52 protein-coding genes and 1 pseudogene are annotated in these 57,671 nt (G+C 55.1%); 30 read left to right on the forward strand and 23 right to left on the reverse strand.

Annotated features, from left to right (window positions below; translation table 11 throughout):
- Positions 1-146 precede the first annotated feature (146 nt).
- The 9 genes and pseudogenes from LIO98_RS08210 to LIO98_RS08250 all read left to right on the forward strand — a co-directional run bounded on the left by LIO98_RS08210 (position 147) and on the right by LIO98_RS08250 (position 10,808).
- Positions 147-1,205, forward strand: a complete 1,059-nt coding sequence (locus LIO98_RS08210; protein ID WP_291955355.1) for a DctP family TRAP transporter solute-binding subunit — start codon at positions 147-149, stop codon at positions 1,203-1,205.
- Between the two features lie 155 nt (positions 1,206-1,360).
- Positions 1,361-3,351, forward strand: a pseudogene (locus LIO98_RS08215) (pyruvate formate lyase family protein); the annotation flags it as partial.
- 297 nt (positions 3,352-3,648) lie between these two features.
- A complete protein-coding gene (locus LIO98_RS08220; RefSeq protein WP_276794403.1) occupies positions 3,649-3,930 on the forward strand; it encodes a glycine radical domain-containing protein in 282 nt (93 codons plus the stop codon).
- A gap of 75 nt (positions 3,931-4,005) precedes the next feature.
- Positions 4,006-4,977, forward strand: a complete 972-nt coding sequence (locus LIO98_RS08225; protein WP_291955358.1) for a glycyl-radical enzyme activating protein — start codon at positions 4,006-4,008, stop codon at positions 4,975-4,977.
- Positions 4,978-5,219: 242 nt separating this feature from the next.
- Positions 5,220-6,107 carry a DUF1932 domain-containing protein gene (locus tag LIO98_RS08230; RefSeq protein WP_291955360.1) on the forward strand — a complete coding sequence of 296 codons (888 nt, stop codon included), beginning with the start codon at positions 5,220-5,222 and terminating at the stop codon, positions 6,105-6,107.
- Between the two features lie 105 nt (positions 6,108-6,212).
- Positions 6,213-7,382 carry a PrpF domain-containing protein gene (locus LIO98_RS08235; RefSeq protein ID WP_291955364.1) on the forward strand — a complete coding sequence of 390 codons (1,170 nt, stop codon included), beginning with the start codon at positions 6,213-6,215 and terminating at the stop codon, positions 7,380-7,382.
- A gap of 11 nt (positions 7,383-7,393) precedes the next feature.
- Positions 7,394-8,833: an aldehyde dehydrogenase family protein gene (locus LIO98_RS08240; RefSeq protein ID WP_291955367.1), complete on the forward strand. Its 1,440-nt coding sequence runs from the start codon at positions 7,394-7,396 to the stop codon at positions 8,831-8,833.
- A 175-nt stretch (positions 8,834-9,008) separates the two neighbouring features.
- Positions 9,009-10,265 (forward strand): aconitase/3-isopropylmalate dehydratase large subunit family protein, encoded by a 1,257-nt coding sequence (locus LIO98_RS08245; protein ID WP_168950317.1) that lies wholly within the window; start codon positions 9,009-9,011, stop codon positions 10,263-10,265.
- 15 nt (positions 10,266-10,280) lie between these two features.
- The gene (locus LIO98_RS08250) at positions 10,281-10,808 is read left to right on the forward strand and encodes a hypothetical protein (RefSeq protein WP_066741732.1); all 528 of its coding nucleotides are present in this window, start codon (positions 10,281-10,283) and stop codon (positions 10,806-10,808) included.
- Positions 10,809-11,046: 238 nt separating this feature from the next.
- On the opposite strand, the gene LIO98_RS08255 is transcribed toward LIO98_RS08250, so the two are convergent.
- Complete coding sequence (locus tag LIO98_RS08255) at positions 11,047-11,898, reverse strand: MurR/RpiR family transcriptional regulator (RefSeq protein WP_066741733.1); 852 nt, start codon at positions 11,896-11,898, stop codon at positions 11,047-11,049.
- Between the two features lie 254 nt (positions 11,899-12,152).
- A complete protein-coding gene (locus tag LIO98_RS08260; RefSeq protein WP_291955378.1) occupies positions 12,153-13,511 on the reverse strand; it encodes an MATE family efflux transporter in 1,359 nt (452 codons plus the stop codon).
- A 308-nt stretch (positions 13,512-13,819) separates the two neighbouring features.
- On the opposite strand from LIO98_RS08260, the gene LIO98_RS08265 reads away from it, so the two are divergent.
- The 5 genes from LIO98_RS08265 to LIO98_RS08285 all read left to right on the forward strand — a co-directional run bounded on the left by LIO98_RS08265 (position 13,820) and on the right by LIO98_RS08285 (position 17,370).
- The gene (locus LIO98_RS08265) at positions 13,820-14,344 is read left to right on the forward strand and encodes a PepSY domain-containing protein (RefSeq protein WP_291955381.1); all 525 of its coding nucleotides are present in this window, start codon (positions 13,820-13,822) and stop codon (positions 14,342-14,344) included.
- Positions 14,345-14,413: 69 nt separating this feature from the next.
- Positions 14,414-15,088 carry a response regulator transcription factor gene (locus LIO98_RS08270; RefSeq protein WP_291955384.1) on the forward strand — a complete coding sequence of 225 codons (675 nt, stop codon included), beginning with the start codon at positions 14,414-14,416 and terminating at the stop codon, positions 15,086-15,088.
- Positions 15,085-16,437, forward strand: a complete 1,353-nt coding sequence (locus LIO98_RS08275) for a HAMP domain-containing sensor histidine kinase (protein ID WP_291955387.1) — start codon at positions 15,085-15,087, stop codon at positions 16,435-16,437. The genes LIO98_RS08270 and LIO98_RS08275 overlap by 4 nt, the downstream gene beginning before the upstream one ends.
- Before the next feature lie 132 nt (positions 16,438-16,569).
- On the forward strand, positions 16,570-16,959 hold the full coding sequence (locus LIO98_RS08280) for a hypothetical protein (RefSeq protein WP_291955390.1): 390 nt from the start codon (positions 16,570-16,572) through the stop codon (positions 16,957-16,959).
- The gene (locus tag LIO98_RS08285) at positions 16,960-17,370 is read left to right on the forward strand and encodes a hypothetical protein (RefSeq protein WP_291955392.1); all 411 of its coding nucleotides are present in this window, start codon (positions 16,960-16,962) and stop codon (positions 17,368-17,370) included.
- A 74-nt stretch (positions 17,371-17,444) separates the two neighbouring features.
- On the opposite strand, the gene yeiL is transcribed toward LIO98_RS08285, so the two are convergent.
- Positions 17,445-18,107 carry a transcriptional regulator YeiL gene (gene yeiL, locus LIO98_RS08290; protein ID WP_291955395.1) on the reverse strand — a complete coding sequence of 221 codons (663 nt, stop codon included), beginning with the start codon at positions 18,105-18,107 and terminating at the stop codon, positions 17,445-17,447.
- A gap of 97 nt (positions 18,108-18,204) precedes the next feature.
- Here yeiL and LIO98_RS08295 point away from each other — a divergent pair, with 97 nt between their 5' ends.
- From LIO98_RS08295 to LIO98_RS08305, 3 genes are read left to right on the forward strand one after another with little or no spacing between them, the layout of a single operon-like run.
- A complete protein-coding gene (locus tag LIO98_RS08295; protein ID WP_291955398.1) occupies positions 18,205-18,849 on the forward strand; it encodes a class I SAM-dependent methyltransferase in 645 nt (214 codons plus the stop codon).
- Between the two features lie 45 nt (positions 18,850-18,894).
- Complete coding sequence (locus tag LIO98_RS08300) at positions 18,895-19,668, forward strand: protein-ADP-ribose hydrolase (protein ID WP_291955400.1); 774 nt, start codon at positions 18,895-18,897, stop codon at positions 19,666-19,668.
- Complete coding sequence (locus LIO98_RS08305) at positions 19,619-20,512, forward strand: Sir2 silent information regulator family NAD-dependent deacetylase (RefSeq protein WP_291955402.1); 894 nt, start codon at positions 19,619-19,621, stop codon at positions 20,510-20,512. Before LIO98_RS08300 ends, LIO98_RS08305 begins: the two co-directional genes overlap by 50 nt.
- Positions 20,513-20,597: 85 nt before the next feature.
- Here the strand turns inward: LIO98_RS08305 and LIO98_RS08310 are convergent, their stop codons facing one another.
- The 3 genes from LIO98_RS08310 to LIO98_RS08320 all read right to left on the reverse strand — a co-directional run bounded on the left by LIO98_RS08310 (position 20,598) and on the right by LIO98_RS08320 (position 23,800).
- Positions 20,598-21,776 (reverse strand): M20 family metallopeptidase, encoded by a 1,179-nt coding sequence (locus tag LIO98_RS08310; protein ID WP_291955405.1) that lies wholly within the window; start codon positions 21,774-21,776, stop codon positions 20,598-20,600.
- A gap of 14 nt (positions 21,777-21,790) precedes the next feature.
- Positions 21,791-23,188 carry a TIGR00366 family protein gene (locus LIO98_RS08315; RefSeq protein ID WP_291955408.1) on the reverse strand — a complete coding sequence of 466 codons (1,398 nt, stop codon included), beginning with the start codon at positions 23,186-23,188 and terminating at the stop codon, positions 21,791-21,793.
- A 243-nt stretch (positions 23,189-23,431) separates the two neighbouring features.
- Positions 23,432-23,800: a DUF3870 domain-containing protein gene (locus LIO98_RS08320; protein WP_291955411.1), complete on the reverse strand. Its 369-nt coding sequence runs from the start codon at positions 23,798-23,800 to the stop codon at positions 23,432-23,434.
- A 353-nt stretch (positions 23,801-24,153) separates the two neighbouring features.
- Here LIO98_RS08320 and LIO98_RS08325 point away from each other — a divergent pair, with 353 nt between their 5' ends.
- The 4 genes from LIO98_RS08325 to LIO98_RS08340 all read left to right on the forward strand — a co-directional run bounded on the left by LIO98_RS08325 (position 24,154) and on the right by LIO98_RS08340 (position 28,796).
- Entirely contained in the window at positions 24,154-24,975 is an 822-nt protein-coding gene (locus LIO98_RS08325; RefSeq protein ID WP_291955415.1) for a tetratricopeptide repeat protein, read from the forward strand.
- Positions 24,976-25,451: 476 nt separating this feature from the next.
- A complete protein-coding gene (locus tag LIO98_RS08330) occupies positions 25,452-25,793 on the forward strand; it encodes a DUF3870 domain-containing protein (RefSeq protein ID WP_291955418.1) in 342 nt (113 codons plus the stop codon).
- Between the two features lie 216 nt (positions 25,794-26,009).
- Positions 26,010-27,518: a sodium/proline symporter gene (locus LIO98_RS08335; protein ID WP_291955421.1), complete on the forward strand. Its 1,509-nt coding sequence runs from the start codon at positions 26,010-26,012 to the stop codon at positions 27,516-27,518.
- A gap of 189 nt (positions 27,519-27,707) precedes the next feature.
- The gene (locus LIO98_RS08340) at positions 27,708-28,796 is read left to right on the forward strand and encodes an amidohydrolase family protein (protein ID WP_291955426.1); all 1,089 of its coding nucleotides are present in this window, start codon (positions 27,708-27,710) and stop codon (positions 28,794-28,796) included.
- A gap of 73 nt (positions 28,797-28,869) precedes the next feature.
- Here the strand turns inward: LIO98_RS08340 and LIO98_RS08345 are convergent, their stop codons facing one another.
- From LIO98_RS08345 to LIO98_RS08360, 4 genes are all read right to left on the reverse strand, one after another.
- Complete coding sequence (locus LIO98_RS08345) at positions 28,870-30,456, reverse strand: glycine betaine ABC transporter substrate-binding protein (protein WP_291955429.1); 1,587 nt, start codon at positions 30,454-30,456, stop codon at positions 28,870-28,872.
- A complete protein-coding gene (locus LIO98_RS08350; RefSeq protein ID WP_291955432.1) occupies positions 30,449-31,594 on the reverse strand; it encodes an ABC transporter ATP-binding protein in 1,146 nt (381 codons plus the stop codon). Before LIO98_RS08350 ends, LIO98_RS08345 begins: the two co-directional genes overlap by 8 nt.
- A gap of 446 nt (positions 31,595-32,040) precedes the next feature.
- Positions 32,041-33,165, reverse strand: a complete 1,125-nt coding sequence (locus tag LIO98_RS08355) for an aminotransferase (protein WP_291955435.1) — start codon at positions 33,163-33,165, stop codon at positions 32,041-32,043.
- A 26-nt stretch (positions 33,166-33,191) separates the two neighbouring features.
- On the reverse strand, positions 33,192-33,842 hold the full coding sequence (locus LIO98_RS08360) for a GntR family transcriptional regulator (RefSeq protein WP_291955437.1): 651 nt from the start codon (positions 33,840-33,842) through the stop codon (positions 33,192-33,194).
- 192 nt (positions 33,843-34,034) lie between these two features.
- On the opposite strand from LIO98_RS08360, the gene LIO98_RS08365 reads away from it, so the two are divergent.
- Genes LIO98_RS08365 through LIO98_RS08380 form a run of 4 tightly spaced genes read left to right on the forward strand, consistent with a single transcriptional unit; the run spans position 34,035 to position 38,890 of the window.
- On the forward strand, positions 34,035-35,144 hold the full coding sequence (locus LIO98_RS08365) for an aminotransferase class I/II-fold pyridoxal phosphate-dependent enzyme (RefSeq protein ID WP_291955439.1): 1,110 nt from the start codon (positions 34,035-34,037) through the stop codon (positions 35,142-35,144).
- 51 nt (positions 35,145-35,195) lie between these two features.
- Positions 35,196-36,284 carry an alanine racemase gene (locus LIO98_RS08370; RefSeq protein WP_291955442.1) on the forward strand — a complete coding sequence of 363 codons (1,089 nt, stop codon included), beginning with the start codon at positions 35,196-35,198 and terminating at the stop codon, positions 36,282-36,284.
- Between the two features lie 36 nt (positions 36,285-36,320).
- Positions 36,321-37,364, forward strand: a complete 1,044-nt coding sequence (locus LIO98_RS08375) for a homoserine dehydrogenase (protein WP_291955445.1) — start codon at positions 36,321-36,323, stop codon at positions 37,362-37,364.
- A gap of 35 nt (positions 37,365-37,399) precedes the next feature.
- Positions 37,400-38,890 (forward strand): Na+/H+ antiporter NhaC family protein, encoded by a 1,491-nt coding sequence (locus LIO98_RS08380; protein ID WP_291955448.1) that lies wholly within the window; start codon positions 37,400-37,402, stop codon positions 38,888-38,890.
- Positions 38,891-39,015: 125 nt separating this feature from the next.
- Here LIO98_RS08380 and LIO98_RS08385 read toward each other — a convergent pair whose 3' ends face one another.
- The 3 genes from LIO98_RS08385 to LIO98_RS08395 all read right to left on the reverse strand — a co-directional run bounded on the left by LIO98_RS08385 (position 39,016) and on the right by LIO98_RS08395 (position 41,150).
- Positions 39,016-39,798 (reverse strand): EFR1 family ferrodoxin, encoded by a 783-nt coding sequence (locus LIO98_RS08385; RefSeq protein WP_291955451.1) that lies wholly within the window; start codon positions 39,796-39,798, stop codon positions 39,016-39,018.
- 22 nt (positions 39,799-39,820) lie between these two features.
- On the reverse strand, positions 39,821-40,468 hold the full coding sequence (locus LIO98_RS08390; RefSeq protein ID WP_291955454.1) for a hemolysin III family protein: 648 nt from the start codon (positions 40,466-40,468) through the stop codon (positions 39,821-39,823).
- 286 nt (positions 40,469-40,754) lie between these two features.
- Positions 40,755-41,150, reverse strand: a complete 396-nt coding sequence (locus tag LIO98_RS08395) for a (deoxy)nucleoside triphosphate pyrophosphohydrolase (RefSeq protein ID WP_291955456.1) — start codon at positions 41,148-41,150, stop codon at positions 40,755-40,757.
- A gap of 147 nt (positions 41,151-41,297) precedes the next feature.
- Here LIO98_RS08395 and LIO98_RS08400 point away from each other — a divergent pair, with 147 nt between their 5' ends.
- Both LIO98_RS08400 and LIO98_RS08405 read left to right on the forward strand, forming a co-directional pair.
- On the forward strand, positions 41,298-42,212 hold the full coding sequence (locus LIO98_RS08400; RefSeq protein WP_291955459.1) for an HAD family hydrolase: 915 nt from the start codon (positions 41,298-41,300) through the stop codon (positions 42,210-42,212).
- Between the two features lie 158 nt (positions 42,213-42,370).
- A complete protein-coding gene (locus tag LIO98_RS08405) occupies positions 42,371-43,279 on the forward strand; it encodes a DMT family transporter (protein WP_291955462.1) in 909 nt (302 codons plus the stop codon).
- A gap of 13 nt (positions 43,280-43,292) precedes the next feature.
- Here the strand turns inward: LIO98_RS08405 and LIO98_RS08410 are convergent, their stop codons facing one another.
- From LIO98_RS08410 to LIO98_RS08430, 5 genes are all read right to left on the reverse strand, one after another.
- On the reverse strand, positions 43,293-43,964 hold the full coding sequence (locus LIO98_RS08410; RefSeq protein ID WP_291955465.1) for a GntR family transcriptional regulator: 672 nt from the start codon (positions 43,962-43,964) through the stop codon (positions 43,293-43,295).
- A gap of 156 nt (positions 43,965-44,120) precedes the next feature.
- Complete coding sequence (locus LIO98_RS08415; protein ID WP_291955468.1) at positions 44,121-45,536, reverse strand: AbgT family transporter; 1,416 nt, start codon at positions 45,534-45,536, stop codon at positions 44,121-44,123.
- 42 nt (positions 45,537-45,578) lie between these two features.
- Positions 45,579-46,808, reverse strand: coding sequence for an amidohydrolase family protein (locus tag LIO98_RS08420; protein WP_291955471.1), 1,230 nt, complete (start codon positions 46,806-46,808; stop codon positions 45,579-45,581).
- 229 nt (positions 46,809-47,037) lie between these two features.
- Positions 47,038-47,832, reverse strand: coding sequence for a radical SAM protein (locus LIO98_RS08425; RefSeq protein ID WP_291955501.1), 795 nt, complete (start codon positions 47,830-47,832; stop codon positions 47,038-47,040).
- A 232-nt stretch (positions 47,833-48,064) separates the two neighbouring features.
- Positions 48,065-48,601, reverse strand: coding sequence for a phosphatase PAP2 family protein (locus LIO98_RS08430; protein ID WP_291955474.1), 537 nt, complete (start codon positions 48,599-48,601; stop codon positions 48,065-48,067).
- 202 nt (positions 48,602-48,803) lie between these two features.
- Between LIO98_RS08430 and LIO98_RS08435 the strand changes: the two genes are divergently transcribed.
- Both LIO98_RS08435 and LIO98_RS08440 read left to right on the forward strand, forming a co-directional pair.
- Positions 48,804-49,847 carry a homoserine dehydrogenase gene (locus tag LIO98_RS08435; protein ID WP_291955477.1) on the forward strand — a complete coding sequence of 348 codons (1,044 nt, stop codon included), beginning with the start codon at positions 48,804-48,806 and terminating at the stop codon, positions 49,845-49,847.
- Between the two features lie 284 nt (positions 49,848-50,131).
- Positions 50,132-50,344, forward strand: a complete 213-nt coding sequence (locus LIO98_RS08440; RefSeq protein ID WP_291955480.1) for a hypothetical protein — start codon at positions 50,132-50,134, stop codon at positions 50,342-50,344.
- A 261-nt stretch (positions 50,345-50,605) separates the two neighbouring features.
- On the opposite strand, the gene LIO98_RS08445 is transcribed toward LIO98_RS08440, so the two are convergent.
- The 4 genes from LIO98_RS08445 to modA all read right to left on the reverse strand — a co-directional run bounded on the left by LIO98_RS08445 (position 50,606) and on the right by modA (position 54,477).
- Positions 50,606-50,941, reverse strand: coding sequence for a hypothetical protein (locus LIO98_RS08445; protein ID WP_291955482.1), 336 nt, complete (start codon positions 50,939-50,941; stop codon positions 50,606-50,608).
- A gap of 750 nt (positions 50,942-51,691) precedes the next feature.
- On the reverse strand, positions 51,692-52,765 hold the full coding sequence (locus tag LIO98_RS08450) for an ATP-binding cassette domain-containing protein (protein WP_291955484.1): 1,074 nt from the start codon (positions 52,763-52,765) through the stop codon (positions 51,692-51,694).
- 12 nt (positions 52,766-52,777) lie between these two features.
- Positions 52,778-53,488 (reverse strand): molybdate ABC transporter permease subunit, encoded by a 711-nt coding sequence (gene modB / locus LIO98_RS08455; RefSeq protein WP_291955486.1) that lies wholly within the window; start codon positions 53,486-53,488, stop codon positions 52,778-52,780.
- Positions 53,489-53,709: 221 nt separating this feature from the next.
- Positions 53,710-54,477: a molybdate ABC transporter substrate-binding protein gene (modA, locus tag LIO98_RS08460; protein WP_291955488.1), complete on the reverse strand. Its 768-nt coding sequence runs from the start codon at positions 54,475-54,477 to the stop codon at positions 53,710-53,712.
- Between the two features lie 483 nt (positions 54,478-54,960).
- On the opposite strand from modA, the gene LIO98_RS08465 reads away from it, so the two are divergent.
- A complete protein-coding gene (locus tag LIO98_RS08465) occupies positions 54,961-56,313 on the forward strand; it encodes a glutamine synthetase beta-grasp domain-containing protein (RefSeq protein WP_291955490.1) in 1,353 nt (450 codons plus the stop codon).
- An 89-nt stretch (positions 56,314-56,402) separates the two neighbouring features.
- Here the strand turns inward: LIO98_RS08465 and LIO98_RS08470 are convergent, their stop codons facing one another.
- Positions 56,403-57,344, reverse strand: coding sequence for a M14 family metallopeptidase (locus LIO98_RS08470; protein ID WP_291955493.1), 942 nt, complete (start codon positions 57,342-57,344; stop codon positions 56,403-56,405).
- Between the last annotated feature and the right edge of the window lie 327 nt (positions 57,345-57,671).

Consider the following 57,671-nt stretch of genomic DNA (forward strand, 5'->3'; position numbering starts at 1 on the left):
GGATAGTGCTCGCTTTGATCGTCACCTTCGTTCCCGCCGTAACTCTCTGGCTGCCGGCGATGATGGGATATTGAAGTTATTGTCTTTGCACACTCTATGTTACAAAAAATATAGTGAAAAACAAAAACGCTAGGAGGGAAATTGTAATGAAAAAAGGAAAAGGTCTATTCATTATCGCGCAGATGTTGGTTGTTATCCTGTTGTTTGTCTCGTGTGCCGCGGCGGCTCCCGCGAAACCGGAATACGAATGGAAATACGGAGAGGCTTTGGGGCCCAAACATCCGCTGACGATCGGCGCCCGGGCCTTCGCGGACAAGCTTGGCGAACTGACGAACGGACGTGTGAAACTGACGGTTTATGACAGCGGCTCGCTAGGTACGATCCAGGAACTGATCGAAGGCGTCGACATCGGCTCCATTGAGTTCATAGATGTGTCTATGGCGCCACTCTCCACTTTCTCGTCAAAATTTTACGCCTTCAATCTGCCCTATCTATTCAACAATGTAGACGTCGCCTATGCTTTCGAGGATGGGCCGATGGGGCAGGAGCTTAAGGGGCCGGTCGGCAAAAGCGGCATAAGCGTCATTGGTTTCATGGAAAACGGGATGCGCTCTCTTACCAGCAATGTGCGCATAGTAGAGCCAAAGGATGTTGTCGGCCGAAAGATCAGGACAATGTCAAACAAGGTCCACATGACGGCCTTCGAGAAGGCGGGCGCCTCCGCGGTGCCGATGGTCTTCAGTGAACTCTTTACGGCTCTTCAGCAGAATGTTATCGACGGACAGGAAAATCCGCTGCTGAACATTCAGGATATGAGTTTCTACGAAGTTCAGAAGTATCTGACGCTGACGGAACATTTCTACGACATCACGGTTTTCTGTGTAAATACGAAACTTTACAACTCCGTGCCCGCGGACATCCGTGCCGCGATTGACGAGGCTGCCACCTACATGACGGAGGTCCACCGCCGGGAGTGCATAAAACAAAACGATAATGTCCTGGATTTCTTCAAACAGAAAAGCAAGATGGAAATCATACGTTTGACCCCGGAACAGAAAGCGGCCTGGAAAAAGGCGATGATGCCGACATACGACATCTATAGAAAAGAGATCGGCGCCGAATACCTGGATAAAGTTATCGCCGAGGTCGCCCGTCTGCAGGCGCAATATGACGCCGGCAAGCTTGACACCTCCCGCTGGAGGTAAGGCGCGGACGCTGTTTGAAGGACGACACGCCTGACGGCGGCGGGCATATCAAAGCGGTTGTCCCGTGCTGAGAGGGCGGCTGATGCGGGATACTCTCTGATTCCGCGGAGAGTATCTCCATCTTACAAAAACATGCTGGAAAGCGAGGTATAGAGATGTCTCAGACTGTTACACAGAAAAAGACGGGCGGTGCGCTGGGGCTTGATATCCGTTCCGGAAAAGTGGCGAAAACAGGAAGTACAAAACGTATACAAGAATTGAACGGGCTCCTGCACGCTACCCGTCCGAGCATTGATATACAGCGCGCCAGAGCGTTTACAAAGGTCTATCGGGAGACTGAGGGGGAGCCGGAGCTGCTTCGCCGGTATAAGGCCAGCGCGGAGATGTACCGGTCCTTCAAACCGGTCATTTATGACCATGAACGGCTGGCCGGCTGGGCGGCGGGCAAAATCAGGGGCGCCCAGATTTGCCTCGACACCCACGCGCATTGGATCGGCGACGATCTGGACGCGCTGGAGACCCGCATGTACGACCCGTTCGTAGTGCCTGACGAATATAAGAAAGAGCTGAAAGAGGTACATATTCCTTATTGGAAGGATAAAACCATAACGGCGCTGCTCATAAAACAGCTGCCCATCGACCCCGACCTCGTCATCGGCGGCGTTGTCGGGGAGGTGGATATCGCAAATTACCTCAATAACTGCGGCTCTCATTTCATCGCTGATTTTCCGACACTGATGGAAAAGGGTGTTCGATATTACTATGAGACCGCCCAGGAACAGCTGAACAAATTGGATCTGAACGTCCCCGAATCCCTGGATAAACGTCTGTTCTACATAGGCATATCCGAAGTCTGCCTGGCGATAAAGCAATTTGCGGAAAATTACGTCGCCGCCGCGTCGGAGAAAGCGCGCAGAGAGACAGATCCGGTCCGCAAGCAGGAGCTGCTTGATATGGAAAAGGTTATGAGGCAGGTTCCCTGGAATCCCCCGCGTAACTTCTACGAGGCGATAGAAATGGCCTGGCTGGTCGTCATGTTCCAGTTTATGGAGGGGGCCGGTCCCTCCGCTACACACGGCCGCTTTGACCAGTATATGTATCCTTTTTACCGGCAGGGAATCGCCGACGGGACGCTCACTCCCGAACTGGCCATGGAGTTTATCGAGGAGCTGTATATCAAATGCACGTCGAACCCGTGGTTTGTCTCGACGCCCAGATCGCATATCGTCGGCGGTTACTATCGTTACGCCCATGTGGATGTCGGCGGCCTTGACAAACACGGACATGACGCGACGAACGAACTATCCTACCTCTGTCTGCGGGCCATGCGCTATGTCAAAACGAACGCGCCGACCGTCAGCATCCTTCTGCACCAGAAAACGCCGGACTCCCTGCTTTATGAGGCCTGCGCTCTCGCCGCGGAGGGTATGGGGCATCCGTCGTTTTTTAACTGCGAGACCCTGTATGACATGCTGGAGGGCCGCGCCGCCGGACTGCACGGGAAAAGCCCCTACACCAGAAGGCAGATACTTGAATACGGCGGCCCGATCGGGTACGTCGAAGTCGGCCTTGCGGGACATCAGTTCGGCCACACGGAGGCGGGGAACGTCAACATCCCCGAGTGCTGTAACCTGGTTTTGTTCAACGGCGAGAAAAACGGCAAGCTTATAAGCATCCGCACGGGAGACCCCACGCAGCTCAAAACCTTTGAGGAATTTCTCGCGGCGGTCAAGGCGCAGATAGCGCACACGATCGATATCTGCCACATCGGCCTGACAGTCGGCGAGAAGATCATCGCGGAACGCTTTGCCCTTCCGACCTTCACCATGTTCTGCCGTGACGCGGTTTTGCGGGGCAAAGACGTCACTCAGGGGGGGCTTACTGCAATATCGGCCCCTCAATACAGATAATGGGGCTGGGTACGCTGATCGATTCTCTGGCCGCGGTCAAGAAGGTCGTATATGAGGATAAAGAGGCGACGATCGCGGATATTCGGGCCGCGATAGAGGCAGATTTCGCGGGATACGAGGAATTGCGCGCCAAACTCAGGAAGGCCCCGAAGTACGGCAATAACGACGACTATGCCGACAGCATCGGGATTGACCTGTGGGAATTCTGCGCAGATGAGGTCCGCTCCCATAAAACATATCTGGGGCATTATGCGGACCCGGGAATCAAGACGGTACAGGCCAACGTCGGATACGGCGAGTCTACCCGCGCGACGCCGGACGGCCGCCTCGCCGGTTCTCCCTTTTCCGATACGATGTCCGCCTCTCAGCAGGCCGACATCCACGGCCCGGTGGCTGCCGCGATGAGCTATGGAAAGTTTGATTTTTCCCTCTTCACAAACGGTACGCTTCTGAACATGTGGGTGAACCGCGGCGAGCTGATCGAGGAAGATCTTGAACGGGACGAGAGGGCGGAGAGCGTTCCCCCCTTCGGTATGCCCGCCGTCAATACGCCGGAGGGGACCTATGTCGAACCCGTTTATAAACCGGCTGGCATGAGAAACCTTGCGAACCTGGTCCGTACGATGCTCAACGACATGGGCATCTACCATGTGCAGTTCAATACGGTGAATAAGAAAACGCTGTTGGAGGCGCAGAAAAATCCGGAAAAATATCCGACGCTGATCGTGCGGGTGGCGGGATACAGCGCCTATTGGACCGACCTAGGAGTAAAGACGCAGAACGATATCATCAACCGTACCGAACATAATTTTTAAAGACCGGCCATTTTTGTCAAATGCCGGGCGTCTGAGAAGGGCCGTACATTATTATCCGGGAAGGGAGGAAACCTCATGGCAAACAACAGGGCGGAGAAAACGGCGATTATTTACGATATCGAGGGTTATCGCAACGAAGACGGCCCCGGAATGAGGACCATGGTTTTCTTTAAAGGCTGCCCGTTGAGATGTATGTGGTGCAGCAATCCCTTTGGCCTGAGTATGGAGCCGCAGCTTATTTTCAATCAGAATAAATGCGGCGGCTGCGGAAGGTGCCTTGACCTCTGTCCGGCTTCGGCGAACAGTCTTGAAGAGGGCGGGATACGGATGGATTTTGCGCGCTGTACCGGCTGCGGAAAATGTATCGCTCCCTGCGTAACGGACGCGAGGAGAATATCAGGAGAACAATATACGGTCTCGGAGTTGTTCAAAGAGGTTCAAAAACATGCGCTGTTCTTTCGCAGGAACAGCGGCGGAGTTTCGCTGTCGGGAGGGGAGGTGCTGCTGCAGAGTGAATTCGCCTCGGATTTTCTGCGGGTCTGCCGCGCGAATTATCTCCACACCACGATAGAGACGTCAGGATATGCGGAATGGGAAAAATTTGAAAGTGTGGCACGGTACTGCGACCTCGTTTTTTTTGATTTAAAGATCTTTGACGCCGGCGTCCATAAAAAATACACCGGCGTGGACAATAAAATAATACTTCAAAATATGGAGAAGCTATGTTCCCTTGCGAAGGCGAAGGGCAGCCCCAACGTTATTATTCGCCGGCTGATAATAGAGGGCGTTACGGCCGAGGAGGATATCATCCAGGCGGCGAAGTTTGTCAACGAACTGCCTGTCCATCCGGAAATCAACCTGCTCCCCTTTCACAATTTCGGCGCGGCAAAGTATGCCATGTGCGGGCGGGAGTATCAGATGGAAGAAAAGGCGCTGATGGGTGTCAATGACGCGCTGATGCGGCGCGCGCGGGAATTGACGGTACGGAATGCGCCGAATTGCCGCGTCAGCGTCGGCGGCGGAAATATCGAAGGCGCCGCCCTCTGATAGGCGCGGCAAAACATTTTACAGGGAATTCAGTCTTTCCCTTTCCTTAACAGGCAGCGCCCCGAACAAAACATGCAGGCGGAAAAGGCGGCCGCCGCTGAATACGCACAAGGTTTAAAAAGTCCAAATAAAGGAAGTGACGGCCCGACGGCTCTTATGCCGAGCCGACGAAGAGGTAACTTTAAGGCGGCACACGAAGGTTATTGACTTATGGATGTCTATTCCAAGGAGGCGTGATAGAGATGGTTTTAGGATATATAGGTTTTGGCGAAGCCGCGTTTGAGATGAGCACGGGGCTAAGGGGCGAAGGGCTCAAGGATATTGTCGCGTTTGACAATATGATAGAACATCCGGTCTTCGGCCCGCAAATTAAAAACCGCGCCGGGCTGTCGGCGGTCAAACTTCTTCCTTCGGCCTCGGAGGTCATCGCCGCGAGCGACCTGGTTATGGTAGCGGTCCCGGCGAGCGTCACGCTGCGCACCTGCGAGACGATCGCGGAATATTTCCGTCCTGAACAGCTTTACGTCGACCTCACGGCGGCCTCCCCCGCTATCAAAAAGGCCGCGGCGCTGCTGGCCGGTAAATATGGCGCCGATTTTGTTGATGCCGCGATGATGGGGGTATTGCCCAAATTCAAACACAAAGTTCCCATCCTGGCGTCGGGAGCGGGAGCCGCTCGTTTCTTTGAAACGATGTCTCCCTATGGGATGAAAATCGAGATCGTCGGCGACGAGCCGGGCGCGGCCTCGGGAATTAAACTGGTGCGCAGCTTATGTATGAAGGGTATGGCGGCCGTAGTGATGGAGACGCTGGAGGCGGCCGTCACACTAGGCATCGCGGACCGGGTAGTTCCGGGCATCTGCAAAACTTTAGAGGAATGCACCTTCGAGCAGACGCTGGACCGCCTCTCCGTCGGCACCGCGCTGCATGCAGCAAGGCGCACCGCGGAACTTTCCGGCTGCATGGAAATGCTCCGTGACGCGGGCATAGACAGCACAGTCGCGGAAGCCGCCTCTAAAAAACACGACCTGATCGCCAAACTTAATCTTAAAGAGCATTTCGCGGAAAAGCCGCCTCACGCTTGGCCGGAGGTAATTGAGGCCGTCGTAAATTCAAATAGCGGGAAATAACTGATCGGAGAGCCAGGCTCTTACAGGCAAAGCGGCTGAAGCCCTCACGGGATTATTGATACACGCCGCAATAGACAAATTGCATCAGGAAAGGGAGGCTGCGTTATGAAGCCGAATACAAAAATACCGTGCGTTTTCATGCGGGGCGGAACGAGCAAGGCGCTGTTCTTTCATGAAAAAGACTTGCCGGAAGACGAAAGCCTGCGCGACAAGATAATATTGAGCGCGCTGGGCAGCCCAGACGTCCGCCAAATTGACGGCATGGGCGGCGGGACGACGACGACAAGCAAAGTCGCCATAATAAAGAAAAGCTCCCGGGAAGGGGTGGACATAGACTACACTTTCCGTCAGGTGAGCCCCGAAAGCTCCATCGTAGGCAAGACGATGAACTGCGGGAATATATCTTCGGCCGTGGGCCCCTTTGCCATTGATGAAGGACTTGTGGAGGCGGTGGAGCCCGTTACAAGCGTCCGGGTCTTCAACACGAACACCAATAAGCTTATGGTCCTGCACGTTCCCGTCGGGAACGGACGCGCTTTGACGGAGGGAAATTTTGAGATAGACGGCGTTCCGGGTACCGGCGCTAAGATACAGATAGAATTCAGCAATCCTCAGGGAGCGGTGTCGGGCAGGCTGCTGCCCACCGGCAGCCCGCTTGATACGATCGTCATCGACGGAAAGGCCTATGAATACTCACTTTTGGACGTAGGCAACCCCACCGTATTTGTGCGCGCCGAGCAGTTCGGCCTCAGCGGGCTCGAGCTTCCGGCTGAATTTGAGGCGCTGCCCAACAGCGGCGAAATATGCAGGCTTCTTGAGATAATCCGCGGCACATGCGCCATTTCACTGGGCCTCGCGAGCGACCTTGAAGATGCGGCGGTCAACAGCCAAACGCTGCCGAAAATCTCCCTCTGTACGACGTCGAAGGACTATACCGCGGGCGACGGCCGCCTCATCAAAAAAGAGAGCGTTGACTATGTAGGACGGATGTTCTCCCTGGGTATGAAAATGATTCAGGCGCACATGGCCTTACCGGGAATTTGCGCGCTGGTGGCGGCCAATCTTCCCGGCTCCGTGATCAACAGGCTGCTGCACGAGGGTTCATGCGGCGGGACAAAATTCGAGAGCCTACGTATAGGCCACCCCTTTGGCATCATGGAGGTCGACGGACGTTTGGCGGAAAACGCCGAAGGCGGATACGACGTCACCTGCGGGATGATCGGCCGTACCGCCAGATGCCTGATGGAAGGTTTCGTATATGTACGGGAAGGGTAGGTAATACAAAGATGAGAGAATATAAACTTTATATCAACGGCGAGTGGATAGAGACAGAGACCGGTAAAATCGTCGACGATCTGAACCCGGCGGACGGTTCGTTGTTCGCGCGCGTTCACACGGCGGGTAAAAAAGAGGTCGAAGCCGCGCTGGCGGCGGCGGATGGCGCGTTTGCGGGATGGTCCTCGCTCCTTGCGAGCCAGAGAGAGAAGATACTGCTGAAAGCCGCCGATAATATCGAGGCGCTGCGGGAAGAGGCGATCGAGATACTGATCGAAGAGGCGGGCTCCACCTTCATGAAGGCAAACGGAGAGGTCACCGCCTCCGCGAACACACTCCGCGTCGCGGCGGGAGAATGCCGCCGGGCCGAAGGAGAGGTCCTTCAGCCGACCTCTAACGGGCAGCTTTCCCTCGCGGTGCGCGTACCGCTAGGCGTAGTCGCGGCGATCGCGCCGTTCAATTTCCCGATCAACATCACTATGAAAAAAATCGCTTATGCGCTGGCCATTGGAAATACCATAGTCCTGAAACCCGCCTCTTACACCCCCGCGACGGGTTATCTCGTCGCCAAGGCCTTTGAGATGGCCGGACTGCCGGCCGGCGTGCTGAACGTCATTCCGGGGCCGGGCGGCATCGTCGGCGATATCCTGGTAGAGGACCCCCGCGTCAAATGCGTGACCTTTACCGGCTCCAGCCCCGTAGGACGCGGCATCGCGGCAAAGGCCGCCAAGAATCTGAAAAAATACGCGCTGGAGTTGGGTGGCAAGAACCCTCTGATCGTACTGAAAGATTTCGACGCGGCTAAGGCCGCCGAACTGGCCGCTTACGGATCCTTCTACAATCAGGGACAGACCTGCATAGCCACCTCGCGTATCATTGTGGAGGAGCCTCTGTACGATGCTGTTTGTGAACAAATGCTCAAACAGGCGAAAAACTTCAAGGTTGGCGACCCGCACGAGAAAGATACGCTCGTCGGTCCGCTGATCGATCCCTCCCAGTGTGATTTCATTGACGGGCAGATCAGAGACGCCCTCTCTAAAGGCGCCAAAGTCCTCTGCGGCGGCACGCACGAAGGCTCCTTCTTCCAGCCCACCATTCTCGCGGATGTGACGCCGGAGATGGATATCTTCTATCAGGAAAGTTTCGGCCCTGTCGTCTCCATTTTCCGCGCGAAGGACCCGGCGCACGCCCTGGAGCTGGTGAACGATAACGAGTACGGCCTTTCGTCGAGCATACTGACCAACGATTTGAATCTTGCCATTCAGCTGAGCCTCAAGATGCAGGCCGGGATGGTCCACGTCAACGATTCGACGGTCGTCAGCACAAGCGGCACCGCTCCGTCGGGAGGCGTAAAGATGAGCGGCTTCGCCAAGGAGAGCGGAAAGTTTTCCGTGGACGTGTACTCGGAGCTTAAATGGGTGACGCTCCAATATGCGGATAAAAAAAGATAATATAAATACAGGTCCGTCGCGGAAGCCGCCCCGTGAGGGGAAATAAGCGGTATAAATCAGCTTTTGGCGGCGTCCGCGGCAGGACCGGCGAGGCGGTAAAATTTCTAATGCCGCGCATGATGCTTTTCTAAAAATAGAGCAGCCTTTACCCTACAATGTGTTTGGAGGTATCAGTTTGAAAACTTTGACTGAAAAAATATTTGCCCGTGCTTTGAAACGAGACACGGTTAAGGCAAACGACATCGTCAACGTTCCCGTAGATCGTCTGCTTATCAACGATTTTGTCGGCGCGATCGTTTTCCGCCATTTTGAATCGCTGGGCGCGGAGGCGGTGGTAAATCCGGACAACATATTGCTCGGCATAGACCACCGCATCCCTCCGGCGGAGATAAAGTTCGCCGACAGCCTTAAATTCTGCCGGGATAAGTGCAGACAGTACCACATCGAACGTTTTGCGGAGATCGGACGGCACGGCATCGGACATCAGCTGATGGTCGAAGATTTTGTCCTGCCGGGAGAGGTGGCTCTGGGGACGGATTCGCATTCCACCATGTACGGCGGCATCGGCGCATTCGCGACCGGCATTACCTCCTCCGACGCGGCTATCATTATGGCTACCGGGGAAATATGGCTGCAGGTCCCGGCATCGATCCGTGTAAATGTACGCGGTCAATTAAATAAGGGCGTAACGGCCAAAGATCTTTCTCTTAAAGTCCTTACGCTGGCGCCTCTCCACACGTTTATCTATAAGGCGATAGAGCTTGGCGGAGAGGGCATCGAGGCGCTTAGCATCTCCGGCCGTTTGGCCGCCGCCAACATGCTGGCGGAAACCGGCGCGAAGAATATTATCATGGCCGCGGATGAAAAGACGGCGGCGTTTATCGGAAAACCATCCGGCGAGCTGCGGATGGACAGGCCGGACGCGGATGCGCAGTATGAAACGACATATGAGGTTGATGCCTCGGAGCTGCCGCCGCTGCTCTCCTATCCGCATACGCCTGAAAACGTAAAACCAATCGGCGAGGGGGCGGAGGGACTGCCGATCCACCAGGCCTTCATCGGCTCCTGCGCTAACGGACGTATTGAAGATCTCGAACAGGCGCTTGAAATTTTACGCGGCCGCAAAGTGCATAAAGACGTCAGGCTGATCGTAGTGCCGGCCAGCCAGAAGGTTATGCTGGAGGCTACGCGCCGCGGCCTTGTGGAAGAACTTCTTGTCGCCGGGGCGGCGATAATGACCCCGAGCTGCGCCTCCTGCGCCGGCTCCGGCCCCGGGCTCATCGGCGCGGGGGAACGCTGTATCAGCACGACGAACCGTAACTTCAAAGGGAGAATGGGCAACACGGAATCCGAGGTCTTTCTCGGCTCCGCCTATGCGGTTGCCGCCGCGGCCGTTTGTGGTTATATCACCGATCCCAGGCAATTCCTTTAAGGGGGGAAGATAACCGTGAAAGAGATTATAACCGGCACCGTGTGGACATGCGGTGACAATGTTTCGACATATCATATCATCGGGAAAAAACGGTGGACCTTGACGGGCGTCGACCAGGAAGAACTGGGGAAATGGGCCTTTGAAGGCGCCGTCAAAGAGATTGAAGACGTCCCGTTCGGTTTTCGTGACCTCGGATATACCATCATCGTGGCGGGACATGATTTTTGCGGCGGCGGCAAAAGCATAGAACATCCTATCGCGGCGATGCAGGGCGCGGGCGTGCAGCTGATACTGGCGGAATCTTTCTCCCGTTACGGGTTTCGAAACGCTATCAACAGGGCGCTGCCGGCCATTACCTGTCCTGGGATCGGCAAAGTTTTCAAAACGGGAGACCGCTTGGAGGCCAATCTGCTGACAGGTGAGATCAGCAACCTCACGACCGGCGGACGAATCTCGGGCATCCCGCTTTCAGACTATATCCTCAAGTTGATCTCCGCCGGCGGCCTGCTTCAGTATTATCGCAACATCCTGCGTCAAAAATAGCTTAAACCGGCGCTCTCCGAAGCGGCGGGAGGGCCTCGCGGTGCGGTATCGGAAAAGGTATCATAATATCTTGCGGCAGGAGGGGCGGCCGGGGCCTTCCCCTCCTGCCGCTCCTCCGCTGTAAATCAGAAAAAACCGGTTTAGAGCGGTTTAATAATTTTGAAGCGGCAACGGCCATCAGGGGAGCTGTTTCCCCGGGGCCGGCAGACGATTTTCATTATGGAATTATCCTTACGCGCTACTGTATATAATAGTCGGACTTGCTCAGGATGTCGTTGGCAATGTCCAGACGTGGCTTAATGATCGAAGCGTACCTTACTGACGCTACGTTGATCAGGCAGTCGACGAGCATCATCGCGGAAAGCGGTGAATTATGAAATCCCAAGCTGCTGCATAAACAGGGCAGGGTGATGTCCGAGTATTCGGCAAACGGCGAGGTGAAGCTGTCGGTTACCATTACCACCTTGGCCTGCGCCTGGTGCGCCAACTTGACAAACTGCAGCAGCCTATTGGCGTAGCGGGGAAAGCTGATCGCAAAGACAAGATCCGTCGGCCCGAGGCAGGGGATAATTGTCGACCAGACGGGAAGATTGTCGGCGTGTATTATCTGGCAGTTACCAAACATGCGGGACAAAAAGCTGTACATATACTGCGCGACCATTATCCCGCCTCTGGCGGTCGTTATATAGATCATGGGGGCGGAAACTATTTCCGCGACCACATTGTCGAGGGTCTCTTGGGGTATCAGTTCGAAGGTGTTCTGTATGTTATTCAGCTGTTTGTCGTAGCATCTGCCCCACAAATCGGAGAGGTCGAGATCTTTGAGATTCACTTCAAGACGTGTCTTTGGGTTTACCTTGTTTCTCAGCACCTCTTGCAATGCCCTCTGGAAATCCATATATCCCTTATAATTCAGGAACGTCATTAAACGCATAATCGTCGTCGTGCTCGTCCCCGCGGCGTTGGCAAGCTGATCAACGGTAAAAAAGGCCGTGTCGAAGGTGTTTTTAAGGATAAAATCCGCGACCTTCTTCTGTGCCGCCGTCATATTGTTTATCCCATTTTTCAGTTTTTCAATGGGTCCATGCATTAAAAGACCTCTCCCCGTCTGGGTGTTAAGCACGAAATACTGCCATCACATCATGCGTATCTTCTACTTTATTAAAAACTTTTTCTTTATAACTTATACCCGAAGTGAACGTTAGTGTCAAGAGAAGTTAGCAATATCACTTTCTGTAAGTTTGCCATATAGAGCATGGAAATTATGATGTTAAAGTAAATGCAGTAAAAAGTCTTAGAAGTGAAAGATTGGAAGCTTTTATCCCGCCGCCTTTGCGGCGCGCGTCAGTCGCGCAGCGCCCGGTGCGGAGAGTTTTTTCTTGAATAGAGGCTATGCGTGCAGCGGATCATGTAATAGACCACCGCGGCGGAGACCAGCAGTTCGGTGATGGGCATCGCGAGCCAGAGGGCCCGGGCTCCCGCGGCGGCGGGCAGAAAGAGGATCAGCAAACCGCTGACGAGCATACCGCGCGAGACGGAGACGAAGAAAGATATCTCCGGCCGCATCAGGGACTGGAAGTAATAGGTGGAGAAGATGTTCAGCGGCAGCAGCAGGAACGAAAGGCCGTAGCAGCGGATGATGAAGGGCGCTATAGAGAGCACCCTCTCCGTCGGGGCCATGAAGATACGGATGAATCCGTTGGGAAAGGCCAGCGCCGCGGTGGTCCAGGCGAGGCTGAAAAAGGCCGCCGTCGCGAGGGCGTACCGCAGCGTGGCCCTGATGCGCCCCCACCTTCCCGCGCCGAAATTTATCGAGATTATCGGCTGCGACGCCTGTCCGATGCTGTAGGCGCAGCACTGGACGACCGTGCTGATGTTGACGATCACGCCGTAGACGGCCAGCGCCTCCGTGCCGGAGTAGCGCATGATCTGGCGGTTGAAAAGCACCGTCAGTATCCCCATCGCGATATCGATGAAGAAGGTTGAAAAGCCGGTGACGGTGATCTTCCTCAGCTTTATGAGCAGGTTTCGCGGCCTCACCAGCCGCAGCGTATTCCTCTTCGAGAAAAAGTGGCCCAGCATCGCCGCGAGGGTGAGCGCAGCCCCGATCGCCGTCGCGAGCCCTGCCCCCATGATGCCCATATCCATGGTAAAGACGAAAAAATAATCCCCCGCGACGTTGAAAAGCCCGCCGAAGAGCACCGCGGCGGTGGCAAGCCCCGGGCTGCCGTCGTTGCGCAGGAAGGCGGCCAGCATCTGGTTGAAGATGAATACCGGCACGGCGAACTTCACCGGCCACAGGTACTGCCGCGCAAGCGGCAAAAGCGTCTCGTCCGCGCCGAAGAGCAGGAGCATCCGCCTATCGAAAAAAACGATAGCCGCCCAGCTGAGGGCGGAGAAAATCACCGTTCCGATAAATGCCGCCAAGAAATAATCGTTCGCGCCGCTCTCACCCGCGCCGCCCCGTCCCCTGGCGACGCTGAACAGCACGCCGCCGCCGATCCCCGCGAGCAGCCCGAGGCTGTAGATGATATTCCAGACGGGCGCGACGACGGCTAGCGCCGCCGTGCCGTCGGGCCCCTGGTACTGGCCGACGATCGCCATGTCCACGATGCCGTAAATCGAGCTGATCATCGCACTGCCGAAGGCCGCTCCGAGATATCTGAAATATATGGCGCTGATCCTGCCGCGCAGTAAATCCATCATAATCCTCCTCAAAAATAAAGAGCCGGATAAGAGAACAGGCGTCTCAGCCTGTCACCTTATCCGGCTCGTCATTTCCAATGAATGATTCGCCCTCCGAGTGAGCATTGAAGTTTATAACATCAAAGGACGGAAATATCAAGCGCCGGATTCTCGGGGGTATTAAAACGGCAGGGTGAGGGTGAGGAGGGTTTTGCCTACGTAAAAGGACTTTGGTAAATCCCGCCTAAATCTTAATGATTTTCTAATAATTCCCCGATATACTTATATCAATGATATTTTTAAGATATGCCAAGGAGGAAACGGATATGAAAAAAATCATCAGTTTAGCCGTGATCGCGGCGGTTGCGCTCTCTCTGGGGATGGCGGCGGTCTCGGCGGATGCCGCGAAGCTGATCGGCGAGGCGCGGGCGAAGGAGATAGCGCTGAAGCATGCCGGCGTAGCGCCGCAGCAGGCCCAGTTTACAAAGATGAAGCTCGACAGGAAGTACAGCCACACGGAGTATGAGCTGAAATTCTATGTCGGCGGCACGGAGTATGAGTACGAGATAAATGCGGAGACGGGCGAGGTGCTCAAATTCTCGCGTGAGGTGAAGAATCACGGCGCGCCGCAGAACGCGGGAAACGCGGGGCTGATCGGCGAGGCGAAGGCCAGAGGCATCGCCCTGTCGCGGGTACCCGGCGCGAAGGAGAGCGACATCCGAAAGTTCAAGCTCGACCATGACGACGGCAGACAGGTCTACGAGGGCGAGATTTTTTACAATATGAGAGAGTATGAGTTCAAGATCGACGCCAAGAGCGGCGAAGTGGTCAAGTGGGAGATCGACGGTTAGAGGATTTTCCGAAGGGAGGAGCGGCGACCGCTCCTCCCGATCCTCTTTGCCGTAAAAGGACGGCTTTTTATGAAGATACTTGTCGCGGAGGACGAACGAGATCTGAACCGCCTGATCGCCAAGTCTCTCGAAGAGGCGGGGCATTGTGTGGACCGCTGCTGGGACGGCGGCGAAGCGCTGGATTTTATCCGTGCCTCGGAATATGACGCGGTCGTGCTCGACGTGATGATGCCCGTAATGAGCGGCCACGAGGTCGTCAGCCGGATGCGCGCGGAGGGCAGCGCCGTGCCGGTGCTCTTTCTGACTGCCCTTGACGGCGTCGACGACCGGGTCAAAGGGCTTGACCTCGGGGCAGATGATTATTTGATAAAACCCTTTACTTTTCCCGAGCTGCTGGCACGCCTGCGGGCGATCACGCGCAAGTACGCGGAGACGAAGAGCACGCTGCTGAGGGTTGGCGGGCTGGTTCTTGATACGGCTTCGCATCGGGTGTCGCGTGACGGCAGGGAGCTCTCCCTCTCGGCGAAGGAGTTCGCCGTTCTTGAGTTTATGATGAGAAACAGCGGCGTGGTGCTCTCGCGCGAGCGTATCGAAAATAATGTCTGGAGCTATGATTACGACGGCGGCTCGAATGTCGTTGACGTCTATATAAGCTATCTGCGGAAAAAGATCGACGACGGCTTTGAAAAGAAGCTGCTTCACACGGTGTGGGGTTCCGGCTGGATGCTGAAAGCGCCGGAATGATGAGTCTTTCGGTCAAGGCGCGCGTCACCATATGGTTCACGCTCCTGATGCTGCTGATCACGGCGGCCTCGCTGGGCTTCGTCATCACGGTGGGCGGCTCCATGATGGAGAGTTATTCCCTGACACGCCTCGCGGAGATGGTGAACGACAACGCGGACGAGCTCCGGTACGGTAAAGAGGGCCTCGAGGTTGACGATGATTTCGAGCCGTACGCGGGCGGTGCCTATACCCTGATCTATGACGAAGCGGGCACGCTGCTTTACGGACGCGTGCCCGCTGGCTTTAATCCGCGCGAACCTTTTCTTGAGGGCGAGCCCTACCTAGTCGGCAGCAGCGGCGGAGATTTTTACCTCTACGACCGGCGCGCGGAGGGCGGCAGGCTGTGGCTGCGGGGGGTACTCCCCCTGTCGGCGGCCGGCGGTTTCCCGCTCGTCGCCGCACGGCTCGCCTTTTTTATCCTGCCGCTGCTCGTCCTGCTTGCCGCCGCCGGGGGTTATCTGATCGCCAGACGCGCCTTTCGCCCGATAGATAAGATCGTCGCGGCGGCGGACGCGATCAGCGAAGGACGCGACCTCTCGGCGCGTATCGGCCTGCCGCCGCGTGGCGATGAGATACACCGGATCGCCTCGTCGTTCGATAATATGTTCCGGCGGCTCGAGGCCTCTTTTGAGGCGGAGAAGCAGTTCGCCTCCGACGCCTCCCATGAGCTGCGCACGCCGACGGCGGTCATTCTCGCGCAGTGTGAGTCGCTTGAGAGAGGGGAACGCACGGCGGCGGAATACGCGGAGGGAGTCGCGGCAATCCGGCGGCAGGCGCTCAAGATGTCAAAGCTCATCGGCACGCTGCTTCAGATAACGCGCCTCGAACAGGGGACGGTCAAAGCCTCTTTTGAGCGTGCGGATCTGAGCGAACTTGTCGGCGTCGTCTGCCGCGAGTCCCGGCTCCTCTGGAAGGAGGCCGTGCTGGAGACGGAAATCGAAGAGGGGATATTCGCGGATATCGATGTGGTGCTCATGTCGCGGCTGACCGGCAATCTTCTGGAAAACGCCTTCAAGTACGGCGGCGGATCGGTACGCGTCTCGCTTCGCCGGGAGCCGGAGAGGGCAATACTCTCCGTATCCGACAACGGCGAGGGTATCCCTCCCGCCGAGCTGGAAAAGATCTGGAACCGCTTCTACCGTCTTGAAAAATCACGTTCCGGCGGCGGCCTGGGCCTCGGGCTGGCGCTGGTGCGGCAGATCGCCGACATTCACGGCGTGCGGGTGACGGCGGAGAGCGGCGCGGACGGCACCGTTTTCACGCTGCTGCTGCCGGTAGATTCCCAGGGGTCGGAGTCATTCAAAGCCTAATAGTATCTAAAAGGTAACTACATTACAATATAGTGCTTACTTTACATAGGGAACCAACAGGATTATCTTATAGTCACAGGCCGGTGGAAAGAGGAGCGGCACAAAGACAAAAGATAACAGGAGGAACCTGAGATGAACAAGAACAGCTTTAAAAAGATCGCCCTCGCGAAGGGCGAGATAAACCTTTATGATTTCGGCGGCGTAAAGCTTCACGCCTACAGGACCAATGATTTTCTTGCGGACGAGGTCTTTATCGTCGAGAAAGAGGGGCAAGCCGTCATAATCGAATCGCCCTGCTTCTTTGACAACGACAGGGAGCTGGAGGAATATATCGCCGGTACGGGTCTGACGGCCGCGGGATTGCTGCTTGCCTACCATATGGCGGGCGGCGGTTTTATGCCGGGCGTGAGGCGGTACGCGACGAAGAGGGCCGACGAGTATGGCCACAGCGGCGGCGGCAGGGCGCTCATCGATAATTTTACGGGGGCCTTCGGCGCGGCCTTCGACAGCGCCATACATTAGGTGACGGACTATATCGAGCCGGGCGAGGTCAGGATCGGCGGTATCCGGTTCAACATTATTCCCACGCATGAGGCCTTTGACGTGGAGATACCGGAGATCGGCGCCATCTACACCCACATGCTGGGCCACGACTGCCACTCGATCGTGGCGGGCGCGGCGCACGCCGAGGCGATGATCGAACAGCTTCGGGGCTTCCTCGCGAAGGGCTACAATCTGGTGCTCACCTCGCACTATACGCCGGAGGATCTGAAGGATGTCGAGACGAAGATCGCCTACCTCAGCGAGCTCAAGACGATTGCCGCCGGCTGTAACGACGCGGCGGCCTTTAAGGCGGCGGTCAAGAAAAGGTACGGCGGTTACGGCGGCGAGAATTATCTCGACATGACGGCGGGGTTCTTCTTCAAGCGGTGAGCCGCCTGACGGCGGCCCTCCGGTGCGGCGGAGATAACGGCGCGGGGAGAGGCTGCGCGGAGCGCCTCCAAGTTTTACATCCGCGCGAGAAGCTGTAACTCATCGATATTGCGGATAAAATATCCCTGCGTCGTCTTTTCCAATATGCCGCGTTTGACGAAACCGGCAAGCACATAGAGCAAATGCCGGTATGTCACGCCGAGAAACTCCGAAACTTCCTGATGCCGCTCGCGGTAAACTCCGTTGTATGAGGTCAGTAAAATAAAGTTGGCGAGACGGTTTTCCAGCGGGTAAGACTGATTTTTAGAGTAGACATCGGTATTTACGATCGCCTTTTGGCCGAGAAAGAGGCAGAGGCGGCGGAGAAATTTCGTATCGCCGAGTATTGCGTCTTTGCACTCCAATACATGGATCCGGTAACAGAGGCAGGGGGTGATCGCGGCAATGCCGCTGCCGACGCTCTGCGCGCCGACCAATTCCATCTCTCCTATAAAGCAGGGGGCGTTTAAAAAATTGATCAGCGAAATCCGCCCGTTTTCATGCGGGATAAAGAGCTTCGCCCTGCCGCCCGCCAGATAGTATAGATAAGAGACCTGCCGGCCCTCCTCTAAAATATTTTCACCGCCCTCAAATTTCACAACAGAGGTATAGGGGCGTATGTCAAAGCTGAAAAAATCCGACAGAGGAAAGTTTTGATGGCATTCGTCGTTCAGGGAATCTTGTTCGATAATCTTCAAATTTAACATCTCTTTGATAAATTGATATGAGATTTCTCATACCAGTCTATCATAAATCATTGATACAATACAGCAAATATGAGAGGAGACGTTTATTTTGGAACAAAAAGATTATTGGGACAGCGTTTCCGGGCAGAAAGAATTTACCACGCCGTTTCAGGCCGACGAGTTTAAAAAATATGTCCGGGAGGAGGCGCCGGTTTTAGATCTCGGCTGCGGTTACGGACGCACGCTGGACGAATTATATCAGGCGGGGTACCGTAATTTGATCGGCATCGATTTTTCCAAGGGGATGATAGCAAGAGGCCGCGCGTTATATCCCTATCTTGATCTGAGGGTTAAGGAGACCGATTTTATCCCGCTGCCCGATCAAAGCGCGGAGGCGGTGATTCTTTTCGCGGTGCTGACCTGCATAAAGGAAAACGACAAACAGCGGGAACTTATAGCGGAGATCGGCCGCGTGCTCAAACCGGGCGGCGTCCTGTATGTAAACGATTTTCTCTTAAATTCGGACGACAGAAACACAGACCGTTATCAACGATTTCAGGATAAGTACGGCGTATATGGCGTCTTTGAACTGCCGGAAGGCGCCGTCTGCCGGCATCACGACGAGGCGTGGATCCATCAGCTGCTCTCTGATTTTTCCACTCTAAAATATCAGCGGTTGATATTTACGACGATGAATGGCCATGAATCCAAGGGATTTTATTATATTGGCCGCAAATCATGTCAGCGGCCTTAGACAGGCGCCGGATCATAGAGACTGAAAAGTAAAGAGGGTGAAGATATGACACAGGAAGAACGGCTCGACTATCTCATCGAAACACTGGCGGCGGAACAGCCGCGGTACGCCGATTTGAAACTCCCCGCTGACAGGGGGGAGAAACGGGCGCTGCTGCGGGCGCTCTTCAACCTGCGCCCGCCTCTGCCCGCCGCCGACAGGCTGCTCGCGGTGCAGGACGAGTATCTCGCGGAGGAGCTGCGGGCCAGGGGGACAACTTTGGCGGCGGAGCTCGCGCCGCTGTCGGGGGATATCTGTCTCTGGCAGGGCGACATCACGACGCTTGCGGCGGATGCCGTCGTCAATGCCGCCAACAGCGCGATGCTTGGCTGCTTTGTCCCCTGCCACCGCTGTATAGACAACGCGATACACACCTACGCGGGCATCCAGCTGCGGCTCGCCTGCCATGAGCTTATGGAGCGGCAGGGTTACGAAGAGCCGACTGGCGGCGCGAAGATAACCCCGGCCTTCAACCTCCCGAGCCGCTATGTGATCCACACGGTCGGCCCGATAGTTTACGCCTCGCTGACGCGGCGGGAGCGCGACGAGCTGGCCTCCTGCTACCGCTCCTGCCTGAAGCTCGCGAGGGAAAATGGCTTGAAGAGTATCGCCTTCTGCTGTATCTCTACGGGGGAGTTCCGCTTTCCCAACGCGGCGGCGGCGGAGATCGCGGTGGATACGGTGCGGGAGTTCCTCAAAGAAGAGGGCGTTGGGATGAGGGTGATATTTAATGTATTCAAGGATATCGACCGTGAGATATACGCGGGACTGCTGCACTGAGCCCGTGGAGAGGCTGAAAGAGGCGCTGGCGGACGCGGAGGCCGTTCTTGTGGGGGCGGGCGCGGGCTTTTCCGCCTCCGCGGGGCTTGTCTATACGGGGCCGCGCTTCGAGGAAAATTTCGCCGATTTTATCGCGGTTTATGGCTTTGCCGACATGTATTCGGCGGGCTTCCACCGCTACTCCTCGCTTGAGGAGCATTGGGCCTATTGGAGCCGCCATATCTATCTCAACCGCTACGCCCAGCCTGTGGGGAGACCCTACCTGGAGCTGTTGGAGCTCCTGCGCGGCAGGGATTATTTCGTCCTGACGACGAATGTCGACCACCAGTTCCCGCGGGCCGGTTTTGAGGAGGAACGTCTCTTCCGCACGCAGGGCGATTACGGCCTCTGGCAGTGCTCCGTACCCTGCCATGAAGAGACCTACGGCAACGAGGCGGCGGTGCGGCGTATGGTCGCCGAACAGCGCGATATGCGCGTACCGGCGGAACTGGTTCCCTATTGTCCGCTCTGCGGCGCGCCGATGAGCATGAACCTCCGTGTTGACGGCAGCTTCGTTGAGGACGCGGACTGGCACGCGGCGAAGGAGCGTTATCTGGCCTTTTTGCGGCGCACGGAGGGTTCGCGCCTGCTTCTCCTTGAGCTCGGCGTGGGCGGCAACACCCCCGGGATCATAAAGTATCCCTTCTGGCGGATGACGGCGGCCAATCCCCACGCGCTCTATATCTGCGTGAATAACGGCGAGGCCTTCGCCCCGAAGGAGCTCGGCGAGCGCGCCCTCTGTATCGGTGGCGACATCGCCCCGCTGTTTGCCGCGGCCGTGGGCCGCGCCGCCGGCGAGGCTTAACGGGCCCTGAAATGAGAAAAGAGACTTCTCCGCTCATTCGCAGAAGTCTCTTTATCTCTCTGTTCCGCGTGTCAGGCCGCCGGAATCAGTTGTTGGTCAACAACGCGAGCGCCCCCCGGATCTGAAGCTTGACGCCGGTCCTTATGCAGCGTTCATCCGCCTCAAACCTCGCGCTGTGCAGGGGAAAGTTTGTCTCTCTATCCGAAAAGCCGCAGCCCAGCTCGTAAAAGCAGGAGGGGCGTGCCGCGGCGAAGTATGCGAAATCTTCCGTACCCATGGTCGGCTCCGTTTTAATAATGACATTTTCCGCGCCGATCGCCGCGCGCGCCGCCGCGGCCACGGTCTCCGTCACCGTATCGTCGTTTATCAGCGCGCCGTAGCTGGGGCGCAGGATCAGCTCCGCCCGGCCGCCGAAGAGGTCTGCGACGCCATCCGCGGTCTCTTTCAGACGGCGGCGCAGCAGGAGACGTGTCTCCTCGCTGAGCGAACGCATGATGCCCGTCATCTCGACACGGCCGGCGATGATGTTGCCCTTTGTACCGCCCTCTATCTTTCCCACCGTCACCACCGCGGAGTCCAGCGGCGAAATGCCGCGGCTGGCGATGTTCTGAATCGCCGTGATGAACTGCCCGGCCATCGCCACCGCGTCGCAGCCCTCCTCGGGGTGCGCGCCGTGGCAGCCGCGTCCGTGGAGGATGAGCGTGAATTCGTCGGAGGCGGCGTGCATCTTGCCGAATTTGAAGGCCGCCCTGCCGGCGGCGATGGCGGGGTTGACGTGAAGGCCGAGCACATGGCTGACGTGGGGCACGTCGAGGCAGCCAGCCGCGATCATGCGCTCCGCCCCTCCCGTGCCCTCCTCGGCGGGCTGGAAGAATATCTTTACCATACCCGTCAGCTCCGGCTCCATCTCTTTGAGCAGGATCGCCGCGCCGAGCGCGGCGGCGGTATGGATGTCATGCCCGCAGGCGTGCATCACGCCCCTCTTTTTGGAGGCGAAGGGCAGCCCCGTCTCCTCCGTGAGCGGCAGCGCGTCGGTGTCGGCGCGCAGCGCGACCGTCTTGCCACTACCGGCCGTGCCGACTGACGCCACGGCCGCCGTACCGTCCAGCATCAGTTTATATTCGATGCCGTGCCGTCCGAGTATCTCCGCGAGGCGCGCGCAGATGGGCTGTTCCTCTCCCGAAAGGTCGGGATATTCGTGCAGTTCGCGCCGGAAGGCCGTCAGCATCGGCAGCATCCCGTCAATTCTTTTATCGATATCCATAAGCCAAACCTCCTTTAAAATTTCATTATCACCGCGGCGGCGACGAAGAGCATCATCACGAGCCACATGATACCGAAGAGTTTGAGGAAAAACTTCCACCACTTCGCGAGCGAGATGCCCGCGATACCGCACCCGGTGGCGATGCCGCAGGTCGGCCAGAGCAGGTTTGAGAAGCCGTCTCCGAGCTGGAAGGCGAGCACCGTCACCTCGCGCGAGAGACCGGCGACGTCGCCGAGCGGCGCCATTATCGGGATGATCGTCGCCGCCTGGCCGCTGCCGGAGGGGATGGCGAAGTTGATGAAGGTCTGGATGAAGAGCATGCCCTCCGCCGCGATGATCGGCGGCGTCCCCTCGATCATATTCGCCATGAAATTGATTATCGTGTCTATTATTTGCCCCTCGCGCATGACGACGAGAATCGCGCGCGCCACGCCGACGATCAGCGCGCCGAAGACGATGGCGCGGGCCCCCGCGAGCAGCTCCTCCGCTATCTTGTCGGCGCTCCAGCCGAAGATGACGGCGACCGCGATCCCCATCAGGAGGAAGACCGCCGTCAGCTGAGTGTTGCCCCAGCCCCTGTAGAGGCAGCCGTAAAAGATGAGGGCGAGGCTGGCGAAGATCACCGCGAGCGAGGCGGACTCTCGTCCTCCCATCGTCAATTTTTTGAGCTCGCCGCTGTCGTAGGAGAAGAGCGCCTCGCCGCGCGGGACGAGCGAAAGCGACGGGTCTCTCTTTATCTGTCTGCCGTAGCGGAATATCCACCAGAGGGCGATCGCCGAAAAGACGACAAATATCGCGGCGCGCACGCCGAAGCCCGAATAGAGGGGGATACCGGCGATCGACTGCGCCACTACGATGGTATAGGGGTTTGTCAGCGCGGCGGCGAAACCCACTCCGATGCCGAGCATCACCACCGCGAAGCCGAACATCGCGTCATATCCCATAGCCACTCCCACGCCGACCATGATCGGTATCATGCCGTTAAAATCGTTCCACATGCCGAAGAGGCTGGCTCCGAGCGCGAAAAAGAGATAAAAGATGACGACGACGATATTTTCGCGTCCTTCGAGACGCCGCAGCAGCGTTCCCAGCATCTTTTCAAAAGAGCCCGTCTTTATGACGACGGCGAAAGCGGCGTTGACGATGAAGATGAGCGCCACAAGGTCCGCCACCTCGATTATCCCGCGCTGGAAGGAGCTGAAAAAGCCGATGACGCCGACGGGGCTCGAATCGGTGAGATAGCGGAAAGAGCCTGGGACGACGATCTTTCTCATCGTGCCGTTCACGTCGACGGACTGGTACTGGAACTCCCCCGCCGGAATGATCCAGGTCAGCAGGCAGGCCGCCGCGACGATATAAAAGAGCAGTACGTAGGTGTGCGGCATCTTGAATTTTGCGGTCGATGGTCTCATATCTTGGTTCATAACTCCTTTTTGCGCCTCCCTGCCGGTCTATGCGCGGCGCAGCCTCCGGCCGGACAAATCTCTAAAAACAAAAAATCCAGCACAAACTAAACACCTTCCGGTGTTAATTTGGCTGGATCTCGCAGATTATATCCCCGTGCTGAGCGCGCAGGTCAACTGGCAAGGCAGTCTTATTCGGTTTTATCTGCGGGAAGCCGCTTTACGCGAGCCTCCCGTGTGCATGATTATATATTATTTCCCATCCTCGTCAACCGCCACTTTTATCTCATCCCGCCCCGTGGGCCTATGGGTGCTGAGCCAGCTGCGGTATTTCTTCACCGCCTCCATGTAAGCCATCTGAATGGCCTTCTGCGAAGAGGCGAGATAGGAGCCGCGTATGAGCTCCAGAAGCTCCCTGTCGACCTCCGCGAGAGAGCGTCCGATAAATAGCTCCTTGATAAAATTGCTGGTCGCCGGCAGCATAACCGTCACATCGAGGTCGACGATCTTTCCGCTGGCCGCCTCGACGATAAATACGATGAAGAAGTGTGAAAAGCGCGCGGTGATAGGATTCTTCTGCTGTGTCCGCGCGTTTCCTATTATGCAGAGCTTTTCGATCAAAACAAACCTCCCCTTTCATGCGCGGCGGTCTCATATTCGGTGCATAAGCGGTCTTATTATATATTGAGAACTGGGAAATGAGAGCCCGTAAAATCCCCCGCGCTGTGTGTTTAGGAGCGGTCTCGGTCTATAATTGGTTAGAGGGTTTAGATATCCTTGCTTTGGGAGGGTTTGAGCTGAGGAGAAAAATTTACCGCTTTATTGCTTTTGCCGCATTGTCCGCCGCTGTTTTTCTCTGCGCACCGGCCGCTTGGGCCGCCGCCGCGCCTGGGGAACGGAGAATTTCCGCGGACGCCGGTTTTAGAGCGCCGGAAGAGTCGCCCGAATACGGGTGGGCTAAGGAGCTTTTGCAGATGGCAGTCATGCACGGGCGGGACGACCGGGAGAAGATAAAGGAGGCGCTGTTTTGGCTGGAGAGGGGAACGGCGAAAAATTGTCCCCACGCGATGGCGCTGTTGGGCAGCTACTATCTTGACGGCGGTTTTACCGAAAGGTCGCGGCGCGAAGCGGAGCGTGACCCTGAAAAGGGGCTGGCGCTTCTCAGAAGGGCCGCCGCGATGGATGCGCCCGCGGCTCATATCGTGCTTGGCCGAATATATTTCAACGGCGGCTGCGGTGTGGCGCGTGACGCGGAGGCGGGACTCGCCCATTTTGACCGGGCTATTGCCGCCGGCAGCCGCAGGGCGGCCTGCATCATCGCGCAGTCCTACGAGAGGGGCTATTGGCTTGGTCAGGATTATCGCCGCGCGCGGGAATATTATGAAAAGGCGCGCTCTCTCGGCGAGGAGGGGCTCGACGACAGGATCTATAACCTTGAACATCTTCCCGACTACTTCTGGGGAAGCCATCTCTCCGTGAAGGCCTGTACCAAAGAAGAGGTCCGTCCCGACGTCCGGTACGTCGGCAGGAGCCTGAGGCTCAGCGGTCTTGTCGCCTCGGTGAGGAGAGATCCCGGCGGCGTGGCCGTCATTCTCAACCTGTACGAAAATCCCGCGGTCCGCGAGGCGGAATGCCGATTCGCCCCGCAGGAGGCGGCGCGGCTTGCCGGCTGCGAAGAGGGCGATTCCCTGGCGGTACAGGGTAAAGTCACCGGCTTCACCGACGGCGCTGATAACGCCGCCGGTGCGAGAGTCCTGATGGAGGATTGCTGGCCGGTGAGGGACTATTATCGATAGCGTGGACCGTGTGCGGGAAGAACGGCTTGATATATACGGCGGTGTGCCGCTCTTCCCGCGCTCTTTTATTCTTTGTAATTACCTGTATAGCGGCTGACGTACGGAATTAGATCCTTGCTGCGGACGCTCTTATTCTTTTCAGTCCATTGCGTGTAATATTTTTTACAGTCCAGTGTTATCATATCGTTGGTTCGCTCCTCCAACAGGTACGCGAAATCATCTCTAAGCCTAATTGCCCCAAATTCCCAATATACGAGCCGTACTTAATCTCAAAGGTACTTTTATCTTTGTTCAAGGTTCTACAGCCATTTTTCTGTCTTCCGCAGATGGCACGGAATGTGCATTCTTATAATTACATCATTAAAGGTTAATTGAAAAATACCCTTATTTTAGGTAAGAATCACTTGTTGCGATTTAAAAAAGTATTAGAATTTTTTCAATAGAGGCATATTTCACTATTTTCGTCTGTATAAAGAATGGAGGGAATAGAAATGGAAATGGACAAAAAGACACTTCTATTTGGCGGTTATTCCCAGTTTCCTCAGGGGACGGCGGGTCATGAGATATTTAAATACTTTGGCATCGGTTTTGTGGTTGACCCTGAGAGCGGCGAGATCGTGAAAGTCTCTTCCACGTTTCTCAGTGATCTGAGTTCCCGTTTCCTCAGTTCTGCATTTGTAGGCAAAAACATTAGGGATGGAGGTGTCGGGGCGGGCATAAAAGAATTTGAGGCGAGATATTTCTGCAAAGGTAAGAAGACGATCATCGCCGCGATAATAGAAGCGGAGAAAAGCTACTTGAATTATTTAGCACAATAGTGTAGCATGAAATAAACTTAGATAATTTTGGTACAAATCTGCTGATTTGCCTTTTAGGGAGAGCAACCCTCTCTCATTTGCAAGGGCAAGGGGCCAACAGAAATGTTGGGGTCTTGCCCTTTTGTCGTTGCGGATGGGAGGTGGTTTTTGTTGTTTAATTTTTGATTTTCACCGTAAAAAAACAATAAATGACAAAAACTAAAGGAGAGTTGCTTGATGTATGAGAAATTACCTTTGATGGTCCCGTTCGTTCTTTATCTGTTGGTTCTGATCGCCGTTAGTGTTTATACGTTCCGCTTTACCAAGACAATGGAGGGCTTTCACCTTGGCGGACGGAATTTGGGGCCGTGGGTAGCCGGTATCAGCCTTATCTTTTCCGGTTCCAGCGGCTGGATATTCACCGGTATGGCGGGGCTCTGTTATGCGGTGGGCCCGGCGTCGTGGTTTATGCACGCCGGCAATCTTTTTTTTATGCTTACGGCGTTTTTGTTGGTTGGTAAACGCCTGAGAAATTATTCCGGGGTACTCGGCGCGATAACCTATCCGGAATATTTCGTCAGGCGGGTACGCTCCGGAGGGAATATGATCCGCGGTGTCGCCTCTATGGCTGTTGTCGTATTTATATCGGTCTCGGTCGCCACACAGTATATGGCGGCGTCAAAATCAATGGTTCCTCTTTTCGGTATTACTAATTTCCAGGCAACATTAATAACGGCGTCAGTGGTCGCCCTCTATTGCCTGATTGGCGGATTTCTGGCCGTTTGCTGGACTGATATGGTCCAGGGCATAGTTATTCTTGTGAGTTCTGTCGCCCTGTGTTCCTACATGATCTATGATATCGGCGGATGGTCTAATGTAACGCCGAAACTAGCGGCCCTTGACCCCAAACTTGTCTCCGTCAGATGGGTCACACTGCCTTTGGTCCTCTCCTATTTCACGACCGGCTTCCAGTGTATCGGCCGCCCGCATGACACGATACGTTATTTTGCCGTCAAAGATTCAAAATCAACGCGCAAGATGGCGATGATCGGGATGTTTGGCTTCCTCATAAATTACTGGACAGGTTACCTTATCGGTCTCGTTGGACGTATATATTTTCCGGACATCAATGACCCGGAGACGATCTTCGGCAGGATACTCACAAGTGTGCTGAACCCGTGGTTTTCCGGCGTGATGCTTGCCGGGCTGATGGCTCTGATCATGTCCACCGTTGATTCCTGTCTGCTCTGCGCCGCATCGACGCTTAGTGAGGATTTTTACCATACCTGCATAAACAGAAACGCATCGAAGGAACACCTGTTAAGGGTTTCTAGATTATCGGTGCTGTTAATCGCGCTGTTGGGTACGATTCTTGCGCTGAACTCAGGAGGACGTTCTGTCATGTCCGCCATGCTCTTTGCCTCCGGAGGCCTCGCCGCGACCTTTGGTCCCGCGCTGCTTCTCTCGCTCTACTGGAAACGGCTGACAGAAGCGGGCTTGATCGCCGCGATGCTGACGGGATTTTCCGCAAGTGTTGCGTGGAAAGTTGGCGGAATGGCAAAAATTTCGAGCATACATGAGAGTTGTTTCGGTTTCTTTGCGGCGCTCGTACTTGGCACTGTTATAAGTTTAATTACCAAACCTCTGCCGCAGGAGGAAATAGCGCGGGAACTTCAAATCATATCAAGGGACTACCGTGTTGAGCAGCTCAGCGAAATAGAGCGTGGATTTCAATCCGCACAATAGGAATGAGGTGTTTTTTCATGGACTTCTGCGCGTGGCTGATCGTTGTGATAGTTCCGGTGATAATTACGGGAGTTTCGGTGCTCTATTATCTGCTTGGAGGCGATGATAATGATGACATCAAAGATTAGATGCGGTGAAATAATAGATCTTGTCTCCGGGAAAAGAAGGCAAAATGTAGATTTATGGCTGATGAATGGAAAAATAGGAAGAATCTCTGAAAACGGCGGACGGATTGCGGAAGAAGAGATAGACCTTTCCCGTTTTTACGTGATTCCCGGCTTTGTCGACGCCCACAACCATCTCTGCCTTCGTGTGGGGGGCGAGGCGGCTCCGATGATGGAGGCGCTTGCATATCAGGTACTTCTTGCGGTGAGGCACGCGCGTTTCGCGCTGCTTTCCGGGGTGACGACGCTGCGTGATGTGGGCGAGCGTGGATATGTCGACCTCTTTGTACGGCGCGGGATTGAGGAGGGGATCATTCCCGGGCCGAGACTTCTGGTCGCGGGGCCGGGGTTTCTCCAAAGCTGCGGCCGCCTGTGGTTTATGGGAAGGGAGGCCGGCGGCCATACCGAGGTCCGTAAAACGGTCCGCAAACAGCTGAAGGCAGGTATCGACTTTATAAGGATATTTGTGTCCGGTGCGGGTGCGGCATTCTCCGCCGAAAAAGCAGTTCCCGGCAGCAGCCGCGAAGAGATAGAGGCCGCTGTCTATGAGGCGCGCGCCGCCGGAAGGAATATCGGCGTACAGACCCACGGTGGCGATGCGGCGACATGGGCGATCGAGGCGGGCGTTGACGCTGTGGAACATGGGTGTTTCCTCACGGAAGAACAACTGCTGATGATGAGGGAGTGCGGCACCTGGCTCGTCGTCACAAGCGGCATCCAGCGGGCGATACGCGACTGCGCGGGAAATTCCGCCTTTATGCGCGAAAAGGCGGGCGCCGCCTACGCCAACTACCTGTCCGTGGTGCGGCGCGCCGTCGAGCTCGGCATCAACCTCGCCGTGGGCAACGACACGAACCATGGATGTATTGCGGAGGAGATAGCCTTTTTAGAAAGGGCGGGCATGGAGAGGCGCGCGGCGCTGCTGGCCGCCACGCTGGGAGGCGCGTCTCTCTGCGGTATTGAGGAGGAGATCGGAACGCTGGATATCGGCAAGGAGGCCGACCTGATCGCCTTTGAGCGGGACCCTCTGACGGCCGCGCCGCGGGAGCTGGTTCCGGCGTGGGTGATAAGGTCGGGAAAGGTAATGAAGAATCCCGTCGGCGTATGCTCCTGATACCTATTAAAAAGAGAGAAGGCAGACGGTACGCCGCCTGCCTTCTCTCTTTTACCGCCGGTGTCCCCGGCCTTTATTTTGCGATGAGTCCCTTTTCCCGAAGGAACTCACGTGCCACAGTTCTTGCGTCCTGGCCGCCGATGTCCACCTTGGCGTTGAGCGCGCGCATCGTATCCTCGTTAAGCAGCCCGTCCATTTTTGACAGCAGCCCTTCCAATTCGGGGTATTTTTCAAATGTATCCTGCCGGACGAGGTTCACCGCGTAGTAGGGCGGGAAGAAGTTGATGTCGTCCTCCATCAGCGTCACCTTTTGCTTGGTCAGCTGGGCGTCGGTCGAAAAGGCGTCGATCACATCCACCTCTTGCGCCGCGAGCCCACGATAACGGATACTTTCCTGCAGTCCCGTAACGGACTTAAAGTCCTTTTTAAAGCGTTTTTTCATGAGCGGCAGGCAGTCTCCGCGCTGGACGAAGCCGACCGTGCAGCCGAGCCGCAGTTTATCGGCGACGCCCATCATCTCGGATAGGGTGCGTATGCCGTAGCGCTTCGCCGTCTCGGGGCGCACTCCCATCACATAGGTGTTGTTGAAGCCGAGCGGCTTTGAGACGGCGATGCCGTGTTCCTTCATCAGCAGCTCTTTTGATTTTTCATAGACGGCCTGCGGGTCGGTGCTCGCGAAATCTAGGTGGAAGTAGTTGGGCAGGATGCTGCCGGTATATTCGACAAACATGTCAACGTCGCCCTTTTTGAGCGCGTTAAAGCAGACTACCGCGCCGCCGAGGTTAAAACGCTCATCTACCTTGATGTCGCTGTTGGCTTTGATGAGCTCGCTGTACATATAGCCGAGTATCATCGCCTCCGTGAAGTCGCCGGAGCCCACGGTGACCTTTCTCTCGCCGCGTTCGCTCAGATATCCCGAGAGGGCGGAGGCGGCGGGAAGCAGCACCAGCAGGCCGCAGAGCGCAAAGACGGCGATCTGCCTGCGGCGGCGCTTTTTCGCGGGGATATTCTGTATCTGCTCGGGGGGCAGCAGCCCCTCGGGCGTCACCGCGCGTTCCAGCTGCCCAAGCAGAAGGTCTATGCCGAGCGCCATCAGCGAGGCCGGGATAGCGCCGAGCAGCACGAGGCCGACGTTCTGTGAGTTGAGCCCGAGATTTATGAACCATCCCAGCCTGCCCGCGCCCGCGAAGGCGGCGATCGTCATCGTGCCCACCGCCGCGACGGCGGAGATGCGGATACCGGCCATAATGAAGGGCGCCGCGAGCGGCAGTTCAATACGGAACATGCGCTGCCACTTCGTCAGCCCCATGCCGCGCGCCACCTCTATCGTCTTCGGGTCGATGCTCATGATGCCCGTGTAGGTATTCTTTATGATGGGAAGCAGCGCGTAGATGATGACCATCATGATTGCCGGCTTCGCTCCGATCCCCACAAAGGGAACGGAGAAGGCCAGCAGCGCGATGCAGGGAATCGACTGCATTATATTGGCGAGGCCGATGACGATACGCGTCGCGAGCCTGCTGTGTGTGATGACGATGCCGACAGGTATTCCGATCGACAGCGAGATGAATACCGCCATGGTCGTCATATTCATATGGTCGATGAAAAGCCGCAGCAGTTCGCTGTGCTTCGCCGCCAGCAGTGCCAGGAAATCAGTCAATTACGCCACTCCTCTCTTCGGCGGAACCCTCGGGGCTGAACTGCCTGCTCAGCACGGAGAGCAGCCTTCCCTTCGTGAGAAACCCCCGCAGCCGTGAGTCGTGATCGGTCACGGGAATGACTCCGGATATGTTGTAGTCGATGGTGGAAATGATCTTTTTCAGCGAAGTATCGGTGAAGACTGAGATGTAATCGTCCGATATATAGTCGCTTATCCTGTCGTTCTCATTCTTCACATTCCGCAGGTCCGCGAGCCAGACGATGCCCCTCAGCCTGCCGTTGTCGGTGACGAGGAGGCTGTCGACGTTGTAGTGGCTCATAATATAGATCGCCTGTACCACGCTGCGGTCCTCCGTCGCCTGCACCGGCCGTTTCAGCATGATGTCCTCCGCCTTGACGAACTCGGGGTTGCTCCATAGTTTGTTCTTGCCGATGAACTCCTCCACGTAGCGGTTGACCGGGTGTTTCAGGATATCTTCGGGATTGTCGCACTGGACGACGTGCCCCGCCTGGATGACGCAGATCCGGTCGGCGAGCTTGATCGCCTCGTCCATATCGTGGGTCACAAATACCACCGTCTTGCGCGTCTGCTTCTGCAGTTTAAAGACCTCGTCCTGCAGCTCGCCGCGCGTTACGGGGTCCAGCGCGGAAAACGGCTCGTCCATCAGGATGATCGGCGGGTCCGGCGCGAAGGCGCGCGCCACGCCGACCCGCTGGCGCTGTCCTCCGGAAAGCTGGGAGGGATAAAGCCCGCGGTAACTGCCGGGCTCCAGCGCCACCATCTCCAGCATTTCATCCGTCCTTGCGGCGACGCGCTCTTCCGTGAATCCCGCCATCCTCATCGTCAGCGCGATATTTTCCCCGACGGTCATGTGAGGAAAGAGTCCCCCCTCCTGCACGATGTAGCCGATCCTCTTGGGCAGCTCCGAGACCGGCATCTCGCTTACAGAGGTGGAATCTATGAGAATGTCACCGCTGTCGATACTGTTAAGCTTGTTTATCATCTTCAGAAGCGTAGTCTTGCCGCAGCCGCTGGAGCCGATCAGGACGAAAAATTCATTGTCCCTGATGGTCAAATTGACGTTCATCAGAACGGGCTTGTTTTTATAGGATTTGTATATGCCCTTGAACTCGATCATTTTTTGTCTCCCTTCGCAGTGGTTTTATGGGGCGGACACCCCATATCCCTTTTTGCGATGCAGAGTTTAACGGAAATCATGTGAACGCGATGTGAAATAGGCGGGAGGCGCGTGAGAATTGTGTGATAAAAATAACCGCCGCCGCGGGCTACGCATACGGCGTTGTCGGTTACACGGGAGGGGTAAATGCCTCCGCGGCGCTGCGAGAGAGGCTGAACCGGCGGTGAGGGGAGGGAAACAGCTAGTATAGAGGCATAAAAAGAGATAAATATAACTGACTTTTATAGACTTTTATATTTGTCCATCACATGTTAAAAAGCTGCGGGGTTTTTCGGTAAAAATAATGGCCGCCACGCGGAGATCGTTCCTCTCCGAACGGCGGCCAAATGGCGCTAAAAACGACGGGCCCATCCCGCACTCCTGCTAAACGGAGGTGAAGAGGGCCTTTATGCCAGTCCTTTTACAAACTCGCTGAGCTTCGCGAGCCCATCTTCGAGCTCTCTTTTATTACAGGCGTAGCCGATGCGGAAGCAGTGTTCCTCGTCGAAGCATGAGCCGGGTGTTAGAAAGGCTCCCGTCTCCGCGAGCAGCTTCAAACAAAACTCTTCCGAGGGCATATCGACGTCGCAGTATAACAGTGCTGTGGTGCCGCACTGCGGCTTTACATAGGAAAATCGCGGTTCTTTTGCGACCCATGCGTCAAGGACCGCCAAATTTTCCTTTACGATCCCGCGGTTGCGCCCGATGATCGCCTCCTTAGCCTCCAGCGCGATCGCCGCGAGCGCCTCGTCAATCATGCCGCAGCTTATCGTGTCATAATCGCGGTGCAGCAGTATCTCGCGCATCGCCTCTTTGCTGCGTGTCGCGATCCAGCCGAGACGCAGCCCCGCGAGGGAGAATACCTTAGACATGCTGCCGACCGCGATCCCCTTCTCGTAGAGGTCGGCGACGGATTCCGGATATCCGTCCTCCTGAGTAAGAAACCTGTAGACCTCGTCGCATAGAACATAGGCGTCCACGCCGCGGGCGATCTCGACGATTCCGCGCAGCGTCTCCTCCGGTATCAGCGCGCCCGTTGGGTTGTTGGGGTTGTTTATGCAGATGATTTTTGTCTTTTCGTTGACGAGCGTGCGCAGCCTGTCAAGATTTGGCAGGAAGTTCTCCTCCTTTTTCAGCTTCAGGATGCGCACCTTAGCGCCGTATGACTCGGGGATCGAATAAAGCTGCTGGTAAGTCGGCATCACGGAAACCACCGCGTCGCCGGGCTCGACGAGCGAATAGAGCGCCAGGTGGTTCGCCCCCGCCGCGCCGTGCGTGGTGATGATCTCCTCCGTTCCAACGGAGCGGTAGAGGCCGGAGATCGCCGTATTCAGTTCATCCGCGCCGAATATCGCGCCGTAGGTCATGCGCCGCTGCGCGATGGTCTCGAAAAACTCCCGCCTGTCATGTTCAGCGAGGCGGAAGAGCTCGTCCAGCGTCACGGAGTCGACGCAGGTCTCCGCGATGTTGTACTTTGCCTTCGTCTCGTTGAGATTCATCCATTCTTCGACTTTGAATGTGGCTATCTTCATGTTTTTCTCTCCGTTTCCTGATAAATTTAAAGATCCAGCTTCAAATCGAGGAACCCGTTATGTACGTGCACCCCTATCCTTTTTATCGCCGCCTCGGTGTCTCTCTCTCTTATGAGTTCCAGCAGCTCGCGGTGTTCGGAGAGGCTGCGGTTATTTGAAAAGTCAAGATAATTCTCATAAAGCACCATATAGACGTCCGTCGTGTTGATTGCCGTGCGGATGTGCTGGCAGAGGATATCGTTGCCGCCGGCCTCCGCGATGCTTAAATGGAAGCGGCTGTTTATCTCCGGGTATTTCTCGGCGCTTATCCTGCCGTCGTAGACCGCCTGCTCCTCTTCGATGTTCTCCCCCAGGTGCCGCAGCAGAAGCGGTGTGACATTCGGCATCGCCTCTTCGATGCCCCATTGTTCCAGCTTGGCGCGGACCTCATAGGCGTTCATCATTTCGCGCCGCGTAGGCAAAGCGACCCAGACGCCGCTGTTGGGCACCATGCGCAGCCACCCTTCAAGCGTAAGCTTGCGCAGTGCTTCGCGCACCGGCGTGCGGCTTACCCCGATTTCCTGCGAAAGCGTTATCTCCGCGAGCCGCTGCCCAGGTTTTAACTTTTTCAGCATGATCATCTTTTTTATCTCGGAATAGGCGACCCCTGGGGCGGTCTGCTCAATAAAGCTGTCCATAATCATCTCTCCCGTGATGGTTATTATTGTATCCCATTGTATATATTGTACCTCTGTTTATGTAATAAAAACAATAGGCAAAATAGTTGACGGATGATTCTTTTTTGATTATAATACAGTTGTATCCAATAGAATACATAGGGATGCAGTAGAATTCAATAAACTTGAATAACTATATATGGAGGTGCTGTAATGAAGTATACGCGTATGCCCATCGAAAAGGAGTCGCCAGAGCAGTTCGGCTATGAGAAGATCAAGAACAATCTCACCGAAACTTCCGTCCGTGACCGCAATATCAAGGACTTGGGAATCGTACTGGACGACATCCTTCTTCCCTATGGAGACCATCTCGGAGACCCGCGTCTCAGAAAGCTTATCGCCGAACAGTCGAATATCGCCGACCCGGACTGTGTCATCATCACCGGCGGCGCGGCGTCGGCGCTATTTCTCGTCGCCTCGTTGCTGCTTGAGCCGGGCAGCCACATGATAGTCGCGCGTCCTAACTATGGCACGAATATCGCGACGCCTGAAGCGATCGGCGCGGATGTCGGCTACCTCGACCAGAAGTTTGAAGAGGGTTTCCGCGTAGATATCGAAAGACTTGAATCGATGATCCGTCCTGATACGAAGTACATCTCATTGACGAACCCGCATAATCCCACCGGCACGATGATGGGGCTGGAAGAGGTTAAGAGAGTCATCACCGTCGCAGAGAAACACAACGTATGGCTGCTTATGGACGAGACATACCGCGATATGTTCAAGGACGAGGTGCTGCCCGTCGCCGCATCGCTCTCGCCAAAGGTTATCTCCATCTCCTCGCTCTCGAAGACCTACGGCATACCGGGAATCCGCATCGGCTGGGCCGTCTGCCAGGATAAAGAGATGATGGATATGCTTTTGGCGGCGAAAGAACAGGTTTGCATCGGCGGCAGCGTCGTCGACGAATATATTGGTTTCGCCGCGCTCTCGCAGAAAAAGGAATGGATCGCAAAAAATGACGCCCTTATCGCGAGGCATTTCGCCATTGTCAAGGACTGGGTGGAGCACGAGGAATTTGTCGAATGGGTCGAGCCGCGCGCGGCCTGTACCTGTTTCCCACGCGTCAAGGAATCCGCCGGCGTCGATATCGAAAAGTTTTATAAGGTCATGAACGATAAATACGGCACCTATATCGGCCCCGGCCACTGGTTTGGCTTTGAGGACCGTTATATGCGCATCGGATACGCCTGGCCGCTCGAAGATGAACTTAAAGCCGGCCTTGCGGGAATCTCCGCGGCGATCAGAGAGGCCAGAGGATAGAGACAGAGGCCCGGGGGCCCTCACCGGCTCTCGGATCTGTCGGAAAAACTGATGGATAGATATCCTCTGCTTGAGATAGACGACAAAATTATTCGCCGCAACGCGGAAATATTACTTGGCGAATGCAGAAGGAACGGCGTCGAGCCATTTGCCGTACTGAAGGGTTTCAACGCCCTTCCCGGCATAAGTGAGGTTCTGGTCGAGGCCGGATACAAAACCCTGGCAAGTTCAAGGCTGCCGCATCTTGCGGCGGTGAAAGAGGCTGGGCTGGCCGTGGAGACTCTTGGACTGCGCCTGCCGATGCTCTCTGAAGTGCATGAGGTTGTGAAGATTTGCGATATCAGCCTCAATTCCGAACTTGATACGCTTAGAGCCCTTGACTGTGCGGCGGGCGCAGCCAGCCGCTTTCACAAGATAATACTAATGCGCGACCTCGGGGATCTGCGGGAGGGGATATTTGAGGGCGAAAGGTTTATCGAAACGGCGCTTTACGTCGAACGCGAACTTAAAAATCTTTGTCTTTACGGCGTTGGTGTCAATCTTACCTGCTATGGTTCCATTATCCCGACGGAAAAGAACCTTTCCGAACTTGCCGCGAATGCCGCGGATATCGAAAAACTCATTGGCAGAAAGCTGACGGTGGTATCCGGTGGTAACACGACCTCTCTTCCGCTTCTGCTGCGCGGAGCTATGCCTGAGGGAATAAATAATCTTCGTATCGGAGAGGCGATCGTCGTTCCCTGCGATCTTGCCGGTCAGTGGCGCTGTCCAGTCGAAGGGCTTTCCAACAGAGGGCTTGTGCTCAAAGCGGAGATAATTGAAATAGGCAGAAAGCCGACGCATCCGATCGGCGAACTGGGTACAAACTGCTTTGGCTCCCACAGCCATTACGAAGACCGAGGCGTTCGCCGGCGGGCTTTGCTTGCCCTAGGAGCCTTTGACATTGGCGATCCGGAAAAGCTCATTCCAGACGATCCGGGGATAAAGATACTGGGCGCGAGCAGCGACCACATGATAATAGATATTGAAGAAAGCGAGAATGATTACCGCCTCGGGGATATAGTTTCTTTCACGCTCCACTATCAGGCGATGCTCTTCGCCACTGAAAACCCACTCATCGAAAAACGATATGTAAGTTGATGCGGCAAATCCATTAACAGATCAAAGGAGGAGCTTATGAGCAGAATAATCAGGTATTGCATGGCCGGCTTTGGTAATGTCGGCGTAAGGTTTGCGCGTCTGCTTTTGGAAAAGGAGGCAGAGTTAAGGGCGGAATACGGATGTGAAATGCGTCTTACCGGCATATGTACCCGTTCAAAGGGTACACTGCTGAACTCCGAAGGTCTTGACCTTAAAAAGGTTCTTGCAATGAACGAAGAGGCGGGCCGCTTTGACGAAAAGGACGATGATTTTGTCCGCTGCGGCACGGAAACTATGATCGCCGCGTCGGAGGCAGATCTGCTCATCGAACTTACGACACTGTCCATCGACGACGGCGAACCGGCGGCGAGTTACATCAGAACGGCGCTTAACCGCGGTATGCACGTAATAACCGCCAATAAGGGACCGGAGGCATGGCGCTTTGACGAACTCAACGCCCTCGCTGAGGAAAAGGGGCGGATGTTCCTCTACGAGACGATTGTGATGGATGGCACGCCTGTCTTTAATCTAGTCAAAAAAAACCTGTGCGGGAACAGGATTCTTGGGATAAAGGGAATCCTGAACGGTACGACGAACTTTGTGCTGGGGGAGCTTGAGAGAGGTGGTAGCTATGAATCGGCGGTCAAAGAGGCGCAGCGCATACAGCTTGCCGAGGCCGACCCCTCGATGGATGTCGATGGCTGGGACGGCGCGGCTAAGATCTGCGCGCTGGCAAATATCTTGATGGGGGCGAAGGCCAATCCGAAGGCGGTCCACGTGGAAAGCCTCGCTGACATTGACGCCGCGGATATCGCGGCGGCGCGCGAAAAGGGCTGCCGGATAAAGTATCTCTGCCGCGCTGAAGCCGGTGATGAAAATGGCGGCCTTAAATTAAGTGTCAAACCCGAGCTTATCCCCTTCGGCGATCCCCTTGCCAGCGTTAACGGAACGTCGGCCGCAGTCACCCTATACACGGACCTTGCCGGGGAGATCTCCATAGTGCAGACCGACCCCGGGATACTGCAGACGGCCTACGGCGTCTACAGCGATCTCTGTACGCTGATAGAAAGTACACAATAAAAACAGATACATAATTACAAAAAGGAGGTACTGAAATGTTAGAGTTTTTGAAGCTTTCTCCTGTCATTCTTCTTGCGGTAATGGTTGTGAACGGCGTGGATATCCTTATATCCGCCTCTATAGGTCTTTTTGTCGCGGCTTTTATATGTAAGTTCACCGAGAAGATGAAGTTCGCGGACATCATGAACGAAGCCGTCGAAGGCGCGAAAGAGGCCACGCTGCTGGCCTTTATCCTGATGCTCGCATACGCGCTGGCGGAGATATTCATGAGCACCGGCGTCGGCGCGGCGGCTATCTCCCTATTCCTTCATGTTGGGGTCACGGGAAAGACGGTGGCCGTCGTCGCGTTCCTTACGACATGCGTTCTCTCCGTCTCCACCGGTACATCATGGGGAACCTTCGCGGCCTGCATTCCCATCTTTATCTGGCTCTGCAACGTAGTAGGCGGCAACCCCGCGATGACCTTTGCCGCGGCGGTGGGCGGCTCCGCCTTTGGCGACAACATCGGACTTATCTCCGATACGACGATACTCAGCTCGGGCCTGCAGGGGGTCAAAGTTGTCGACCGGATACGTGCGCAGGGGCCGTGGTCTGTATTATGCGTCATCCTTGCAGCTATTTGCTTCTATTCATTAAGCGTGGCCATGGGCCTTCCCGACACCGCGGGAGATCCGTCAAAGATACTGGCAGCGATGTCACAGGAGACGATAAAAGTACTCGAGGAGGAGCGTCCCGCGGTGCTCACCCTGCTTGCCCAGGTAAAAGACGGTGTGCCGCTCTATATGATAATTCCGGTGATAATTGTCGTTACAATGGCTGTCATGCGCATGGATACCATCAGCTGCCTTTCCACCGGCATAGTCTGCGCGATTGCCTTCGGATATGCCGCGGGGACAGTCACTTCGATTTCGGACGTCATCGGACTTGTGCAGTCCGGTTTTGAAAGCGCCGGAAGCTGGGCTGTCATAATGCTCTTCTGGGCGATGGGATTTGGCGCGGTAATGCGTAAAATGGACGCCTTTGGCCCGATTGCGGCCTTCTTTGTAAGGATCAGCCGCAGGGTGCGCCACCTTGTCGTCTGCAACGGGCTGCTGTGCCTCATAATCAACGCCACCGTTAATGAGGAGATGTCGCAGATGGCGACGGTTGGGCCGGTTTTAAAAGATATAATCAACAATAATGTCGAGGGATCGGAGGAGGACAAATACAAACTGCGCAACAGAAACGCGCTCTTTTCTGACGCCGTGGGCGTTCATTCCGCCGCGCTGATTCCCTGGCACACGGGGGTTGCCTACTACATGGGGCTGGCGGCGGCGGTATATCCGCTTTATCACTTTACAATAGGAGACCTATATTACAACTTCATGGGAATAATCTGTGTCGTCTCGATATATGTTCTGACCTTTACCGGCTGGGACAGATTCATACCGCTGTTTGGCCTGCCTGAAGAGCCTGCGGTCAGACTGAAAAAGGTCGAGGACCGAGATTATCAAGTGGAAGAAGAGCTGCTTTCAGACCCAAATTAACAGATAGCTTGGGATATAAAAAGGCGGAGCTGCGCGAATTTCGATCGCGTATGCTCCGCCTTTTTTGCTATATTTTGGTAAACAGTGAAAACGTCAGTGTCGCCACCGCCCCCTATGCCGGAAACCTAAATAAAAATCTCCGGCTCTTTCCTCTTTGAGTTCTTCAGCGCGAAGAGCTTTTCCGCCGCGCAGAGCATGAGCTTGTTGAGGGATCTCGCTCCCTGCGGACAGACCTTGATGCAGCGCATGCAGGTGATACATTTTTCCGTATCGGTATTCTCGGGAGTTTCCGCTGGGATAGCCTTTACGGGACATTTGGCGGCGCAGAGGCCGCATTTAACGCAGCTGTCGTCGGCCGAGGGCTTAAAGGGCACGCCGTTATATTCGCGGTATGGCAAATTCCCCTTCAGTACCAGCGGGTCGGCGGCAGCGGCTCTGTTGATCTTGGTAAGTTTACTCACGACATCTTGGGCAAACTTTTCAATCGCCTTAAAATCCTGTTCGTCGGGGCGTCCCGCCGCGACGGAGTGCATGATATTATGCTCGGCGATAAAGGCCGCCGCCGCGACGACCCGGAAACCACGCTGTTCGAGGAGATCCCGCAGCTCGAGCAGGGCGTCGTCGTAGTCGCGGTTTCCGTAGACGGCGACGATCACCGCCGGAGTTTCGTCTCCGTAGAGGTTCTTCAGGCGCTGTACCGCCGTGGCAGGCACACGTCCGCCGTAGACCGGCACGCCTGCCAGCAGCAGTTCATTCGCCGAGAGGCGGTATTCTCCGTCGTCTGCCGGATAATCCGTAATGTCCAGCTCCTGAACCGGCCATGGCAGCCTTTCCGTGACCGCGGACAGTATCCTGTGTGTCGAATCTGTGGGGCTGAAATATACCGATACGGCATTTTTGATATCCATATTATTCACCTCGTTGCCGGCCTTAGGCCAGATAATGGGAAACTGTAATATAGTGGCAGAGGGAGCCTCCCATCACGAAGAGATGGAAGAGTTCATGCGGTCCAAACCACGAGAAGGAAAGCCGCGGCCGCTCAAGCCCGAAGATGACGGCTCCTGCGGTGTATAGAAGTCCGCCAGTCACGAGCCAGACGAGAGCGCCCGGCGTGAGCGCGTGTACCAGCGGTACGATGAAAAAGGCCGCGATCCAGCCCATTGCCACATAGAGCGAACAGGAGAGCCAGACGGGGGCCTCCATCCAGAATATCTTCATCAACAGCCCAGCGGCGGCGACGCCCCAGACAAGAGAGAGCATGATATATCCGAGCGGATATCCGAGCGTGATCACGCACACCGGTGTGTATGTTCCCGCGATCAGCAAAAAGATCGCGATGTGGTCTAGCCGCTGCATGAATTTCGCCGCGCGCGTCTGAACGGCGCAGCACCAATGGTAGATCGAGCTTGTCGAATATAACACGACCATGCTGATCCCAAAGACTAGTACGGAGACGAATGCGGCGACGCCCTCCTCGCCGAAGGCGTCGTAAGCCAGTTTTATCGTCCCTGCGAGCGCGAAGAGCGCCCCCGCGAGATGAGTGAGAGAGCTTGTGATCTCTCTTTTGTCTTTTTTCATTCAGGCGGATGCCTCCTTTAGAGCCTTGTAAAGATATTATACCGCTAATATGAAAAGTGGAAATGAAGGCTCTGTATTTTTAGTTAAGAAAGGTTAATTAATAATTTCTCTTTTTTATTTAGCGTAAGCCTTTCGTTGTTTTTGATATATTAACTATGAGATAATAATATTAATAAAAAATGTCTTATAGTTACCTTAAATAAATCATCCGTAAAAACAAAAAACGGCATCCCGAAACAAACTGGGATGCCGGAACAGGTGGTCAGAGGCTGCCGCTGTAAAGGTGTTAGGTGCCGCGGTAATCTTTCAGCTTTCGTAAAATCTCCACGTCCGCGGGACAGAAATCGTAAAGGGGGATCTCCTCTCTCTTTATCCAGCGGATGTCGTTATGCTCAAGCTTCTGCGGCACGCCATCCGCAATTTTCGCGTTAAAGAGTGTGAGGTGAACGCAGATGTCGGGATATCGGTGTTCGACCTCCGTGAATACGCCGCCCACGGAGATAACGACGCCAAGCTCTTCGCGGCATTCGCGTATCAGCGCCTCCTTCTTCGTTTCGCCAGGTTCCACCTTGCCGCCGACAAACTCCCAGAGCAGGCCGCGCGCCTTCTCCGCCGGACGCTGGCAGATCATGAATTTATCATCGTCCCAAATCAGCGCCGCCACCACTTCCGTCATCTTCATCCAGTACCCTCCGTTTCCTTCTATACCGCACATATTATAGGCGTTTTTGCAAGCGGCGGAGATGGGGATTGACATAACGGCGCACTTTTATACACTTAAACGGAGTATAAATATTGATAAAACAACACTAGAAGGAGGATGGTACGGATGCCCAACATCATCGCGGTGATATGGGACTTTGACAAGACGCTGGTAGACGGTTACATGCAGGACCCGATCTTTAAGGAGTATAGGATCGACGCGGAGAGTTTTTGGGCGGAGGTCAACGCCCTGCCGCAGATGTATCTGGAGACGCAGAATGTGCGTGTCAATCCCGACACCATCTACCTCAGCCACTTTATCCATTGTGTGAAGCGCGGGATCTTTCCTGGGCTGAACAACAGAAAACTATATGAATTTGGCCGTGAGCTGAATTTTTATCCCGGTGTGCCGGAGATATTCGATACGATAAACAACCTCCTGCGCGGCGAGGCCAAATACGAGGAATACGATATCAAGGTCGAGCAGTATATCGTCAGCACCGGCATGACGCAGGTCATCCGCGGCTCCTCTGTCATGCCCTACGTGAAAAACGTCTGGGGCTGCGAGCTCATCGAGGAGGTTGGCGCTGACGGCGTACCGGTGATCAGCGAGGTCGGCTATACGATAGACAACACCACCAAGACGCGGGCGCTTTTTGAGATAAATAAAGGCGTCTGGCTTTCCGACGGGCGTATTGAGGTGAACACGAACATCCCCGAGGAGCAGCGGCGCGTGAACTTTAAAAATATGATCTACATTGCCGACGGCCCGAGCGACGTTCCAGCCTTCTCGGTCGTCAACAAAAACGGCGGCGCGACCTTCGCCATCTATCCGCGCGGAAACCGGAAGGCCTTTGCGCAGGCGGAACAGCTGCGTATGGACGGGCGCGTCAATATGTTCGCCGAGGCCGACTACCGCGAAAACACTACCGCCTATATGTGGATAACGGAAAAGATAAAGGAGATGGCCGAGCGCATCTACGGCAGCGAACGGGAAAAGGTCTTCGACAACATTTCCGCCGCGCCGCGTCATCTGTCGTAAAGGTTTTTGCCGTTGTAGATCTTCACAAAAAATTTCGCGCGCGTGAGCAAAAGCCCGGAAATATGATATATTCATCCGGGTGCCGTTTTTTGCGGCGTCCGGCAGCTTAAATCGCATGGATGCGGCGCGTGGGGCAGCTTCGTCTTGGAGGTATTTGTATGGCTTTGAACAATTATTGGCGTGGGGCGGGGTTCGCTCTATTCGCGGCGGCCTGCTGGGGGCTCATCAGCCCGATCGCGAAGGTACTGGCGGCGGCGGGGATGGACCTTATGTCCGTCATGGTATTCCGTTCGCTTTTCACAATGACCTCCGTGGGCATCGGGCTGCTTGTGATGAGAAAGTTCGAAGTCTTCCGCGTTGACCGCGAAACGCTGCGTTTTTATTTTATCTCCGGTACGCTTTCCGTGGCATTCGCCGGCGGAGGTTTCCTCACCTCGCTTGAATACCTGACGGTTGCCGAGGCGCTTGTCATACACTATACTTTCCCGCTTGCGGCGATCATCGGTTCGCTCTTCATTACGCGCGAAAAACCGACCTTTCTGCAGGTCGTAGCTGGGCTTTTGATAGTTGTGGGGGTCTATATCGGCATGGGCGGAAGCGCCGAGGCGATACGGTCGATCTCGCTGCCTGGGCTCTTGTGGGGGTTCCTCGCCGTTTTCGGCATGGCGGGACAGGTACTTGTCACGCGTCGCTTCTCGCTCTCCCATAAGATGAACGAATTCGGGCTTCTCTTCTATTCAAATGTTTTCGGGATAGTAATGCTCTTTGTCTTCAAGAGCTTTTACTATGGCTGGGGCGATCTCTGCTGCCTCACGGCGCCGCTGTTTTCGATCATGACGCTGCAGGCCTTCACGGGAAGCCTGCTAGCCTACGGCGCGTTTTTTACGGCGCTGAAATACATTCCAGCCGCGGTGGCAAGCCTCCTCTGTACCCTTGAGATCGTCGTCGCGGTCGGACTGACGGCGCTCTTCGTCGATCAGATACCGTCGACGCACGAAATCACCGGCTGTCTGCTGATACTGGTCGCGATAGTCTGCACCTCGATACCGCCGAGAAAGCGAAGCTGACGGCCCTTAGTCCCTACTTATCCTCAAGGCAGGCCTCCATATAGCCGAGCCCGCAGCGCAGATGCTTCTCGACGGCCCGTCTCAGCGCGGCGCTGTCGTTGTCCCTGATGGCGGCGATTATCTCGTTATGTTCCTCGTAGAAGTTATTGAGGAACTCTTCGGATGATATCCAGATAAGCCTGGCATATCTAAGGTTGTTCCACGTCTGCTGTAATATTTCGATCATAATGTCATTATCGTAAAATTTGAAGATATACATATGAAAACGGTCGTTTGCTTCGAGCAGTTTTTCAAGGTCAGGCTTCCCGTCGGAGCAAGGTTTGAATAATTCTTTCATTTCATTATTCAGCAGGACCATCTGTGGTATGTTGTCTGGTTTTATAAAAGGGAGCGCCCGCTCAGCGAGTGCTATCTCAAGCAGGGATTTCAACTCCTGAAGCTTGCGGAATTCCTGTTTGGAGATTCGCGATATCTTCCAGCCAGTTCGGGGGATATATTGTACCAGCCCTTCTTGCTGAAGTTTTGAGAGAGCTTCGCGAACGGGCGTCGTGCTTACTCCCAGACTTTCTGAATATTGGTCGATGTTTATTCTTTCACCAGGTCGTATTTTGCATGATAAAATCTGTGCTTTTATACTTTCGTAAGCCAGCTCGCTCAGCGTAGGCACTTTTATTATGGGCTGCATTTTAAATCCTCCCGACAGAATGACGGTACTTTCGTCTCTTTTTCTCCATTATAGGATAATTAAAGAGATAAATACAATACGGCAGGCCGAGTGAACTCTTCGGACATAGGAGATCGCGCGGCCTGCCGCAATAAATATTCTGCCGGACACAACCTCTTAGAATGGCCCGAGCTTGATAAAGGTTGCTACAAGCAGTCCCGCCGCGCCGATACCCATCAGCATCGCATAGAGCGGCAGCACCCACTTAAAATAGGTTGAAAAGGGTACCTTCGCGACGCCGATGTAGACAACCAAAGCGCCCATTGTCGGAATCACTATGTTTGTGAGCCCGTCGCCAAGCTGGAAGGCCATAACTGCCGTCTGACGCGTCAGGCCGACAACATCCGCAAGCGGGGCCATTATCGGCATCGTCACCGCCGCCTGGCCAGAGCCGGAGGGGATGAAGAAATTGATGATCGCCTGTATAACGAGCATCCCGAGCGCCGAGAGCGACGATGGAATCTGTTTTAACGGTATGGAGAGGCCATAGATGACGGTGTCGAGGATATTGCCCTTCGTCAGTACTACGGAGACAGCGCGCGCGAAGCCGATGCAGACGACTCCGACGAATACTCCAGCACAGGCTTTGCCCATGATGTCGCATATTCTTTCATTATTGAAACCAGCGACGACTCCCGCGATAATGCCGGAGATAAGCCAGAGCGCCCCAATCTCCGCGAAGCTCCATTTCCAAAGCATCGGACCGACCATCTGTAGGCCGATGGTCGCAAGCAGCATGAACATCAAGAGTTTCTGGCGTCCGGTCATCTTCTCCTTTTGCAGAGCCGCGATATCGATATTTGCCGCCGAAGGATTGGTGAAACCGGTGACGCTCGCGGTTGGATCGGCCTTTACCTTTGCAGCGTAACGCAGGACGAACCAGAAGGTGACTACCATCATTGCCAGCCATATCACGACGCGAAAGGTCATCGCCGAATAGACTGGAAGCCCAGCGATACCCTGTGCTACGGCGACGGTGTAGACATTTATCGGCCCGTAAGCGAAGGCTGCGAAGGTGGGTATCATCGCGATGGCAAGGCCTGTCATTACGTCGCAGCCGCAGGCAAGCGCAAGCGCTATCGTCATCGGCACAAAGGGTATATGGAGCTCGAAGGCCCCCATCGCGCCGCGTACGGCGAAGAAGGCCATCAGCGCTCCCATAACGAGAAGATAATTGCCGCGGCAGACCTTGATTATCCATCCGACCATTTTATGCAGTGTGCCGCTCTCAGTGTAGACGTCGGTCGCCGCGATCGTAAACCAGATCATTGACATAATGGCCATTGAGGCCGTGAGGCCGTCGATGATACAGACGAACCAGTCGAAGGGAGCGACCGGCGAGGGCTCTACAAGGTGGAAGGTCGTGGGGTCGATGACCTGGCGTCCAGCTACATCTACCCTGTCATATACTCCAGCGGGAACGATATATGTCATAATTCCGGCCAGTATTAGGCAGAAGAGGATGATCGTCCACACATGGGGAACGCGGAATCCCTTGGTTTTGATCTCAGTTGTTTGGGTGTTATCTTTCATTCTTGCAATCCCTCCATAAATAAAAATTCAAGTCAATTGGCATCAAACAAGCAGGTTTTTGTGTACATGTCCTCCCTGCATTATCAGCAGCAGATTTTTCCGGTGGTCTTTGAAAAGATCGATATTATCAAGCGGATTGCCGTTGACCACAAGAATATCCGCGAGCTTGCCCTCCTCCAGAGTCCCGGTGACGTCTTCAACCCTAAGGATTTTGGCATTCGTCTTCGTAAAGGCGACGATCGCCCCCATCGCCCCCATCGCCTTAGCCTGATAGGCGATAGCTCCTGAAGCGTACTTTGTGTTCTCTCCGGTAAGATCAGTTCCACCTCCTATGGGAATACCGGCCTCCATTGCGTTGTGTATTGCCTCATATCCTCGTTCGCAGACAGATACAAACTTATCGTATATAAATTTTGCGACGAGATCGCGGCTCTTCTCGATGACGATCTCATACGTTATCTGAGTCGGTACGATGAAAGCCCCTTTTTGCGCTACGAGGGCCGCCGTCTCTTTTGTCATGAGGTTCGCATGCTCTATCGTGCGTATGCCGGCATTTGCGCTGAGGACGATGCTTTTGTTTGAATAACTGTGAGAGGCGACATAGCTGCCTACCGAATCAGCCACATCCACAGCGGCTTTCAGCTCTTCAAGCGTATACTGCGAGGTTTCCGGACCCTGTGTAGGGCTTGCGCAGCCGCCGCCGCACATTACTTTGATAAAATCGGCGCCGCGCCGGATATTCTCACGGGCGGTCTTCAGCATCTCTGGTACGCCGTCGGCAATGACGGATCGGAAGCCCATGTACGGTTCAGAATAGGGGCGTGTCTCCGAGGCGACACGGTCGTCGCCGTGGCCACCGGTCTGAGCGATCGCCGCGCCGCAGATCTTGAGGCGAGGCCCAACCGCCAGCCCAAGGTTCACCACCTCGCGGAAGCCGGCGTCGGCTCCTCCCGTGTCGCGCGCATAGGTATATCCCTGGTCAAGCGCCTCGCGGAGATTCTTAAACATCCTTGCCGCCATGAGCCCCGGGGCGTTTCTTCGGGAGAGGTTTATCACCTCTATCTCAACGAGGCCGAGGTGCATGTGGGCATCAATTAAGCCCGGCATTATGGTATTGCCCTTACAGTCAAAGGTTTTATCCGCGTAAGGTGCGCTGATACGCTTACCTATCTCCTTAATGTGGTCGTTTTCCACAAGAAGCGAAATATTTTCTCTAATTTCACCGCCGTTGCCGTCAATCAAATTTGCGTTTTTGAAAAGCTTGTATGCCATGAATATCCCTCTTTATGCAGGTTTAATATTGTACAACATGCACGATATATGGTACATGCTGTATTATATACGTAAAAAATGAGATAATCAATAGAGACTGTTAAGTAAAAATAAAAAATTGAAAATTAATTAAAAACAAGAGATTTTGGAAGTTGATGGGTAAAAATAGTTGTAAATGTAAGGATAAATAGCGGTTATGTTACGATAGTCAGTACATCGATGATAAAAACTAAAAAAACACCGAGGCCCTAACGCCGAAGCGGCGGCAGTTGTCCTTTATTTCTCCGCGCAGCGTCTGCCAGTAATCCTTCCGTCCTTGGCGGTAGATTTTGTCGTAGAGGCCTGTCAGTTCGGGGCGCAGTGCGTTTATGAGGTTGAGGATGTTCTCTCTGTTTTGATTGCGCAGGTTCAGCGTATCGAAGTTCATCTCCGATACATGAGGAGCGGCGGCCTCTATCAGCGCGGCGCAGTCCGTTATCCCGGGGAATATGGGGGCCGCCATCACGCCGGTGCCGATACCTGCTTCTTTCAGCGCTGCGAGCACGGCGAGCTTTTTTTGCGGGCTCGACGCGTGGGGCTCCATCTTGCGCCGGAATCCGTCGTCGAGCGAACTGAAGGAGATGAGGACCTTTACGCGAGGAAATTCTTTGAAAAGGTCGATGTCACGTGTCACGAGCGCCGATTTGGTGATGATCGTGATATCGGGCTGCGCCGGCAGCAGTGATTGGAGGATGGCGCGCGTCGCCTGCGCGCGTTCCTCGTAGGGATTGTAAGCGTCGGTCATTGAACTTAGGAGTATCTCTTTATGGAATATCTTCGCGGGATCGAACGGCACGGCTGGGTGCTTCACGTCAAGGAACGTACCCCACGGTTCGGCGCGTCCGCCGCGCTCCCGCGTGATGCAGGCGGCGTAGCAGTAATGGCAGCCGTGTGGGCATCCGACATACGGGTTTATCACGAAATCCGCGCCGAGCTTGGTCGGCGACAGCAGGTTTTTTACTTTTACGTGCCTCACATTCACCATTGTATCCACTCCACCCCCGTCCCTGCATAACGCATGGTTCTTTACCTCACGCCGTCTTAGCCGCGGCGCGTATACAGCCATTATAACGCCTGGCGTAATGTTGTTATGGAAGGCTCATGGGGAAGATTTGCATTATTAGGCGTCCATTGGTAAACGATAAAGTCGATATTGAATATCATACTTCGGCTCATCAGCGAGCTGCCGCCATTGCACACCTTTTACCTTTTCGCTGTTACAGTATCTTGTTCTTTCTGCCGGCGGCAAGGCTCGTAAGCCGTTCTCCCAGCCAGCCGCTGAGGATGCCCAGCGCCGCGCCGCCGAGGACGTCGGTCGGGAAGTGTACATAGAGATAGAGCCGGGAGAGGGCGATCAGCGCCGCCAGCAGTCCCGCGGGGATCCACCATCCGCTGCGGCGGAAATATAGGGCAGACGCGGCGGCGAAAGAGGCCGCAGTGTGGCCGGAGGGAAACGAATAATCCGCTGGCCGCGCCACCAGCATCTGGATGCCGGTGTTGATGTCGTATGGACGAATCCGCGCTGCTAAGGGCTTTATCAGGCCGTTGCAGAGAAATATCTCAATCGCCAGCGCGGTGGCCACCGCGACGCCCAGCCGTCGTGTCCGGGGGAATAAAACCAGGAGCAGCGCCGCGGCGATCCATATGAAGCCCTTGTCCCCCAGACGGGAGATAAACGGCATCAGAAAATCTCCCGCCCCAGAGCGCAGATGGTTTTGGATGAAATCTAAAACGGCAAAGTCAAAATTCTGCAAGGCGACCCCTCCTTATCGCGGTGGTCCGGCGGCGCCCGGTTGCCGCGTGCCGGTGAAGCACAAACAGTATAAAACATAAGCCTCCCGTTGTAAGGAGCGGATGGTTCGGATGCTCATTTTATCAGACGGATATGTGGCGGATATTTTATATTGATGTACAATATAATTGCCGTCTTAGCAATGAAAATGGAGGGGAGATTCCATGGAAAAAAAGACGATAAAGATATGTATGGCGGGGTTTGGCAACGTTGGGGTACGTTTTACGCGGCTTCTGCTGGAAAAGGAGCGCGAGCTGCGCGACGATTACGGCTGCCGGGTGCTGGTCACCGGCGTCTGTACGCGCAGCAAGGGTACGATGATGAACCCGCGGGGCCTCGATCTTGGCGGCCTTCTAATCATGAACGGCGAACTGGGGCGATTTGAGCCCGAACATCCCGATTTTGTCTCCGGCTGCGACACCCACGCGATGATCGCCGCCGCTGAGGCGGATCTTTTTATAGAGCTCAGCACCCTTTCGATCGGCGACGGGGAGCCGGCCACGAGCTACATCAAAGAGGCCTTTGCCCGGGGAATGGACGTCATCACCGCTAACAAGGGGCCCGAGGCCTGGTCCTTCAATGAGCTGAAAGAGCTCGCCGAGACATCGGGAAGGAAATTCCTCTACGAGACGATCGTAATGGATGGCGCCCCGATCTTCAATATGGCGCGCGCCGGACTGCGCGGCAACCGGATCATCGCTCTGCGCGGCATACTGAACTCCACTACGAACTTTATCCTCGGCGAAATTGAGAAGGGCGGCAACTTCGCGGATGCCGTCGCCGAGGCGCAGCGTCTGCAGTTTGCCGAGGCGGACCCTTCGATGGATGTCGACGGCTGGGACGGCGCGGCGAAAATATGCGCGCTCGCGAATATCCTTATGGACGCGCGTCATACGCCGAAGGATGTGAAGGTCAAAAGTCTGGCAGGAATAACCACCGCTGATGTGAAGGCCGCCGAGACGGAGGGCTGCCGCATCAAATATATCTGCGGCGCGGAACGGGGCGACGACGGCGCCGTGCGGCTCTTCGTGGAACCGCGGCGGTTACCTCTCTCCGACCCCATGTGCTCGGTCAACGGCCGCTCTTCGGCGCTTATCTTCTATACCGACCTGGCGGGAGAGATAATGCTGACCGAGCGCGATCCCGATATCCTGCAGACCGCCTATGGAGTCTACAGCGACCTGCTGACGCTGATTGCGGAGAGATAAAGCGACAGCGTAAACAACGAACTGGTAAGGGGGCCGGCAAGGTCTCGGCCCCCTTCTTACTATATGGTGCGGCCTTTATGGAAGAACCGGCGGCTTGTGGAGCCATTGGTGTTCCCGTTGTTTTTTACCTGCGGATGACCTTGTGGAGCCATGAGTGTGATGGTAAAATATTTATATTCTTATCGGGCAGCAGTCCTATTTCTTAGTTATTATGGACGTTGCTGCAGCTGGTGGACTTTCTCATATATCATACAAGTAATCTGTAAGGGGAGCTTTTATATATTATGTCAAACGAAGACAGGATTCGGTTTTCTTTTTTACTTATTATCACGGTCATTGTATTCACCTTAAACGTGCAGATGACCCAGGCCAACCGCCGGGGGCTCAGCGAGCTTGACTCGCTCTTCGACGGCTACCTGTCGTCGACGGCGCGGCAGTGGGCTGACGCTTCGGAGGCCGACGCGCAGCAGTACGAGGCCGGAGCGGAGATTCAGTAGCGGCGGTGGATTTTTTAATGGCGCGGCGATATTATCCGCGCCATTAAGGTTGCCCTTTATCTGGTATTCATTCTAAGTCCGGCGAAAATAGCCGGGCTTTTTATTTTGCCCGATCATAACATTGGAACATAACGGAAGATCATTATGGCAGAACCGAAGGCGGTGGGTGAAACGCCTTTCTACGTGCTTTCGCAGAAGCCCGTGGAGACGGTGCGGTCCATCGTCTGCCGCCGCGCTTTTTTCCCCGCTTATTCGTACGAATTATTTGGCGGGATTACCGGTCGAGCAGGGCAGCCCGGCGGCGCATTTGCCGCACGCGTCAGTGGCGTTTACAAAATGAATGCCGCTCTGCGAATAATATTTTTCCGTCCGCATCACCATCGCGTAACAGCTGACACGGTCGAACCCCTCCGCGCCTAGGGCGTCGCCGACGCAATGTTTCAGGCACAGTCCACAGCTCCCGTTTCTCTTATACAGGCACCGCTCCTCCGGCAGCATCTTGTCCGGGGAAAGGGGAAGGTCGGTGACGACGGATGAGAGGTAACCGCAGCAGCCGCTGTCTGTCAGCAAAAGGTTGTTCATACCGAAGGTGCCCATGCCGCCTAAATAGGCAGGCGATATGCCGGTGGGACCAACGGCTTTTGTAGGTTGTAGGGGTCACGTAGCTTGTTCCGGTTGGCTTCACAGCCAGATAGCCGCTCTCCTGTATAACCCTGACCAGACCGTCGTCAATCGCCTTTACCGCGTTTGCCGAATGGCTGTAGGCATGAGTCCATAGCTCCGAGGCATAATAACCGCCCCTGTTGCTGTTGATGACCTCAATACTGAAGGGCAGAAAATAGACGGGGATCACAGTGGGGGCTGCCATAAAATCCGTCGTAAGGTGATGCTCCGGGTGCACGATCTCCCTTAGCCGTGCTATTTGCGGATGGCTGGCGTCTGTAAAGCGGACGACCGGCCTCCGCCATAACTCCGGCGCCGACGCGCCGTGTCTGTACTGGAGCAGCAGATCATACACTAATTGCCGCAACGTCTCTTTTGTCATAACGACACCGTCCAGACCGATATTTTCTGTTGTGTTCCTCTGTATTATACAGCGGAGACGGCAGTCTAAGCTGGTTGTCACAATGATTCTTTGTCATAGGAAATAAAAGGACATCTCTTTGTTCAGCTTAGCGAGTTAAAACGGTGACTTATATGCGGATCAGTACGCGGGTAAAGTTCGGTGAGGTCTGTGAAGTGCCTGCCTGTTGCGGTAAATTTTTTCACATATAAGAATCCGCCGGATGCGGTCGTTAAAAACGATTACGAACCCGGCGGCTTCGTGTTATCATCAGCCGCTGAAAATCAGGGCAGCAGCGGCATCACGTCGGATGGGGCGACCCTTAGATATATAGTCTCGCCGGCGTGATAATTCTTCGCGAGTTCCTTTGAAAGCTCTATGCGTATCACCGCGAAATTGCTCTCCGACTTGGTCTCATTGGGGCGTACGGTAATGACCGCCGAAAAAACGTCGTCGCGTACCTCAATGACCTTCGCCCGAATCGTGTTTTCGTCGCGCTCGTCTTCAGCAACAGGAATCAGATAATGGGCGCGTACCCCCACATAGCGCGCCTCGTCCGGTATCAGATGCGCGCTCGTGAAGGTCATGTTCCAATCGCTCGCGCGCAGGCGGTGGCTGTCGATGATCTCGATACGCGAGAAATTCTTGCAGCCTGAGAGGATCGCCGCGGCGAGCGTCGGCGGCGCGTCGAAAAATTCGCCGACCGTCTTCACCGGCTCCGAATGTCCCTCGTTTATCACGCAGACCCGGTCACAAAGCCTGTAGACCTCGTCGCGGTTGTGCGAGACATAGATCGTCGTGCCGGAATACTCGCGCAGTATCCGTGAAAGTTTCAGCTCAAGCTGCCAGTGGAGGAAGCTGTCCAGCGCCGAGAGCGGTTCGTCAAGCATGATCACCGCGGGATCGCTTGCCATGATGCGTGCGAGCGCTATGCGCTGCTGCTGCCCGCCGGAGAGCTGTGAGGGATAATGGTCCTCCAGTCCGGAGATGAAAAAGCGCCGCGCGATCTCCTGATAGCGCTCCTCCTTATTCGCGTTCCGCCCCGCGCCGTGCTCGAATACCGTCATGATATTCTGCCGTGTCGTCATATTGGGAAAGAGCGCGTAATTCTGAAACAGCAGCCCCGTCCGGCGCTGCTGCGGGCGGAGATTTATTCCTCTCTTAGAATCAAAAAAGGTCACGCCGTCAACGATGATCTGTCCCTCGTCGGGCGTTACGATGCCGGCGATGCACTTCAGCGTCATGCTTTTGCCGCAGCCTGAGCCGCCGAGCAGCGCGAGCACCTCGTTGCCGGCCTCAAAATCTACCTCGAGGGAAAAACTTCCGAGCCTCTTCTTAAAATTGACGATCGCGGACATTCCGGCCCCTCCCTACTTCCGTTCGAACTCTTCGCTCAGAGTGTGGTTCACTGCGCGGCCCTTGGGCTGCCTGTAGCTGTTTTCGAGCATATTCACCGCGACGAGCACGATGAAGGAGATCACCAGATTCACCATTACCCACTTATAGGCCGCCGCGTCGTTGCCCTCGCGCCAAAGCTGATAGACCGTCGTCGAGATCGTCGCCGTACGTCCCGGGATATAGCCGGTGACCATCGTCGTCGCGCCATATTCACCGAGGGCGCGCGCGAAGGCCAGCACCGTCGCCGCGAGAATGCCGTCCTTACAGTTCGGCACCATGATATGCCAGAAAATATAAGTGTTTGAAAGCCCCAGAGTTTGGGCGCTGTAGGTTAGATTATGGTCGAAGCCGTCAAAGGCTCCGCGTACCGTGCGGTACATCAGCGGGAAAGTCACGATCGCCGTCGCGAAGATCGCCGAATACCAGGTCATCGTGAGACGGAAGCCGAAAAGATCCATCACGACGGAGCCGATCGGTCCGAGCGGCCCGATCGTCTTCAGCAGGAAAAAACCGACCACCGTCGGCGGCAGTACCATCGGCAGCGTCAGCAGACAGTCCAGCACCCCCTTTGTGAACTTTGAGGTCTTAGAGATATAATAGGCGGCGCAGATGCCGGTAAAAAAAGTTAAAAAGGTAGAAATCCCCGCGATCCTCAGCGAGTTATATAAAGGAAACCAATCCAAAAAACGTCACTCCCCGCGGCCTGAACGCCGCCCGTTATTCTAAATCAATAGATAAAAAAAAGCCAATCATCAAGCCGCCGCGTCCGGCGGCCCCGCCAGCCTTACGGCGCGAAACAGAGGCTTGTCTGCCATGCCTACTGCCGTTTGCTTAATAAAAAAGGGACCGATATGTTTCGGCCCCTTCACACGAGGAGAGAGGAGAAGTCCTATTTGCCTGAATATTACTTCTCCGGAATAGCAAATCCTATCTTCTTAAATACGTTCGCGCAGGCGTCGCTCTTGAGGAACTTCACAAAAGCTTCGGCTGCCGCCTTATTCTTCGAATCCTTCATGATTGCCGCGGGATAGACGATCGGCTTATGCGTATCCTTCGGCGCCGAAGCTACCACCTCGACCGCGTCCGAGGTGGCCGCGTCGGTGCTGTAAACTACGCCGCAGCTGACTGCCGCCGCCGCCGTCTGCGCAAGGACCTCTTTGACGTTGCTTGCGAAGGTGATCTTATTCTCGGATTTCAGCTTGTCCCAGAGCCCCATATTCTTGAAAATCTCTTCCGAATACTGTCCCACGGGAACGTCGGAGTTGCCGAGGGCGATCAGCTTCACCTTGTCGGTGACGACATCCGAGAAATTATTGATGCCGGTCGCGTTCTTGCCCTTGGGAACGATAAGGACGACCTTATTGGCGACGATGTTGAAACGTGTTCCCGGCATTACGAATTTGTCGTTGATCGCGTTCATCTGCTTCTGTCCGGCGGAGATGAAGATGTCGCACTCCGCGCCCTGCTCGATCTGCGTCTTAAGCGTGCCGCTGGAGTCGAAGTTGTAGACGATCTTTACGTTGGGGTCTGCCTTCTGGTACATCTGCGCGATCTGGTTCATAGATTCCATCATCGAGGCCGCCGCAAAGACGGAAAGTTCTGTCGCCGCGAAGACGGGGGCCGCCGTGAGAATCACGGCGCAAACCAGCGCTAAAAACGATAATTTCTTCATAAAATTCGCTCCTTTATCTTCTGTATATCGCGGCTGGCCGCCGCATAAGAAGATTATATATCGTCGCGGCCTTTATTGCAATGTACTTGCATTGCAATAAAAATATAAAAGACGTGGCGATAATACAAAAAATAGTTGACAAAGGTAAAATACGCCGTGATTTATCACGAAATAGGGCAAAGGCAGGAAAACTGGGGAAAACCAGCAGTCGTCATGAAAACGGTATCTTTTTTATCAACAGGCAATGGCCGCGCCGCGCATGAGCGCCCTTTTTGCGGCTGCTGTAATCATATTTGCTGCGATGGACGATTTTAAATGTCACGGTGTCAGCAGATGCGATAATCCGCGGAGATAATTCCCTCTATCACTGAAATGAGGCACTTTGATTTACGAGGCATTCGTGATACACTAACCAGGCCCACAGCTGACAATATAACATTTGGCTCCGATAGTAAGTAAAAAAATTTTTCTGGAGGGGTAACAATGCAACTGGAACGGTATAACGGCCACATAGAAGAGGCTGACTTTCTCAACTTGCTGATGGTGGACATCGCTGGTAATATCCGCAGCGTATCTCTGCCTCACGGGTATGTCTCCGACAAGGTGCTTCGGGAGGGCATCGGCTTCGACGCCTCGAACTACGGCTACGCGAAGGTGAACAACTCGGACATGGTTGCGATCCCTGACATGTCCACCGCTTTCTTTGAGCTCCGCGACGATTACAAGACGCTGCATGTGCTCTGCGACGTCGTCTCGACGGAGCGCGAGACTTTCGACCAGTATCCGCGGAACGTCATCCGCAACGCGCAGAAGTTCCTGCGCGACAATAAGATCGCCGACACGGCGAAGGTGCTCGTCGAACTTGAGTACTATGTATTTGAGGAGGCGGAGTACGCGAGCGGCATCGAAGGGGCCTTCTATCGCGTTAAGTCCTCCGAAGGGCTTGGCGAAGGCTACAATGACAAGCCGCGCGTCGGCTTGCACGGGGCTTACCACCGCATGCCGCCCGACGACAGCTACATGGATTTCCGCAACGAGACGGTGCATCTTATGGAGGTGCTCGGCATCCCCGTGAAGTACCATCATCACGAGGTGGCGGTCTCCCAGCTGGAGATAGAGCTCGACTTCATGGATATGGCGCATGCCGCGGACATGGTTTCGCTCGCGAAGTGGATAATCCGCCAGGTCGCTTCGGAGTGGGGGCTGTGCGTCACCTTTATGCCCAAGCCTCTCTACAAGATGCCGGGCAACGGGATGCACGTCCATCAGTTTCTTGAAAAGGATGGAAAGTCGATATTCCCCGGCGACGTGCTCTTCAGCCTTTCACAGGAGGGACTCGCCTACATCGCGGGCATGCTTTCACACAGCCTTACAGGCAGTCTGCTTGCCTTCGCCTGCCCCAGTACGAACAGCTACCGCCGCCTCGTTCAGGGTTACGAAGCGCCGGTCTCCGCTACCTTTGCGAAGGGCTCGCGCGCGGCCGCGGTACGTATTCCCGGATATGTGAAAAAAGAGGAGACGTGCGTTGAATACCGTACCGGCGACGCCTCGTGCAACCTCTACTTCTTCCTCGCGGCGATGGTGCTCGCGGGCGCGGACGGCATAATCAGGAAGATGGACCCCGTGGCGCTCGGCTACCAGAGCCAGGACGCGAAAGAGGAGCTTACCTTCCCGCTCAACCTCAACGCCGTGCTTGACGGTGTGGAAAAAGACAAAGAATACCTCGCTCCCGCCTTCCCGGAGAAGCTCATCGAACTCTGGACGAAGGCCAAGCGCGCAGAGGCGGAGTACATCTATAACGCGCCGACGCCGCAGGAATATGAGCTCTACTTTTAATTAAAAATAGATAAAAAGATAAAGAAAGCGCCTCCCCTTGAAAAAGGGAGGCGCTTTCGCTTTCTTGTGTATTGTGCCTTGCGAAGAATCTAGCGGCAGACTCCAACGGCGGCGACGAAGTCCTTCTCGGACATCGCGGCGCTCTCCGACATAAAGAGCACCTTGCCGTCGATCGGCGCAAGGACCTTTTCCGTGGGTGTGCCGAAATAGTCGGTGAGCAGCCCGATCATCTGACCGCGCTTGACCATATCTCCCACGCTTACCCTCCGGTAGTGAATGCCGCGGCTTTTGGCGTACACCATCTCCATATTTTCAAATATCTGCGGCCTGCCCACCGGCTGAACGTTGCCGCGCAGGGTGCCGAAGCGGCGCAGGACATTTTTTATCCCTTCGGTATGGGTATTTACGCTGTCGGCTGACGCGATCCCCAGGCCTCCGGTCTGGAATAGGGCGGAGGGGATGCCGATGTTCTCGTAGACGCTGGCGTAGCAGGTGCCCTTATCGGACCAGCGCCCCTCCGTCTCCGTTATCATGATATTTGGCAGCCCGTAATAATAGGCCATCTCATGTGAACGGTCGTTGAGCTCTCCTTTTCTGCCGCGGTGATATATCGCGAACGGCGCGGATCTCTCCAGCACCTCGCCGCAATGGAGGTCCATATGATAGTCGGCCCCCTTTATTTCGTCGAATATCTTCGCCGCCAGCACGCCGTTATAGCTCCCCTTGGCCTTGCCCGGAAAGCTGCGGTTAAGATTGTTCTTGTCCAGCGGTGAAAATGATACGTTGCGTGATTCAAAGGCGGCGGTGTCACAGACGGTGATGATCTTTACGCTGCCCTTGATATCCGCCGGCGACAGCTCGCGGAACAGCTTTATCGCCGCCAGCACGCCGCAGTATTCGCCGCCGTGTATCCCCGCGGTGACTACCGCGTCGGGTCCCTCGACGTCGCCGATCACAAGAGCGACGGGAAGCTCAATCTTTCTGCCGTCCTCTGTCTGGAATTGGAATAACTCTGTCTTTTTTCCTCCCATTTCAACTTCCCTCTTTTTCAATATATTTTTTACCGAACTTGGAAAATATCAGTCCCCTGTGATATTTCCAATAGCTTTCGCAATTTTTTCTATTATTCTATTATCAGATAACTGACAAGAATAAAATTATAAAAAAGAGATAAAAAGGAGCCGGTAAATACAGCCCTCTTTATCCTGCTATCTACTTAATTCTCAGTCTGCACGGTGATACCAAGCAATACTTTAAAGCGGTGACTTTACAATGCCAAAATTATATGCACATACACTCCAATACCCATTATACCTCAAATACGAAAATTTCTACGCTAAAAACAGTTGTCCGCAAGT

This window comes from Cloacibacillus sp. (genome assembly GCF_020860125.1).
Lineage (GTDB): Bacteria > Synergistota > Synergistia > Synergistales > Synergistaceae > Cloacibacillus.

What these genes read in the sequence shown, in the direction of transcription:
- LIO98_RS08210 (WP_291955355.1), top strand. Translation starts at nt 147, where the DNA reads ATGAAAAAAGGAAAAGGTCTATTCATTATCGCGCAGATGTTGGTTGTT.
- LIO98_RS08220 (WP_276794403.1), top strand. Translation starts at nt 3,649, where the DNA reads ATGCCCGCCGTCAATACGCCGGAGGGGACCTATGTCGAACCCGTTTAT.
- LIO98_RS08225 (WP_291955358.1), top strand. Translation starts at nt 4,006, where the DNA reads ATGGCAAACAACAGGGCGGAGAAAACGGCGATTATTTACGATATCGAG.
- LIO98_RS08230 (WP_291955360.1), top strand. Translation starts at nt 5,220, where the DNA reads ATGGTTTTAGGATATATAGGTTTTGGCGAAGCCGCGTTTGAGATGAGC.
- LIO98_RS08235 (WP_291955364.1), top strand. Translation starts at nt 6,213, where the DNA reads ATGAAGCCGAATACAAAAATACCGTGCGTTTTCATGCGGGGCGGAACG.
- LIO98_RS08240 (WP_291955367.1), top strand. Translation starts at nt 7,394, where the DNA reads ATGAGAGAATATAAACTTTATATCAACGGCGAGTGGATAGAGACAGAG.
- LIO98_RS08255 (WP_066741733.1), bottom strand. Translation starts at nt 11,898, where the DNA reads ATGCATGGACCCATTGAAAAACTGAAAAATGGGATAAACAATATGACG.
- LIO98_RS08260 (WP_291955378.1), bottom strand. Translation starts at nt 13,511, where the DNA reads ATGGATTTACTGCGCGGCAGGATCAGCGCCATATATTTCAGATATCTC.
- LIO98_RS08265 (WP_291955381.1), top strand. Translation starts at nt 13,820, where the DNA reads ATGAAAAAAATCATCAGTTTAGCCGTGATCGCGGCGGTTGCGCTCTCT.
- LIO98_RS08270 (WP_291955384.1), top strand. Translation starts at nt 14,414, where the DNA reads ATGAAGATACTTGTCGCGGAGGACGAACGAGATCTGAACCGCCTGATC.
- LIO98_RS08275 (WP_291955387.1), top strand. Translation starts at nt 15,085, where the DNA reads ATGATGAGTCTTTCGGTCAAGGCGCGCGTCACCATATGGTTCACGCTC.
- LIO98_RS08280 (WP_291955390.1), top strand. Translation starts at nt 16,570, where the DNA reads ATGAACAAGAACAGCTTTAAAAAGATCGCCCTCGCGAAGGGCGAGATA.
- LIO98_RS08300 (WP_291955400.1), top strand. Translation starts at nt 18,895, where the DNA reads ATGACACAGGAAGAACGGCTCGACTATCTCATCGAAACACTGGCGGCG.
- LIO98_RS08305 (WP_291955402.1), top strand. Translation starts at nt 19,619, where the DNA reads ATGTATTCAAGGATATCGACCGTGAGATATACGCGGGACTGCTGCACT.
- LIO98_RS08310 (WP_291955405.1), bottom strand. Translation starts at nt 21,776, where the DNA reads ATGGATATCGATAAAAGAATTGACGGGATGCTGCCGATGCTGACGGCC.
- LIO98_RS08315 (WP_291955408.1), bottom strand. Translation starts at nt 23,188, where the DNA reads ATGAGACCATCGACCGCAAAATTCAAGATGCCGCACACCTACGTACTG.
- LIO98_RS08325 (WP_291955415.1), top strand. Translation starts at nt 24,154, where the DNA reads ATGGCAGTCATGCACGGGCGGGACGACCGGGAGAAGATAAAGGAGGCG.
- LIO98_RS08330 (WP_291955418.1), top strand. Translation starts at nt 25,452, where the DNA reads ATGGAGGGAATAGAAATGGAAATGGACAAAAAGACACTTCTATTTGGC.
- LIO98_RS08335 (WP_291955421.1), top strand. Translation starts at nt 26,010, where the DNA reads ATGTATGAGAAATTACCTTTGATGGTCCCGTTCGTTCTTTATCTGTTG.
- LIO98_RS08340 (WP_291955426.1), top strand. Translation starts at nt 27,708, where the DNA reads ATGAATGGAAAAATAGGAAGAATCTCTGAAAACGGCGGACGGATTGCG.
- LIO98_RS08350 (WP_291955432.1), bottom strand. Translation starts at nt 31,594, where the DNA reads ATGATCGAGTTCAAGGGCATATACAAATCCTATAAAAACAAGCCCGTT.
- LIO98_RS08355 (WP_291955435.1), bottom strand. Translation starts at nt 33,165, where the DNA reads ATGAAGATAGCCACATTCAAAGTCGAAGAATGGATGAATCTCAACGAG.
- LIO98_RS08360 (WP_291955437.1), bottom strand. Translation starts at nt 33,842, where the DNA reads ATGGACAGCTTTATTGAGCAGACCGCCCCAGGGGTCGCCTATTCCGAG.
- LIO98_RS08365 (WP_291955439.1), top strand. Translation starts at nt 34,035, where the DNA reads ATGAAGTATACGCGTATGCCCATCGAAAAGGAGTCGCCAGAGCAGTTC.
- LIO98_RS08370 (WP_291955442.1), top strand. Translation starts at nt 35,196, where the DNA reads ATGGATAGATATCCTCTGCTTGAGATAGACGACAAAATTATTCGCCGC.
- LIO98_RS08375 (WP_291955445.1), top strand. Translation starts at nt 36,321, where the DNA reads ATGAGCAGAATAATCAGGTATTGCATGGCCGGCTTTGGTAATGTCGGC.
- LIO98_RS08380 (WP_291955448.1), top strand. Translation starts at nt 37,400, where the DNA reads ATGTTAGAGTTTTTGAAGCTTTCTCCTGTCATTCTTCTTGCGGTAATG.
- LIO98_RS08385 (WP_291955451.1), bottom strand. Translation starts at nt 39,798, where the DNA reads ATGGATATCAAAAATGCCGTATCGGTATATTTCAGCCCCACAGATTCG.
- LIO98_RS08390 (WP_291955454.1), bottom strand. Translation starts at nt 40,468, where the DNA reads ATGAAAAAAGACAAAAGAGAGATCACAAGCTCTCTCACTCATCTCGCG.
- LIO98_RS08395 (WP_291955456.1), bottom strand. Translation starts at nt 41,150, where the DNA reads ATGAAGATGACGGAAGTGGTGGCGGCGCTGATTTGGGACGATGATAAA.
- LIO98_RS08400 (WP_291955459.1), top strand. Translation starts at nt 41,298, where the DNA reads ATGCCCAACATCATCGCGGTGATATGGGACTTTGACAAGACGCTGGTA.
- LIO98_RS08405 (WP_291955462.1), top strand. Translation starts at nt 42,371, where the DNA reads ATGGCTTTGAACAATTATTGGCGTGGGGCGGGGTTCGCTCTATTCGCG.
- LIO98_RS08410 (WP_291955465.1), bottom strand. Translation starts at nt 43,964, where the DNA reads ATGCAGCCCATAATAAAAGTGCCTACGCTGAGCGAGCTGGCTTACGAA.
- LIO98_RS08415 (WP_291955468.1), bottom strand. Translation starts at nt 45,536, where the DNA reads ATGAAAGATAACACCCAAACAACTGAGATCAAAACCAAGGGATTCCGC.
- LIO98_RS08420 (WP_291955471.1), bottom strand. Translation starts at nt 46,808, where the DNA reads ATGGCATACAAGCTTTTCAAAAACGCAAATTTGATTGACGGCAACGGC.
- LIO98_RS08425 (WP_291955501.1), bottom strand. Translation starts at nt 47,832, where the DNA reads ATGGTGAATGTGAGGCACGTAAAAGTAAAAAACCTGCTGTCGCCGACC.
- LIO98_RS08435 (WP_291955477.1), top strand. Translation starts at nt 48,804, where the DNA reads ATGGAAAAAAAGACGATAAAGATATGTATGGCGGGGTTTGGCAACGTT.
- LIO98_RS08440 (WP_291955480.1), top strand. Translation starts at nt 50,132, where the DNA reads ATGTCAAACGAAGACAGGATTCGGTTTTCTTTTTTACTTATTATCACG.
- LIO98_RS08445 (WP_291955482.1), bottom strand. Translation starts at nt 50,941, where the DNA reads ATGGGCACCTTCGGTATGAACAACCTTTTGCTGACAGACAGCGGCTGC.
- LIO98_RS08450 (WP_291955484.1), bottom strand. Translation starts at nt 52,765, where the DNA reads ATGTCCGCGATCGTCAATTTTAAGAAGAGGCTCGGAAGTTTTTCCCTC.
- modA (WP_291955488.1), bottom strand. Translation starts at nt 54,477, where the DNA reads ATGAAGAAATTATCGTTTTTAGCGCTGGTTTGCGCCGTGATTCTCACG.
- LIO98_RS08465 (WP_291955490.1), top strand. Translation starts at nt 54,961, where the DNA reads ATGCAACTGGAACGGTATAACGGCCACATAGAAGAGGCTGACTTTCTC.
- LIO98_RS08470 (WP_291955493.1), bottom strand. Translation starts at nt 57,344, where the DNA reads ATGGGAGGAAAAAAGACAGAGTTATTCCAATTCCAGACAGAGGACGGC.